Below are 57,671 nucleotides of genomic sequence, written 5' to 3'. Positions count from 1 at the left end.
TTATCATGCTTGTTTGTGTTCTGTACTTGCGCCAGTCGCTCCATTCATACGCGCCATGCATAAGGAACAAGCCATGCTGAAGGCCAGCCGCTTTCGGTAAAAGCAGAGAACTGGCTGTTTTATGCATTCCGCAGACGCAGGGATTAGTTATCAGTCGGGCTCATGTACGGCAACCGCGCAGGAGTTCCAGATGCTGCCTATATTCACATTCGACACGACAATTCCGTCGGATGTTGCCGTCACATGCAGCCTGCTGTATTCGAGTTGATACCCTCCTGTTCCGACTTTGAAAACATAATATTCACCGTCCTCAGCTTCTTCGCTTACGGCAGCTCCGTCATCAAACAGCGTCAGGTTTGCGCGTATCAGCGTAAAAGTAACGCCATTATCACAGATAGAACCATCTATAGACCAGAATCTTCCAGATGAGCCTGCGGGTATGAAGGTGTCGCCCACCCTGATGACGTCGCCGTTTTGCAATGTCGTATAGTTCGTAGCTCCCGTCCCCCCACTGCACCAGTTGCATCCTCTGTCGTCCAGCCAGACGGAATGCCGTTTATGCTTTCTGTTTGCCAGTCTGACATGCTGGCAGCCTTTACAAAGGTGCCGCTTGCAGCGACGCCGACCACCCATTCATTGGTGCATGCGCTTGCACTAATATCAGTTGCAAGACACTTGATGTAGGCAAGGCTTGTACAGTCCTTGAACATAATGCTATAGCAAGCAGTTGCAAGTGTGGTTGCCGGCAGATACAGAGCCTTAGAAGCATGATTCTTTATATGGGTGTTATTTTAGAACAGCCTGTAAAATGCATAGTCCGTCAGGGTTGTTGCGTTGGGATTCCATTGTCTTGCGCTGATGGAATTTTCTTCAAGCGTGACAAGGCTCATAATGTTGCCGTACACATTGCAGTCTGCCGTGCAGGCAATCTGCATAGATGCCGAAGATGTATTTTCTGAGCTTTCCGCATAGAAGCAGACTTTGTCGCCGGCAGCAACTTCAATTGCTTCAAGGGTAAGCGGAGTGGCAGTCTCATCCCCACTGCTGCTAGACTCCCACTGAGCATACAACGTAAGATTTCCGCTCTGATTTTCGGTGCTTGTGAGTGCTGTTCCGCTGCCGTCTGTATGTTCCATCCTGCAAATGTGAAGTTGCCGCTTGCGTCCGTAAGGGTCGGGAATGTGTAGGTTTCGTCGTAGTGCGAGTAGGTTCCGAGTTTCGTTGTGTATCCTGCGATTCTGCTGATTGGAGTAGTAGGATTCTTGAACATAGAGAATACGGCGATGTAGTTTCCCGGTGCAATGTCGGTTTCGGTGTAGGTTGCGCTAAGTTCTGAAAGGGTAAGTGCCGTTTCCGCTTTTGCAACACCGCTCTCAGTATTCGCCGAGCTGAGCGTGTAGCTTTCGCTTCCGAGCGTGACCTGAACGCTGGAGCAAGTCCCGCGTAGGTAGATTCAGCGGTAGTCAGCGTCGTGTAGTTTGTAACGAGTGCTTGCTGTGCTGTGGTCAGTGCGTCATATGCGTTGCGGGCTGTATCAATCTTTCCTTTGCTTTCTTCTGTGTACGCAACTTCACCGATTGCACCAATCTTTTCGATAACAGCACTTGCCGCTCAAAAAATTGCAGCAAATTCTTTGAGCCAACAAAAAAAGCCCGAATCAGTGAGGCAAAACTAAAATGCGCTCAGCTGATTTCGGGCGAAATTCCAACAAAAGAGAACTTTTAGAGATAACTTTATAGATAAGATTGTTTTAACACAGGATAAGAGAAAATCAAGAAAAATTTGAGGATGCTTCGCATTGTTTTCCTTGTGGATTTAAGGAGCAATGGAAGCTATTTGATTTTAAGAGAGGACGCTTTCTTCCGGCACAATTCCAAACCGTGCGGCATATTCGCGGGCATCACGCGCCTGTGAGATGACTGTAAGCGGGTCGTGCGCATCGGCATTACAGACAACACGAACGCCGGAATCTGCGGCAAGAGTCCAGAATTCATCGACGGGATAGGAATATCGCATTCCTTTTTCGCATGGCCACTTCTTCTTGTGCATTCCAAGTCCATTCACTTCAAGCGGGAGATTCAAATCTTTTGCGGCGGCGATTATTGCCTTCATACACGTTTCGACATCAGAATTCCATTCGCGTCCGTAAGCCATGCACAAATCAGGATGAGCCAGAAAAGCAAAGAGCCCGCTCCTCATTCCTTCGATTGTCTGGTCGGTATAGTTGAAAAGGTCAGATTTTTCGACTGTGGAAGGAATATAAACATGTGAATCGCCTTTTACAAACCAGTGAGAGCCTAAAATGAGATAATCAGCACCAAATTCACCTTTTAAGCCATCTTTATACCAGTTTACAAGACGATTATCCCATTCACATTCAAAACCAAGATAGACAGGAAAAGGAGAATCTTTTTTAAGTGCCCGCACTTCATCAGCATAACCATAGGCATCCTTAACGCTCATTCGGACATCAGGCCAGTAATCAGGTGTGCTTTCAGGGTAAGGACAATGATCTGTAAATCCAAGAGCCGTGCAGCCTTCCCTCACAGCCTGTTTGAAATAGTCAGCAGGATGCCCTATCGCGTGATTACATAAATAAGTATGAGTATGTAAATTTGGAATCGGATTCATGAAGAAAGATTATCACAAAACGGGGGGCTTTTACAAATGGATTACTCGCATGCTATAATCCCAGCCATGAGGATTCTTTTTTATTCTACAAGTTCCAATGTTTATGACGGAAATGCAATCAAAACGACCACACTCCCCTCATGGAAAGAACAATGGGAAAGTCTTGCCCAAATGCACGCCGAACATGAATTTATAATCGCGACACAACTTCCAGGAATGTTTCTCGTTGATGTTGAAGGGAACGAAATCGCCTCAAAATCATCAAAAATTGAATACCATATAATCAACTCGGACAAAGAAAAAGAAATCGCAGAAGAACTTGCCGCTTTGAAGCCGGAACTAGCAATTGCCCTTTCATTTTATGTGATGCCCTACGACTGGCTTACGGTCAAGGATGCACTTGTAGCTGATTTTCTTCGTGAAAAGGGAATCAGGACAATCTGCCACCCGGTTGAATCAGGCCTTATCTGCTTTGACAAATGGCGGACTCATGAATTCCTTGAAAAACACGGCATAAACTGCGCAAAGGCCGTTCACCTTAATCACGAACTTTACATCAACGCGGGGAACAGGCGCGAGCTAAAAAGCAATGTCTACACGGATGCGGTCTTTCACGAAATCAAAAAACTGAATTTTCCAGTAATCATAAAGGATACGACAGGATTGAGCTCATTTGGAGCAGATGTCGTGAACACTTATGATGAAGCCTTAGGAATTCTGCGCTCAAAAAAGACAACTTCAGACAGAATAATAGAAGAAATGATTGCAGGTGAGCAGTTCGGCTGCGAGATTTACGGCACTTACGATGAAAAAAACGCACACCAAACCTACACGATTTTTCCACCGTTCAAATTCAGCGTTAATCAGTACGGAATCACAAGTCCGAAGCAGAGCGTGAAATTCGGCCCGTTTGGAACAGACGCAACTGAATCCGAATATTACAAAATCCGTGACCTGAACGAAATGCTTTCAAAGCTTGCGGAAGAACTCAAACTCGACGGAATCGCACAAGTCGATTTAGTCTTTACAGGCGAAAAGTGGTTCGTAATTGAAATAAACCCGCGCCTTTCAGGAATGAGCACGACATACGCCGCGAGCACCGGAATGCCTTTGAGCGAGATGATTTTTGAGAAACTGAAAGTGGAAAGTGGAAAACGAAAAACGGAAAGCAGTGGGGAAAGCCTTCCCCTCGCTCCAATACCTCTCACTACGCAGGAGAATGCAGAACAAGTTCAGCCTTCTCCGCTCCGTTCGGCTATTTCCGCTACCCCTTCTCCTAGGGGAGACTCACTCAAAACCTGTCTCACAGGTTTTGCCCCTAAAGGGTCGTTCCCTACCCCTAAAACCCCACAGTTTCAGAATACGCTGAACATCAAATTCCCGATTCTCGCGCGTGGAAAGCTTCTGGAACTCAAATCGCTTCCATATATTGCCTTTGTGAATCAGATAGAAAACCGGGCAGCACGGCAGATTCGTGAACAGGGCTACTGCGAGGTGATTTTGTGCGGGGAAACGAAAGATGAGCTTCGGAATAATCTGAATGATTTAAGCCAGAAATTTTCAGATGTCATGGAAAAATCATTTTTTGACACTGCAATGGAGATGCTGAAATACTAAAGAGCCACCTCGCAAAAAAAATCTGAGATTTTTCCGTCCCTTATAATTGCATGATATGCAACAATTCTTTTCATATATTTCAATTTACGCAATGACAGTATCTTTGTATAATGTCCTTGATTATTTTCTATTAAATTGAAGTATTTTTTTAGGGGTACATTATGAAGAAATCTGATAACGCAATTAAAGGTACGGCACGCGCTCCGCACCGCTCTCTTTTCTATGCTTCAGGCTACACTGACGAAGAGCTTGAGCAGCCGATGGTTGGAATTATCTGCGCAAAAAACGAGTTGATTCCGGGGCACATTGAGCTTGACCGTATCGCTGAGGCTGTAAAGGCTGGTGTCCGTCTTGCAGGCGGCACTCCTGTTGAATTCCCGGCAATCGGTGTTTGTGACGGTATCGCAATGGGTCACGAAGGCATGAAATACTCTCTCGTTACCCGTGAATTGATTGCCGACAGCGTTGAATGCGTCGCCAAGGCTCATCAGTTTGATGCTCTTGTTATGATTCCGAACTGTGACAAAATCGTTCCGGGTATGCTCATGGCTGCTGCCCGCCTCGACTTGCCGACTGTTTTCGTTTCGGGCGGTCCGATGATGCCTGGTCACTTGCCTGGTCATGATGCTTCAAATCCATATTCTGGTAAAAATCTTTCTTTGACTGATATGTTCGAGGCTGTTGGCGGTTTGGCCGTTGGCAAAATCAATGAATGTCAGCTTAAAGAGCTTGAGAACTATGCCTGCCCTGGTTGCGGTGCCTGCTCTGGAATGTTCACCGCAAACTCAATGAATTGTCTGACTGAAGTTTTGGGATTGGGCTTGCCTGGAAACGGAACGATTCCTGCCGTAACTGGCCGCCGAATCCAGCTTGCAAAACACGCTGGCATGGCTGTAATGGAAATGTACAAAAAGGGTATCACTGCCCGACAGATGATGACCAAAAAGAACTTCGAGAACGGTCTTGCCGCTGATATGGCTTTGGGTTGCTCTTCAAACACAATGCTCCATCTTCCTGCAATTGCTCACGAAGCCGGAATTGAAATCGACTTGCACGAAGTCAACGAAATCTCTAACCGTACACCGAACCTCTGCCACCTTGCACCGGCTGGCCACACTTTCATGTGCGAGCTTGATGATGCTGGCGGCGTTCAGGCTGTTCTTGCAGAACTTGCAAAGAAAAACTTGATTGATACAAGCCTCATCACCGTTACAGGAAAGACAATCGCAGAGAACATCAAAGGCGTCAAAAACCGCAACCCGGAAATCTTGCGCCCGATTGAAAATCCGTACTCAGACAACGGCGGTATCGCAATTTTGTTCGGCAACCTTGCTCCAAACGGAACTGTCGTAAAACGCTCTGCTTGTGCAAAAGAGCTCATGCTTCACACAGGACCTGCCCGCGTATTCAACGATGAGAGCGAGGCAATGGAAGCCGTTCAGAAGGCTCAGATTCACCCTGGCGATGTAGTTGTAATCCGCTACGAAGGTCCGAAAGGCGGTCCGGGTATGCGTGAAATGCTCGCAGTAACAGCAGCACTCGCAGGTCAGGGATTGGACAAGCAGGTTGCTTTGATTACTGACGGTCGATTCTCTGGCGCTACCCGTGGTGCTTCACTCGGTCACTGTTCACCAGAAGCTGCAGTTGGTGGCCCAATCGCTCTCGTTCAGGAAGGCGACAAAATCACTCTCGATATCAACAACTACAAGATTCACCTTGATGTAAGCGATGAAGAGCTTGCAAAACGCCGTGCCGCATGGAAAGCCCCAGAACCAAAAGTGAAGACAGGCTACCTTGCACGATACGCGAAACTCGTTTCTTCTGCTGACAAAGGCGCAATCTTGCAATAGAATATAGGCATGACCGAAACATTTAACACCTGGACTGAATATGATGAATGGCTGATTCAAAATTATGAAGCCTATGCAATGACAAGCCTCAACGAAATTGACGGCAAAGTTGTTGTTGAATACATGGATAAGGCCGAGTGGGAAAAACAGGAACGGGAAGCCGGCCGTCTATAAACAGGCATTTTTTTGAGACGCATTTCATTATGATTGCCCGGAAACAAACACTGTCTCCGGGCAATTTTTTTTTACATACCCGCCATCTATAAGACTTTCTTCATATTAAATATAACAAAAAATTTGACAGTAAAAAGAAACGGATTTAGGATTTAATCATAATAAAAAGAGACGCTGCAAGAGAAAAACGCGAACATAATTCAAAAACACGTTTCCCCTTCCGTCTTAAAGGAGGTCTTATGGTTACATTCTTTGTTGCATTAGCTATCTTAATTGGTGGCTATATAGTTTATGGTTCGATTGTAGAAAAAGTATTCAAGCCTACTGACAATCCAACCCCAGCCGTTGCAAATCCTGACGGCGTAGATTATGTTCCTATTTCTACACCAAAAGCGTTTCTTATCCAGCTTTTGAACATCGCAGGATTGGGTCCGATTTTCGGTGCAATAAGCGGCGCCATGTGGGGTCCAAGCGTTTACATCTGGATTGTATTCGGAACACTTCTTGCAGGTGCAGTCCATGACTTCACGGCAGGTATGCTTTCAGAACGAAATGACGGAGCTTCAATTTCTGAAGTAACAGGAAAATATCTGGGACCGATAATGCACAATGTAATGCGCATTTTCTCCGTAGTCCTTTTGATTCTTGTAGGTGTTGTATTCATGGTCGGTCCTGCTGGTCTTCTTGCTCGCCTTACCCCAGCATGGCTCGATATCCGTGTATGGACTATAATCATCCTCTGTTATTATTTCCTTGCAACCCTTCTTCCAATCGATAAAATCATCGGTAAAGTTTACCCGCTCTTCGGAATCCTTCTTATTCTTATGGCATTCGGAATCGCAATCGGTACAATGATTCATTCCGGCGAACGCTCAATGATGGAATTCACTTTCAAAAATCTTTATCCAGGAAATGTTGACGGAACTGGAGTAAAACCAATCTGGCCACTCATGTTCATCACTGTAGCGTGTGGTGCGATTTCTGGTTTCCATGCAACACAGTCTCCTATTGTTTCACGCTGTATCAAGAGTGAAAAAGAAGGCCGCAAGATTTTCTACGGCGCTATGGTTGCAGAAGGCATTATCGCTCTCATTTGGGCAAGTGCTGCAGTTGCATTCTTCTGGAACAAAGACGGAAGCGGCACAGGTCTTTCAGCCCTCAAAGCAATCGGCGGCGGAAACTCAAATTCTGTATATGACATGTGCGTTGCCCTTCTCGGCCCAATCGGCGGTCCAATCGCCCTTCTCGGTGTAATCGTCTGTCCTATTACTTCAGGTGATACAGCATTCCGAAGTGCACGAATGACAATCTTTGACTGGATGAAACTTGATGAGAAAAAGATTCCTGTACGCTTGAGCGTTGCAATTCCTCTTCTCCTGATTGGTTACGGCATTTCATTCATCAACTACAATGTAGTCTGGCGATACTTCTCATGGTCAAACCAGACACTTGCAATGATTGTTCTTTGGGCTGGAGCGGTTTATCTTGCAACAAACTATGAGAACAAAAACCGTGCATGGCTTTGTGCAATTCCTGCCACCTTCATGTCTGCTGTCTCAATCACATATCTTATGTACGCACCAGAATGTTTCAACCTCGGTGCAAAAGGAGCATCAGGACTCACAATTTCTTATACAGTCGGTGTAATTGCGGCAGTTGCATTCCTTGCTGTATTCCTGCTTACTGCATACAGAAATCCACAGGCAAGTCTTGAACGACAGAAAGCTATAGTAATCGGACGAAAATAAAAGTCAAAAAATAGCTGGCTGAACATAAAAATCCCGCTTACATCGGTGAAATCCACCACTTGTAAGCGGGATTTTTTGTGTTTTTCAGTAATTGTCCCATTTAAAATCATCGAAATCTTTTATCTGAGATTCACGCTCATTACGAAAATATTTTTCAAGTTTTCGTATTGTGAGGGGCTTTTTATTCTTATAATTTGGATTCATATAAAAATAGGCTTTGTACAGTTTTTCTTCTTCGGTTTGAGACGGGCTTTCATCATCTATAAAAATGATTCCGGCAAGATTTTTTGCCACATCACATACTTTAATTTTACCGTTCGCGTAACTTGATGAATACAAAGCGGCTTTTGCCCGGATTTTGTCTAGCTCAATGAAGGTACGGCGGGCAAGTGAACGATAGAAGATATTGTTGAAATCACCAAAATCAACGGTCTCTTCATTGAACCATGGATTTCTGACCATTGTAATCACCGAATATTCATTATCAAGCAGCTTTGAACCATAATCCAGGAATTTATACTTGTAAGCCTCGGCCATTGCGAAAGGAGAATATTCTTTTACCGTGCTGATTGTATCCGAATACTCAATTCTGAATGTGAATACGATTCCCGTTTTTGATTCATAATGAAGCACGCGTCTGTTTTCTGAGACCGCATTCGTAAGTTCATAATAAATCTTCCGTTTTTCTAATCCGAGATGAGATTTTACTTCGGTGTAATCGATGCTCGAAAGGTTGTCCACGGCAATCATAACGCTTTTTCCCAAGGTCGCAAGCGAGTATTCTTCAACAATTTCAATCACTTCATCAAGAATGTTCTGATGAATGCAGTTAAACGACTTTACATCGGTAAAAACTATGTCATGACGGAGATGAAGACATAAATCGATGTCAATCACTTCTTTTTGTCCGTTAATTGCCGGGATTGATTTTTTATGCGTTTTTACTGAAAGTTGATTTATATAGGAAAGGGCGAAAAATTCTGAAAATTGTGAATAAAAATCAAGGGCGACAAGCTCTGAGTAAGGCCCTGCCCAGCCAGAGTTTCTTGCCTCCCCGATATTTTTTACCCGCTCTGCGATATCATTGATTACAGAACGGTCATCACCGAATTTCTGATTCAATCGCTTCAATCTGGAAACGAAATTTCTTGCAAAGAGATTCGGTGAATCAACATTAAGCGGCGAAATACACGCGTTAGTGTTTTGTCTGTTACGAATTGTTTTTGGAATTGAGAAGACGCTAAAAATTATTTTTTCAAGATTTTCAACATCAGTCATCAATTTTTAGTTTTTAAGGCCTCTGATAAGCTGAATAATCGCAGGAGTCTTAATCAGTCCCATCTCGCGTGCATCCAGTTTTTTCTGTTTTTCTGCTTTTTCATCTTGAGGAAGAATTCTCTTACCGTTTTCACCGGCAGCAGGCGTATTGTCAAGAATCTGAGCATCCTCGGCAGCTTTTACTTCCGGACGGAATTTTACAAGAACTTCATCACCGACATTTACGCGGTCATAGAATCCGTTCTGAGACAAAGTGCCCTGAGAAATTTCCTCACCAGCACGAGTGATTTTTATAGTTCCAAGGAAATTCTTTTCTTCGTAAGTAACTCCGAGCCCCTTGTCATTTGTAACAATCTTTCCAGCCTTGATTACATCGAGCACTACATCAGGTTTCATGCCTTCAACAGTTCCCAAATCAACAAGGATTTCATTTACGCTTCTCTGAAGGATTTTACCCCGCACAGGAAGAATATCCAGCAAGTCGCGGCGGAAAGCCCTTAATACAGAAGAGAATTTGTCATTACCAGTTCTGAATGATGAAAATTTTGCAGTTTCAGTTCCGGTTCTTCCTGAATAGACAGTAGCAGCCAAAGTGATTTCGCGTTCAGTCTCATCCAATGAAAGAAGAATGAAATAATCAAGTTTGTTTTTGCGGGCAAGACGATAAGCCTCACCATATCCGGAAACAGGCTGATTCTGAACATCTACTGAAGCAGATGCAATTCCTGAGAAAATTTCAGCACACATTCCGGCAGTTATTTCCTCTGCATCACAATGCAAAAGCTGAACAGGAGATTTTGTATAATAAATACCGACATGCCATCGAGTTTTATCAAGGTAGAATGGATCAACATTCCATTTTGCACCAAGCGAGTATTTCATCAAAGATTCATAGGCTTCGATTGTATCATTGACCTTTTTCTGAGCAGGCGTGACTTTTGATTTATCGCCATCCTTTTCAGATGCGGCCTTTTCCTGATTCTGTTTGATGAATTTCAGCTGATTGAGGTAATTTTCGTTAAGACCCGTCCTTCCCAAAAGTTCAGCAAATTCAGAGCGGGCAACATCGTCAAATGGATTAATTTTAAGTGCCCTCTGATATTCATAGCGTGCCTCTTCGCCAAGGAAAGATTTAGAAAATTCGCGTGCTTTCTGAACATGGAAATTCGCCCATTCTTCACGGCGCTCATCCTCGACAGAAAGCTTTTTCATGACGAGAAGCTCAAGTCCGCTTCGCATGACTTCATCAAATGGATTTATGTAAAGGGCTTCACCCCAAGTCTGCATTGCAGCCTTCCACTCACCTTTTCGATTCTGAGAAAGACCTTTGAGATACCAGGCCTCACTTGTGCTCCTGTTCTTTGAAATCAGATAATCACACAAATCAATGACTTCGCCGTATTTTTTCTGAGAATACAGGATTGATGAAAGAAGAATGTAAGCCTTTGTATAATCAGGATTTATCTGAACAGCCGCACGAACCCGCTTCTCTGCCTCCGAAAAATTTCCACGTTTTGCCTCAAGGTAAGCAGCAAGATAATGAACCTCGCTTTCCCCGGAATGATAGCGCAAAGCCTGATCAATGTATTTTCGTGCAGTTTCATGATTACCAAGTTCCGCACTGATTAAAGCAAGCGACAGAAGAGCCTTTCTATTGTTGCCCTGTCTTTTGAGTGCATCTTCATACTGATTTTTTGCCCCGATAAAACTTCCTGTAAACAAATCAAGTTCTGCAAGACCAAACCGAGAATCGATATCATTCGGATATTTTTTAAGGATTTCCGTAAAAATAAGCCGTGCTTCGTCCAGTCGGCCGAGTGCAATGAGAATCAGACCTTTGAGATTCTGTATGTCCGTTCTGTTTTTTGCATATTTATCAGCCTCTTCAAGATAAGTGAGGGCAAGCGTGTAATCGCCAAGAGAATAAGTTACTTCTGAAAGATGAAACCAGGCTTCACCGTAAGCATTGTTTACTTGCAGGGCCTGCTGAAAATCTTCGGATGCACCGTAGTAATCTTCGACATTCTGTTTCTGAATGCCACTCTCAAATAATTTGAGCGCACTCTGACTTTCAGAAAAGGCAGAGAACAAAAGAGAAAAAATAAGAACTGTCAGACATTTTCGAATCGATTTCATATCTTTTCAATTATCGGTAATTTTGAAAGCACAGATTACACAGATTGCACGGATTACTCTTCTGTTTCAGCAGCTTTCTTCATAACTTTAATCAAATTTACGCGATGGCCTTCCATATCCTGAACGATGAAATCAAAATTCTCGTATTCAATTTTTTCGTATTTGACAGGAATACGCCCGAAAAGATCAAGAACAAAACCGCCGAGCGTATCAAAATCTTCTGTAGGGAAACTTGATTCAAGCGTCTCGTTGAGGTCATCCAAATCCACTCGCGCATCGCAAAGCCATACATTCTCACCAAGAGAAACGATGTCTTCTTTTTCGTTGTCAAACTCGTCCTGAATGTCTCCGACAATTTCTTCGATAATGTCTTCCATACAGACGATTCCAGAAATTCCACCATACTCATCAATTGCGATTGCGATATGCTGATGGCGACGCTTAAATTCACGCAAAAGACCGTCGATTTTTTTTGATTCAGGAACGAAATATGCTTTTTTAGTGATTTTTTGCAAATCAACTTTTTCTTTTTTGGCTATTGCCTTGATAATATCCTTTACATAGAGAATGCCAGTTACATTATCGATTGATTCGCTGTAAACAGGGAAACGGGAATGACCGCTTTCTGTGATTTTCTCCAGAAGTTCTTCTTCAGGTGTATCAATTGAAATGAAATCAACATCAATTCGAGGAATCATGACTTCTTTTACGGTAGTCTCAGACAAATCCTCGATTCCCTTAATCATGTCGTTTTTTTCTTCAATGAGGATTTCTTCTTGTGCCCGATCCAGTTCAGATGATTTATCCGACCTGGCGGCGTTACTGGAGTGATAGTCCTCGTCTTTTTTTTTGCCAAATTTAAATAATCCCATAAAACTTCCTTTATTTTTAAATTCCTCACGAAACTCGCAGAGTACACAGATAGATACTATGCTCTGTGTTTCCGCGCCATCCGTGAAAGATTTCTTAGTTACTCATTAAGTTCACATCTGTGACTTCTTTTAAGATTTTTTCCTGCAGAGCAAGCATCTCATTCTTTGGTTCAACGCCAGGCTCAATATGCTCTTCGCCGTGGTCATAGCCGTTTAAATGCAGCGTTCCATGAATCAAAAGACGCTTAAGTTCCTCGTTTTCGCTGACACCAAAGTATTCAGCATTTTTCGGCAAAGTTTCCAGAGAAATTGCCATATCTCCAGCCTGCAACCACTCACCTTCATCATCGGAATATTTTGAACCATTCTCAAATGAAAGAATATCCGTTGGGGCATCGATTTCACGATAATCCCTGTTAAGCTGCTGAATTGCCTCGTCATTACAGAAAAGGATTGAGATTTCCTCACGGTCAATTTCCAGCTTTTTGAGGATTTCAATCACAAATTTGCCAATTTTATTATCATCAAGCCATGCTGGAATCTCGATACCGTCCTGAACTGAAACTAAAACTCTGTTTGCCATTATTCTTTCTCCTGTTTTTCAGATTTTGTTGAATCAGCTTTTACCTCAGAAGACTGGGATTTGTCCTTTTCAGAAGTGAAAGATTTGTCTTTTTCTGATTTTTCGGCTTCACTGTCACCGGTAGCATCAGGGTCTTTCTGATTTTGATATTTGATTCGTCCATGATAGTATGCTGCAAGAATGCGAACGAATGTATCACGGATTTTAGTAAGTTCACCGAAAGTAAGCGCTGAATTGTCAAGCTGGCCGCTTTCAATCTTTTTATTGATTAAATCCTGAATGAATTTTTCTAGCCGCTGGGCAGTCGGTTTTTCAAGAGATTTACAGGCCGCCTCACATACATCCGCGAGCATTACAACTGCACTTTCTTTTGTACTCGGAGGATTTCCGATATAAGAATAATCTTCTGGATTTACATTTTCATCTTTTTCTTTTGCCTTATTATAGAAGTAAGTAATCAGGGAATTGCCGTGATGCTCTGCGATAATATCGATTATCTGCTTTGGAAGACGAAGCTGATATGCCTTTTCAACACCGATTTTTACATGACTTTTGATTACCGAAACCGAAAGCGACGGATTTAAATCAGTATGCTTGTTAGCGGTATCGATATTGTTTTCTGTAAAATACTCAGGATGCTCCATTTTACCGATATCATGATAATATGAGCCGACCCTCGCAAGAAGAGCGTTTGCCCCGATTTCTTTACATGCGTTTTCGGCAAGCTGAGCAACCATCATGCAGTGCTGGTGAGTTCCGCTCGCAGTAAGAAGAAGCTTTCGCAAAACAGGTGCGTTCTGATCGCTCAAATCCATAAGCCGGAATACAGAAGCTGTGTTCATAATAGATTCAAGCGGCGTAAGGAATCCAAGCACAAGAATTCCCGAAAGGAAGCCGTTAAAAGCAATTCCCGGACAAATGAAAACCGCATCGTTAAAATCAGAATTGAACATGACTTTAAGGAAGACAATGAACACAACATTAAGTACGGCCTGCATAAGGGATGCAAAAACCATGTCGATTCGTCTTTCAATCTTCATTACGATTCGTGAAGCAGAAACACATACGGCGAGCGTAAAAAGAGTCGGAACAATCTGAAATGAAGAAGCACCGAGAACGCCGAGAGAGAGCAGAATTGAGAAAAACAAAGCGGATGTCTGCCCGAAAAGAATCGCAATCAAGAATGCCGAAAAGACCGAAGGAATCATGACTGGCAGCGTATATGGATTCTGGAAAATTGCACTCTTCATGCCAAACGATGTCGTAAAGAAAACAAGGATAAAAAGCACGCACTCAAGAATCACTTCTTTTATTTCGATCCGACGTTTTAAAAGAACTGGGTTGAAAAGCACAATCCAGAGAACAGCAACGAGCACAAGGTAAAGAATTTTATCCCAGAAAGCCCGATAATCGATGTAAAGCGGAGAATCCGCCATTTTCTGAAGCTTGAAAAATTCCTCTTCGGTGATAGGGAACCCTTTACGGATAACTTTTTCACCCTTTTCGATTGCAACAGGATACTGCACATCTTCAGGAAGAGATTTTTTTGCATAAATAGTCTTGTCGGCAACCTGACCGACTTCATATTCTTCAATTGCAAATGAAGCGAGCGTTTCGGTTGTATTGGCATCGTACCAGAGAATCGCTGTAGCAGCCATGAAAGTGAGGAAGAATGCCAGAATCAACTGCCAGTTTTTAGCAATAAACGCTCCCATGGAAGAGAAAGTTCTGACTATTCCGTTTTCTTCGTTTTTTTCTTTTTTACTCATTTTTTAACTCCAAAAGATTGCCGTGTGGACAAATCTAAGCCTCACCAGTGCAATCTGAATCCTGCTCGTATGCCTGTACGATTTTTCTGACAAGGCCAGAACGAACGACATCACGCCCATCAAGACGGACTATGCTGATTTCATCGATTCCTTCCAGAATATGCATGGCATGAATCAATCCCGACTTCTGCCGCTTGGGAAGATCAATCTGAGATATATCTCCTGTGACAAAAACCTTTGAATTTTCGCCCATTCGTGTCAGAAACATCTTCATCTGCTCAACTGTGGTGTTCTGTGCCTCATCAAGGATTACAGCACAATTGTTGAGAGTGCGGCCACGCATATAAGCAAGAGGCGCAGTTTCTATAATATCATTTTCCGTAAGTTTATGCACTATTTCACGGGGCAGACAGGCATTCATTGAATCATAAAGAGGCCGTAAATAAGGATTGATTTTGCTTTCAAGGTCACCGGGAAGATAACCAAGACTTTCACCAGCCTCAACAATCGGTCGCGTAAGAACGATTGAATTCACTTTTTTAGAAAGCACAAGATTCAAGGCTTCGGCCACCGCAAGAAATGTCTTTCCGCTTCCAGCAGGACCTTCTGCAAATACAAGATTTTTGTTTCTGAAAGATTTGACTAGTTCTGCCTGATTTTTAGTTTTGGGGTAAATTTTACGCGTGCTGCCCGGAATTGAAATGGCGTAGCGTGCCGCATTAAAATCTGAATCCGCGATACCGTCAACAAAGCCCGTATTTAATATTGAATGAATTAAATCAGAAGAAGAATCACCTGAATCAGAAATTTCGTCGATAATACGGTCGATTATGAATTTAAATTCCTGCTGAACACGAGGATCTTCCTCGCTTATGGAAATTTCATTTCCACGGGTAAAGACCGGAACGCCAATATGCTTTTCGATGAGTTTTAAATTGCTGTCATTTGTGCCACAGACCCGCGAAAGCAAATCGCCGTCAGAAAACACAATCGTATATTCAGAATTCACTTATTTTATTTTAACCTTAAAAAGACTTTCATGCAACTGTAAAAACCACTCCCCTTTCTGCAAGCATCAATCAGTTCTTTCAAATTTAAAACTTTCCGGCCTTTAAGATTTTTTCGCTCCAGGCACACAGTTCATCAGAAAGCGCCTTTTCTTCTTTTGTAACATTACCTTTCAAGAGGATTCTTGAATAAGCCATGTAGTCAGAGGCTATTCCCCGTGTATTTTCAGCATCCCGGTCATATTTTAAGGCAGTAAGAATTGCATCCACCGCCGCCTTTTTGTTTCCGCCCTGAGAATACGCACGGGCAACGCAATACCAGTCCAGGCCGATTTCCATCAGATAGCGTTCTTTTGTGTGAATTTTTGCAGCCTCGGAGTAATATATCTGTGCATCGCTGTATTTTCCGCCAGCCATGCACACATCACCGAAAGTTCTGTACAGGTAAGCAAGATAAAACGGTTCTTTTGAAAGTGCGGGCTTTGCTTTTTCTAAGGAAGAAAGATAAGCCTTCATGTTTTCAGAAGAAATTCTTCCATCTGAAAGATTTTTTTCGTTTTCGAGCTGAATTCTGACATCATAAACAGAGCAAAGATTTGAAAGATTTTTCTGCTCAGAAGAACGACCCGCAAGTTTTTTAGCAAGGACAAGCAGCTCCTCTTTTGACACTGAAAGAAAGCTCTCATTTTGCTCAACTGCCCCCTCTGATTCATCTTGAGCCTTATCAAGTTCTGGATTTGAAATTTTAAGGACGATTCCTGAAAGAGTGATTTTGCAAAGAAGAGCCGGATTATCAACCGAAAGTGCAAGATTGAAGGCAGATGACAGCTGATTGTATGCCCGGTCATATTTTCCGGAAACGATGCTTGCATCAGCCTCTTCTAATCTGGAATAAGCTAGATTTGTATTATCAGTGACGAGCATAACCCGTTTGGGTGCAGAAGAACATGAAACAAACAGTAAACTCAAGACAAAAAAGGAAAATAGTCGCATCAGAAATCCTCGCTCCTCAGCTGACTTGTCGAAGCCTTTCCGCTCGTTCTGTCAGGCACTCCGCCACGGATAAAGGCATTGTTTTTGACACCGGTAAGCACATCCTGAACTTCAATCAGAATAGAATTGAGCTGAAGCAGCGCACTGTCAATTTCAGGAACGGCATTTGAAACAAGCACATCCGCGCTTCCAGAAATTGATGTAAGCTCATCAGAAACAAGCGAAATGTTTTTGAGCACATCAGAAATATCTGTTGTAAGCTGATTTCCAAGCAGAGCAGGAACGGCACCACTGTCATTGTTCAAAGTGCCTGTAAGGGCAGAAATATTCTTTGTGATTTCATTTAAATTTGCTATTATCTGTTTGATTGGAGTTGCAGTGTCTTCACGACCGGATAGAGCCGAATTCAAATTAACCAGAAGCAAATTTACATTATCCATAATGGAAGAAACTTTTTTCATCATTACACCGATTGAATCTTCCTGTACTTCAAGAGCAATTTTTTTTGCCGTTATAAATTGCCGGCCTGTAGTTGAATCTATACGAAAAATTTCAGAACCAGACGGAATAATTTCAGTACCCCTTCCCGGATGGAATACAAATGAAGAACCAAGCCCGATAGGACTTGTTATAAGCTCAACCAGTGAAAATTCCTTTGCATATTCGGCATAATCTTCAAGAACATAAAATTCGATACGGGCAGCAGAACCTTCAAGGTCTACATCACTGATTTTTCCGATTGGAAAGCCCTTGTAGGTAACATCCATGCCGACCGAAAAACCTGCCCCAGACGGAAAATATGTATAATAGATGTTTTTTTTGACGAACCAGTTTTGACTTGCACCCAAAGCAAATACGAAAGCAATAAGAAGCGCCATAGCAAGCAAAGAGAAAAATCCGACAATCTGATCTGCGAAACGAATTTTAAATTTCATACACTGACTTTTTTAATTTATTTAGTCCATTTTAATCACTTAAAAGACCTTCATCAATAACATACTTATCGCCGCCAATCGCTGAGATAAAAGAAGTGCTGTGGCTCACATAAACGACGGTATTTCCAGCAGCGATAAAATCATGCAGCAAATCAAGGATTACAGCCCCGCCCTTTTTATCAAGAGATTCGGTGCACTCATCAAGAAAAAGCACTTCAGGTCTGTTGATTAACGCACGGGCAAACGCAATTCTTTTCTGCTCGCCCATGGAAAGGTCAACAGGCCGCAAATTCAGGGGGCGTTCATATTTCACAAGCTCGCAAACCTCATGAATTCGCTGTTTTCGCTCAGATTCGGACATCGACGGATTCTGGGTCTGCAAAGGAAGGTTCAAATTCTGAGCAATATCCTGATTGGCCCATAAAGCGGAATCCTGAAAAACGAAGGAACATTCACGGCGAAACCGCATATTTCTCTTATCATTCATGAGCTGAATGTCTATATTCTTATAAAGCACCCGGCCGCCGCTCGGAACAAGAATTCCTGCAATCAGCTTCAGCAAAGTTGATTTTCCGCTTCCAGACCTGCCCATCAAACCTGTGACAGTACCCGCTTCAATATCTAGACTAATGCCCCTGATTACTTCCTTGCTCCTGGAATTGAATTTCACATCCTCAATTCGAAATAAAGCCATTTCATCCCCCGTCTTATAAAGAAGAAAGTACGATTATGAGCACATCCGCGATGATTATACCGACGAATGATTTTGAAACAGCCTGTATGCCCGCAATAGGGATTTCCGTTGATGCCCTCTCAACATTAAAGCCGTAATATGTTGCCGTAATTGAAATGACCATGCCGAAAACCAGGCTTTTAATCATGGATGTGATGATTGTGAAAATAGACACGCTTTTCAGAAGATTCTCAAAATATCCGTATGAAGCAAGCGGACTTACAAATTGAGAGATTATTGCAGGTCCAAGAATTCCGCAGAAAGAAAAATACAAATTAAGGAAGAAAACTGAAAGACTCACGCCAAGAAATCGCGGAACAACAAGATAAGCGATCGGGTCTATGCCGCAAGAAACAAAGCTTTCAATCTGATGTGAAGTTACCATGCCGCCAAGTTCCGTTGCAATTGCCGTAGCAGAACGCGCCGTAACGACAAAGGCCACAAGAAGAGGCCCTAGCTCCCGAATAACGATTAGTGCAAGAAGATTATAGATAAGTGATGCCTGCCCTATCGACAGAAGAAACGAATAGCCGATTATGTAAATAGCTGAACCAAGGGAAACTGAAAGCACGGCAATGATTGGAAGAGCCTCGATAAATGTAAATAGAAGCTGCATTATGATGACTTTGCGGGCCGCCTTGACCCGACGGATAAAAGCCGTTGAAGACACGAAAGTACGGCCAATATAGCCCAAAAGATAGGGAACAGCTGAAAAATAAGAAATTACTCCCGAACCGATTTTCTTTAACACAAACAACTCCAGATACGCCCCAAGATTTCCGAACTGGTCTAATGATATTACCATAATTCACACACATTAACTACAAATTTGTAATATTGTGCTGAAATGTACAAAAAAATGATTTGCGTTATGCAATTTTTGGGTTTATTATGGTTTTATATATTATAACTTTTTTCACTTTCAGGAGCTAAAATTATGACAAATGTAGAAAAACCTCGTGTTTTGGCGATTATCTTGGGTGGTGGTAAAGGAACAAGACTTTATCCACTGACAAAAGACCGCTCCAAGCCGGCTGTTCCGTTCGGAGGCAAATACCGAATCGTAGACATTCCTATCTCAAACTGTATCAACTCTGGTTTCCGCAAAATTTACCTTCTCACGCAGTTCAATTCTGCTTCACTTCATCATCATATCACAAATTCATATAACTTCGACCGCTTCTCAAAAGGATTTGTAGAAATTCTCGCAGCTGAACAGACTCTTGAACACTCAGGCTGGTTTGAAGGAACAGCCGATGCTGTAAGAAAAAATTTCATTCACTTCAAGTCTCAGAAACCGACACATTACATCATCCTTTCTGGTGACCAGCTTTACCGAATGGATCTCAAAGAATTCATGAACAGCCACCTTGAAAGCGGTGCAGACATCACAATCGCAACCACAGCGGTAAACGAACGCGATGCAACTGGCTTCGGAATCATGAAGATTGACTCAAAGAACAAAATCACTGAGTTCATCGAAAAACCGTCTGTAGAAGTTCTCAAAAGCGGCAACTGGAAAATCCCTGAAAAAGCACGCGGCGACCTTCCAAAAGAAAAAGAATACCTCGCTTCAATGGGTATCTACATCTTCAATGCAAAAGTAATGGAAGAAGCCCTCGATAACGACTACACTGACTTCGGAAAAGAAGTAATTCCTCTTGCAATCAAAGACCGAAAAGTCAATTCATATATTTTTGACGGTTACTGGGAAGATATCGGTACAATCCGCAGCTTCTACAATGCCACACTTGATCTCACAAAAGACATTCCACCGTTCAATTTCTACGATGCAGATTCTCCAATCTACACTCACATGCGAAACCTTCCGCCGCCAAAAGTTAACGGCGCTCCGCACATCGAAAGCAGTCTCCTTTCAGAAGGCTGTATTCTTATCAACAGCAAAACAATCAAAAAATCAATTATCGGTGTTCGAACAATCATCCGCGAAGGAACAGAACTTGACGGCGTAATTACAATGGGTGCAGACTTCTACGAAAACGAAGAAGCAAAGGCAAAGAACCGAAAGGCTCAGCGCCCGGATGTAGGAATCGGCAAAAACTGTAAGATTGCAAAGACCATCATCGACAAGGATGCCGCAATTGGCGACGACTGCCGAATCAATGTTGACGGCAACAAATATCCGGACGGCGAGAACAAACTTGCAAACGGCGTCTATTTCTACAGTTCAGACGGAATCATCGTAATCCGAAAAGGTGCAGTAATTCCTTCTGGAACAGTAATCTAATTTTAACAAAAAACTAAAGTGCTGATTAATTACAACGAGTGTTAATCAGCACTTTCACTATTTCTCACTCTGTGGGGACAGCATGCAGACAATGTACGACAGGCTTGGAGATTTGATTAGTGAAGTTCTTGAAACAGGTGAGCTTCCCCCAAATCAAAAAGATGAGCCTGAGCCACAAAAAACAGAACAATTCACTCCCCCACCAGAACAGAGCGAAAGCACGGTAAAAAAGCCGAAAATTCAACCAAAACAGCAATATCAAATCATCAAAAATTACATCCCAAATGAAGTAAAAAACGCCCTGAAATTCATTGGAATAAGCGAAAGCGCAAGTTTTGAAGAGGCAAAAAAAATCTATAGGGAAAAATTGATGTACTATCACCCGGACAGAAGAAACGATAATCCCGTCCTTCAGAAAGTCGCCAAAGAAAAAACCGAGCGACTTCTTTCTGAATGGGCAAAAATCGAAAAATGGCACGAAAACCCGTTTTAACGGTATGATTGAGATGAACCTAAAAACCTAAATCCATATCAAGGCAAAGCTGAACTTCAGTTATTGAACTGTCAAGTTCACTTGCAATTTCTTCTACAGAATGACCAGCACTGTTCAAATCACGGACAAGCTGAGCAAAACTTTTATGCGGCTGAACAGGCTCGTCTGCATAAGTTACCTTTCCACCAATTACTGGAACTGACGCATAAGAAGAACCGTCCGACTCAACGGTGAAAGTTGTGCCTGCATCAGAGACAATCTGCTTTGAAGAATCAGCATCTGCCATATCAAACAAATCTCCCTGATGATGAGGTGAGTTTTTTGCCTGAATATTTCCCTTTTCTGTAAGCTCATAAGCATTTCCAGACTGAAGGGCAGCAGAAATATTTAAATTCTGATTACGCATATACTGCTGAACGGAGCGGTTCACAGGATTATACGCGCTCTTTGAATTATCAACGCGTTTTTTCGACTGAACAACTTCGTCAATTTTCTGTTTATATGCTAAATTTGCTTTCTGAGACTCAATTTCACGCTTGGCCAGTTCAATATGCCTGTCTGCTTCTGCGACAACGGCCTTGAGCTGACGAATTCGGTCTTCAATAATATCGATATTTCTACCGGCATTATGATTTATGTCGCTAATCATGTTATTCATCTGCTCACGGGTATTAGCGATTATGTCATCAGTTGAAAAAAGCTTCTTGAACTTTATTAGAAAGGCGACCCATGAGCATATATTTATCACACAAAAAAAAGCCGCAATAAAAACAACAATCATTAATCTCTACCTTTCTATATTAATATGCCTTCCAAGATATGTTTCCCGAAGTTCATTTTCGGTCTTCACTTCATCATCGTTTTTTTGAGGATTCCGCTTTTTTCCATGCGAACCATAACCAGAATCACTGTGATGACCTTCATCATTTATATGCGAAGATTTTGCTTCGTTGTCTGCAGCTTTGTGAACAGTTGCCGCCTTTTCGGCATTCTGCTGGATTATTTTGGACTCCTGAAGCTGCTGAGCGAGAACTGCCCCCTGCTGCTGATGCGCAACTGTACGCGCAATATTATTCATATTCGCATACATTGTCTGCAAATCTATTGGAGAAACACCCATTAGCTGTACCCCTCAGGACCTTTTATGTCATCCATATTCGGCTGCTCATACTTTCCTCGGCGGACAAAGCCATTTTCATAGAAGAAAATAACACTCTTTGTATCAGCACGAACCTCATCCTTTTCATCGCGGACATAAATTTTTACGCCAGAATATACATTGCCTGCCGCATAAACCTTTCCGATGTTTTTAAGCTCACGCAAGCGGGCCTGTATCTTTTCGATTTCAGCATTGTACTGAAAGTTTTCTTCGATGATTTCGCTCTTCTGCTCGTTAAGATGGAACAAGCTCTCCTCTTTTTCTTTTGGAAGATTTTTACGAACTTTCTTCATGTTTTCAAGAGTAGCGATGTTCAGTTCAAGTTCATCAAGAATTTTTATATTGCTGTTCTGCATTTCAAGCAGTTCTTCAAGCCGCTTTTTTGCACGAGGATCGTAACCTACAGAGATTGAAGTTTCTGTACCCCCGCCTTCAGAGCCGATATTCTTCGCAATAACAGCCTCTGTCGCGAAAATCTTTCCACCAGTGATTTGAGCACGCTTTCCGTTAAGAATAATTTTCTTTTGGGCAGAAACATCACTGTTCATAATTGAATCAATTACGATGATGTTTTCTTCGACTTGAACTGTAGTATTCTGAATGAATTTTGCCCACAGAGAGCCGCCACAGACAATTCTTCCTTCATCACGCCCGATAATACCGCTGGAAACAATAATATCACCGTCTGATTCAAGAGTACACTTTCCAACCGTGCCGGATACTTCGATATTGCCAGAAGCCTTGACATTGAAACCATCTTCCACGGAACCTTTGACAATGACTGTTCCAAGGAAAGTAATGTTTCCTGTTTTAATGTTGACACCATCAACTTCCATGATTGGCTCAACACAAACTTTATCGTTAATAAGAAGAACCTGACCATTTGTAGCCGCAAGAATCGTGCGCCCGTCCATATCGACACGGACATTTTTTCCAAGAGGAAGCGGAATATCACGACCGTTTTTAGCTTCAAGATATCGTCCATAAAGAGTTTTGCCGGCTTTTCCCTGCTCAGCAAGCATTTTTTGTGCAAGAGGCTGACCTTCAACAACATTTTGAATAAGGTTAAGTTCCTTAAAGTCAACCTGCCCGTTTGCAGCCTGTTTTGCCTTTAATTTAGAACGGTCAGTTTCAAAATTGTATGTAATATAAGCATCTTTTCCATCGACAGGAAGCACTGCCTCTGCGACAACGACCGGCTCATTATAATTTGGCTTATCAACCAATGCAGAAATTTTTTCGTCCGAAATACCGGCAACGACTCCCTGTTTATTAAGGGCAATTTTGATTTGCTCGGCAGTAATGTCGGCGCCTCCAAGAGAAGGCGGATTGATTGTCGCGGTCGCTTTTAACTCATCATTCGTAATATCAATTACAAAAATAGCATCAGCTGACGGTTCATGATTGTATTCACCGATAATAACATATTCACCGTTACTTCCATTTTTAACAATAAAACGAACCTTTTCAGCATCAAAATTCTTTGTATCAGGGCGGTTTAAATCTTCAAGAACAACTTCACTGTCAACAGGATGCCCTTCTCCAATTGGAAGGGTAACCTTGAGCACGATATCGTTGCCGAAGTGATGAATAAAGTATTCGCCATCGCGGGAAACATGCTTTTCGACACTCTCTTCGTCTTCTGAATCAGCAACCTCACCGTTCTTACCAACAACGACCTTTTTAACCATTTCTGGATTCTGGTAAACTTTTAGAAGCCAGGGTTTCTTTGCGATTCCCAAAAAACCGTCAAATCCGCGCTCAACAACCTCATATTCAAGATTGGCTACACGAGTATCAAATTGAACGGCAGCATCGGCAAGTGCCTCATCAAGAGTGTCTGCACGGACTTCAACGAAATGAATTTCTTTATCCTTTTCGAGAAAACCTGCCATATCTTTACGAATCGCTTCAAGAGTTACCATTTTTTAGAAAATTCCTTTCCTGAAATTAGTGAGTTTCGCACGCAAATGCAAGTTGGCATTAGAGTGAAGCTGGGAGATTCTTGATTCGGAAACATCAAGAACCTGACCGATTTCCTTGAAAGTCAAATCTTCATGATAGTAAAGAACGATGACCATTTTTTCTTTTTCGGGAAGTTCATTAATTGCCTGAATAATAACTTTGCGGATTTCTTCGCGTTCAACCTGAACATCAGGATTAAGGCTCTGCGGCGACTCAATTGAATCTCCGATTGAAAGATGATCTGAATCATCACCAGAATACCACACATCGTTTAATGAAAGAACAGATGTACCGCTGACTTTCATAACTGTATGCTGATATTCATCAACGCTGAGGTTCATTTCTTTTGCAATTTCTTCATCAGTGGCAGGGCGGGAAAGCTTAGATTCCAAGCCTGCAATTACATCTTCAATTTCACGCGATTTCTGACGGACAGAACGAGGCACCCAGTCAAGCTGCCTCATTTCATCGAAGATTGCACCACGGATTCGAGTGACAGCATAAGTTTTGAACTTAACTTTCTTATCCAAATCATATTTACTTATGGCGTCAAGAAGCCCGAATTGGCCGAATCCAACTAAATCATCAAATTCCATGCTAGCAGGAAGCCCAACGGAAACCTTACCGGCAACATATTTTACCAAAGGCATATATTTACGGATAATTTTATCCCGCAAGGCGTCGGACTTTGATTTTTTGAATTCTCCCCAGAGTGCGTCTTCCTCTTCATCATTGATAAATTGCGTTTTTGTATTATCCATCATATTACCCTTTTTTTATTAGTTCTCTCGCGCAAGCAAGGTCTGAATGGCCTTTGCCATGACATTCGTATCTCCACTAATCGGCTGTTCCTTTAATTTTGAACCGCCAGTGGCAAATTCAGTATCCTGTATAACTTCCGCAGAAGAATTACTTCCATAATTGGAAGGTGAACTGACCGTTCCAATCTCTGAACCCATGCCACCCAAATCAGGAAGTTCATCCAAAGAATCAGGACTTCCCGAAACAGCTTCTTCAGGAGAAACAGGTTTTGCTTCAGCAGAAGCTGAAGGAGCTGGAGTTGATGCCGGTGTAACCGGAGCTGCCTCAGCTGAAGAAACAGCAGGTGCAGCAGATGCCAGGCTAACAGGTTTAAACGAAGAATCCTCTGCATTGTCAGGAACAGACTCAGAGGCAGAAACTGCATTAAATGCAGGACTTTCCGGCTGCTCACTGGCAGGCTGTTCTGGAGCAGCAGGCTTCGCCAAATCAGAATGATGATTGTTCATAACATTGAATTTAGGCGAATTGCCGTCATCTTCGAGATTTGAATCATCAACTACAATATTAACAACACCACCTGTTACAGTTTTCTGAGAAGAAAGGTCTGCATCAGAAGAAAAAGAAGCGTTGTCATTGGAGAGGAATTTTTGATAAATAAAACTGATTCCGACACATAAAACCGCAAGTCCGAGGCCAGAAAGCAGCGCACGAATTACGACATTAAAAAAATGAACATCAGAAAACAGTCCTATAAAAAAAGACATAAAAAACCCGACTACGGCAGCAATGCATATATTCTTCGGGTTTATCATTTTTTTCCTCCCATATATAAGTTTAAATCAGAAAATTCATTCGGTCAAGATTTTTCTATTAAAATAGGCTTTCAAAACAATAGAACTTTCCGGAAAACTACATCTTCCGAAAAGTTCTAAAATCAGCTTTTACGCAAAAATTTTTTGAGGAAGTTAGCAACGCCCTCAGATGTTCCGTTGTCACTCTTTTCGATTCGGCCGACAATATGCTTAATGCACTGTGCCGGTTTTGAAGTCGGATTGACAACAATAAACGGTTTCTGTCTGATTACGGAAGCCTGAACAACAGGATCGTCATAAACGAAACCAATGTAATCAACTTTGTAATTCAAGAACTGAGCAGCAATATTGATGATTCGCTCAGAAATTCGCTTTCCTTCATCTGCAGAATGAACACGGTTTACAAGGAGTTTTATATTCATCTCACGATCAACAAGTTCCGTAGTGATGATTTTGATGATTCCATACGCGTCAGTAATTGCTGTAGGCTCCGGAGTCGTAACGACATAGACTTCATCTGCGGCCGCTACGAATTGAAGGACATTGTTTGCGATACCAGCACCAGTATCAATAAGAATTATGTCGGCATTTCCGAGCATTGCAAACTGTTTTGCAAAGTAATCAAGCTCATCAACTGTAAGGTTAGCGATTTTTGAAAATCCGTTCGCACCAGCGATGAATTTAATGCCGAATTCTGTGTCAGTGATGATTTCCTGCATAGTCTTCTGCTTATTGATAACCTGCATGAGATTGTATTGCGGTACAATATTCATAAGAACATTGACATTCGCCATTCCAAGATCACCGTCAATCAAGATAACTTTTTTTCCCTGCTGGGCATAGGCAATCGCCATGTTTACGGACAGGTTAGATTTTCCAACGCCGCCTTTACCACTCGTAATCGCGATAATCCTTGTTTTACGGTTATTAGACATCATCTCTTTGAGTTCCTGTGCCTGATCTTCCATTTTACTTTTCCTCCGGGAATTTTGCGTCTATATGATTACGATCAATATTGAAATCATGTAAATTTGTCAAAAATCTGACTACAGAAGCACGCTCGATGTTTTTCGTGACAGTCTGACCGTCAGTTATATATGAAATAGACTTGCCCTTTTCGGAAAGTACGCTGATGACATTTCCGATTGCGCTTGTCTCATCCCATTTCGTAATGATTACTGAAGAAAAATTGAACACTTCGTAATTCTGAATGATTGAGATTAAATCCATAGCCTTTGATGAAGCATTTGCGGCAAGGAACACTTCAGGATGAATTCCCTGGACTTCAAGCATCTTCCTCATTTTACCTAGATTCTCAAAATCCTTAGGGCTGTAACCTGGAGTATCAATGAAAAGAACATCCAGATTTTCTTTATAAGTGTCATATATTTTTTTTACATCGGCGGCAGTTTCGGCCTTATCAACCTCAATCTCCATGACATCGCCATATCGTTTAATCTGCTCAACTGCACCAACACGAGTATGGTCAGTTGTAAGCATCCTGACACGAGGACGCGGCTGGTCTTTTTCGTGAGCTTCTTTTATGAGATTGACGGCAAATTTTGCAATGGTAGTAGTTTTTCCAACTCCGGTCGGTCCGACAACGATTATGACATGGGGATAAGTGTGCATCACTTTCGGAGCGATTTTTATTGATTCACCAATCCAGTCGACAACTTTTTCCTGTACAAGTTCAAAATTTTCAAGTTCTTCAACCGTTAACTCAGAGCGAAGTCTTGTAGAAATCTTGTTTATGTACGCAAAAGTAAATTCATTGTTCTGAAGAAGCTCTTCGATTTTCTGAATCGAAACAGGCTTGTCGCCGGCATTTGTCGCTTCTGCAATATTTTTCATTGACTCCTCAAAGACCTTCTTCATTTCTTCGAGTTTTTTATCGATATTGGCGATTTGAATCGTATTCGTTACGGAAGAACCCGATTTCTGCAGAATTTCATCACGACTTTCCTGAAAAGACTTCTGCACAGGAACGGACTTTTTAAGCCCGACTGTATAACGAACTTCATAAAGTTCTTTCTGGCCAAAACCAAAAAAGCCCGGCTTCAAAATCGGACGCTTGCCAAGAATTTCAAAATTATGACCATAGGCTTTGAGCAATTTGTCCATGCAATCATCATAATTTCTGCCAACAATGGTCTGCATTTCATCATCTGGGCGCGTATAGCCTGGAGTTGAACCATAAAGAGGCAGTTTGGGATTTTTCTCAGCGGTCAAAGCATAAGAATCTTTATACATTTATTTCTCCAATAATCTCCAAGTTAATATTAGAGCCCGCCGCAACGACCTCATTTAATGAAAGCACAGCAATTCCCGGTATCTCCCGACTGATTGAATTGTGTACAAGCTGACGAACTTCCGCATTAGGAGCCAGAAGAATCGGCAGATAGTTCCGTTCCTTTGCGGAAACAACGGCCGCACTCACAGAAGATATCCACTTGCGGCCATCAACCGGATCGAAGGCAACAAACGGCTGCCCTCCATCGTTAGGCACAACGCAGTGCTGCATGATTTTTTCTGACGCAGACTGGGAAACCTGCAATACAGACAGTTTTTTGTTCGGGTCATGCGGGTCAACATACTGCAGACAAATTTGAAGTCCAAGAGCTTCACGAACTTTTTCGATAAGAAGCCAGTTGTTATGCGGCATATTTCCGTAATTTGCAAGGGTTTCCAGAATAGCCACGATATTGCGGATTGAAACCTGTTCTTTAAGCAATCCCTGCAAAACATGTTCAATTTCACCGTAAGTGTATTTGTATGTATTGAGGACTTCATCAACAACAACAGGATTCGAATTGGTATTTGCAGTATCCTTGAGCTTATCAATGATTGCCTTAGTTTCAAGACGACCAAGAATTTCTGCCGCATGTGCACGGATAATTTCTGTAATATGCGTTGCAATGATGGTCGGTGGATCAACGACCGCATAACCGGCACGCTCTGCCTCAGAACGCATATCCTCACTAACCCATACAGCCGGAACACCAAATGCAGGGTCCACGGTCTTCTCACCCTTTATTTCTTCAGTGGCAGCACCTGTGTTCATGCACATATAGTAACCAAGCTTGATTTTTGCACGGCCAGCTTCAATTCCCTTGATTTTAAAACTGTATTCGTCCGGCGCAAGCGTCATATTGTCAATAATTCGGATTTTCGGAACGACAAGCCCCAAATCAAGGCCTGCTTCACGACGGATTCGCGTAATTCGCTCAAGAAGTTCCGCACCTTTTTCTTTATCAACAAGCGGGATAAGAGCGTATCCAAGTTCAAGAGAAAGGGCATCAAGAGGAACGATTGGACTAATTTCTTCACCAGAAGCATTTGCCTTTTTGTTTTTTGCATTCTGCTCTTCTTCGAGTTTTTTCGCAAAAGAAGCCTTTTCGCTCTTAATAAGACGATAACCGTAAAAAACGAAAAGAGCGCCAACAGGAAGGAGAAGATACCACGGAAAATTCGGGATAAGGCTCATGAGAGCAAGTGTTACACCAGTGATAATGTAGACATAACCGCTTGCAGTAAACTGTTTTTTAAGCTGAGAACCGAGAACCTCTTCCGAAGAATTACCGGTAACGATGAGACCTGTAGCAAAAGAAAGAAGAAGCGAAGGAAGCTGCCCCAAAAGACCGTCACCGATTGTAAGGCGTGAATAAGTGCTTGCCGCATCACCAAATTGCATTCCGCCAATTGCAACACCGGCGATAATGCCTGCAATCAAGTCAATCGCAGTGATGAAAATACCAGCCTTAACATTACCACTTACAAACTTTGAAGCACCGTCCATGCTTGAATAAAAGTCGATGTCACGCTGAATGGCCGCTTTTTTGTCGCGTGCCTGCTCGTCAGTGATGTAGCCGGAATTGAGTTCTGAATCAACAGCGAAGAATTTCTGGTTCATTGCGTCCAAACTGAATCGTGCAGCAACCTCAGAAACACGCGTAGCACCTTTTGTGATTACGATGACCTGAATAATAATCAAAATGATGAAAATGACCATACCGATAACAAGACCGGTGGTTGAAGGATTCATCGGATTATCACCTGTTACAATAGAAGAAAATGCCTTGAGCATGTTTCCTGGGAAGAATTTATAGCCTGTTTCAGAAGCCTTGGTAAGGATAAGGCGCGTTGAACAGACATTGAGTGCAAGACCGTAAAGGGTGGCAAAAAGCAGAACGCGGGGAAATGAAGTAAAATCTGAAGACTTCGGTGTGTAAAGGACAACAAGAAGAACGACAACAGAGATTGAAATATTTACAATCATGAGGAAGTCCAAAAGAACTCCCGGAACAGGTATCAAAAGCATGAGAACAACCGCAATTGCGGCTGCAGCTACAGCATGATTCTCAATGTTCCCCAAAACATTTTTTAAATTAAAACGACTAGCCATTCAAATCCCCACCCGAAACAGCTACTTTTTATTAAATTTGTCTAATTGACTATAAATCGTTGCAATAACAGAAAAATAGTCACTAGGTATTATATCACCAATTTCAGTCTGTGCATAGAGTCCACGAGCCAAAGGTTTGTTTTCTACGATAGGAACATCGTGCTCTTTTGCAATCTCCTTGATTCTGAAGGCAACATTATCACTGCCCTTCGCCATGACCTGAGGTGCTTCGGCGACAGCCTGATCATACATCAAAGCGACCGCGAAATGAGTCGGGTTCGTGATTACGACATCCGATTTTGCGACCTGCTGAGGCATATTCCGCTGCAAAAGTTCCCGCTGGGCTGCCTGCAAATGAGCTTTGACCTCAGGATCACCTTCCATTTCCTTGTATTCCTGCTTGACTTCCTGTTTGGTCATTTTCATACTCTCGATAAACTGCTTTTTCTGCACGAGATAATCAGGAATCGCAATCGCAAGAAAAACAACCGCACAAGTCGCAAGAATTTGAGCCGCAGTCCAGGCGATTTTTGCAATCGCATTGTGAACATTTGAAGCATTTATAAATTCAAGGATTACAGGCAGGTTTATTCTGATTATGACAAAAGAAACAAAGGCAACCACACCAACCTTTATAAAAGATTTTGCGACATTAAATCCGCCTTCAAAAGAAAACAGCGTCTTTTTGAGATACTGACCGATTCGTGGCGAAATCTTCGAAAACTGAGGCTCTATTGGTTTTAGCGAAAAAATAAATCCCCGGTTCTGAATCAAATTTCCAAGCACGCCCGCAACCGTTCCGCACAAAGCCAGGGGCAAAACCATCTTTGCGAGGGAAATCAAAAAATGATAGAAAAAGCGCTTCTGAAGCATTTCTGTTTCCGTCGAGTGATTAAAATAAAACACAAGAACTTCCTCGCACCAGTTCCAGAAATAGGGTGCCGCTATAATCAGCACGATAACCGTAACGAGCATTACGATTGCGCTGTTGAGTTCCTGACTTTTTGCAACCCGTCCTTCTTCACGGGCCTTACGGATTTTATACTCAGAAGGGTCTTCGGTTCTGCCTTCATCTTCCGCAGCGAACCACTGCAAGTCAATCATGTCAAACAAATCAATTTCGTTCACTTCCATTCTCAGCCCCCAACTATCACAAAAAGCCGTTCAAGAGCCGAAAATCCCGACTGGAACGAATGAACAAAGAAATCACAAATCTGCGGAAAAAGCACGCTTATAATGAAGAAAGAAGTAAGAATCATGATTGGGAAACCTTCGCTCATAAGGTTCATCTGAGGAGCCGCTTTCGAAAGAATTCCCATGGTCACTGAAATCAAAAGCAAAGTTCCCATAATTGGAAGAGAAATGATGAAAGCATCGGCAAAAAGCTTCGTAAGACCGCCGAGCAAAAACTGAATCATCTTATCCCGTTGCATCACAAGGGTAAGGGCGTTAAGAGAATCAAAACTTGAAAGAAGTGCACGGGTGAAGAGCATGATTGCCCAATCACTCTGCAAAAAAATCAGCATTGCAACAAGGTTAAAAAACTGACCCATAAGAGGGTTTTCAACCTGCGAAAGTGCATCGTATACTTCCGAAGCAGAAAAGCCCATCTGAAAAGCAAAAAACTGACCCGCAGAACTGAATGCGGCAAAAATCAGCGTCACATAAAACCCAGTAAGGATTCCGATAAGGCCTTCGCCGACAAGAAGCATTATATATTGAAGAGAAATTGCACCGTCCCTTGCAATATACGGAGCATACATCGAAAAATCAACATGAGGAAATATGATGTATGCAATGTATGCCGTAAAAGCCACTTTTGAAAGGCGGGATACATTTCTAATTGAAAAAAGAGGAAGAGTCATAATCAATGCGAAACATCTGACCGCAATCAAGAGAAAAACAGGTGCATTAATCAGGATTCTATCAAGCATTTTTCAACCGCAGCTTATCCGTCTAGTTTACAGATTTTATTTTGCAAGATTCGGAATCTGGGAAAGCAGATTTACCGTATAATTTCCCATCATACTGAACATCCAGCCGCCGATTAGGGCAAGAATAGCCAGAATCACAAGCATTTTTGGAAGGAAAGTAAGGGTCTGCTCCTGAATCGATGTTGTAGCCTGAAAAATAGCCACAATAAGACCGACAATCAAGGCTGCCCCAAGAACAGGCGCGCACAAAATGAAAACCTGAAAAACCGCTCCACGCATAAGATTTACAATCATTCCAACAGACATAAAAAACTCCTTCGCTAATTACAATTTTGTAACTGCTTATTTTATAACGCTTTGGAAAAGCTGCTGCGTTAAAAGCCCCCAGCCGTCAACCATAACAAAAAGCATCAGCTTAAACGGCATTGAAATCTGAACAGGCGGCAGCATCATCATACCCATACTCATCAAAATGCTGGCAACAACCATGTCAATTACGATGAACGGTATGTAAAGGAATACACCTATTTTAAAAGCGACAGTCAGTTCATGCAGAATATATGCCGGAATTATCACATAGGTCGGTATGTCTTCCGGACCGTTTGGAGAAGGAAGATTCGCCATGGCCAGGAAAGAAGAAATGTATTTTGACTGCAAACTTCCGTCACTTCCGCGGGAAATTGTCTGATTGAGCATAAATGTGCGCAAAGGAGTTTCGGCCTCACGGTATGCCTGCTCAATTGTAATCTCCCCGTTCGAAAGAGGCCGCAAAGAATTATTGTAAATGTTCTGCAGAGTCGGAAACATGATAAAAATCGTCATGAAAAGTGCGATTCCGTTCAAAACAGAAGTCGGCGGAACCTGTTGCAGGGAAAGAGCACGCTTAATAAAGTCAAGCACGATAGAAAAACGAAGGAAACAGGTTGTAAGAATCAAAAGGCTTGGCGCAAGCGTCAGCGCAGTGAGAAGAAGCAGCAACTGAACCGAAAAAGCAACCTGCTCCCCTGTCTGCGGACGGCTTATATTCACATCAATGTTCGGAAAATCGATTCCACGAACATCACCACGCATTTCAGTTCTGCCCGAAGCAGAGCCCTGCGGGAAATTACGATTCTGCCTTGACTGAGAAGTTACTGGAAAAAGGCAGAAAATTGAAATGAATGAAGCAAGCACGATTTTAGGCAGCCATTTATGGAAAGAATATGAAAGCATTTTACGGAATTCCATATTAATTCTCCTCGTTCAATCGGTTTCGATGTCTTTTTAGCAAATCAGCCGCATCTTGAGCACTGGAACCGTAAATGTTTCTTGTATTTTCTTCAGAAGAAGAGCCAGGCATAAAAATCGAAAGAATATCATCAAATGAACGCGGGCGTTTTGAATTATCCTTTTTATCAGCATAAAGATTCATGGAATTCACAAGCTCTTTGTCTTCAATCTGAGAAATTAAATTCACAGCATTATCAGAAACCCCAAGCACGAAAGCATGATCAAGAATGGTAACGACATCAACGGAGCGGTTCTGGCTTAAAGGCAGATGAGAAACATGGCGAAGAAAAGGATCGTCCGAATTTGAAAGTTTATTGCCACGCTTGAGAAGGCGCAACGCAAGATACGCAATGGCAAGAACAAGAGCAAGCGCAAAAACCATTTTCAAGAAGAGAGCAAATGTAGAAGGCTGAGCCTGCTGAGTCTGTTCAAAAGAATTGCTCCATGTCCATTCAGCATTTTGTGTTGAAGACTGGCCTTGTGCGATATTATTCTGAGATTCAGATTGAGCGTTTTGTGAAAGCTGTGCAGATTCAGGCTGATTCTGATTTAGATTCTGTGCAAAGACAGTCAAATTTGAAAACAATACTAAACTTCCAAAGCAAAGAGCCTTGAAAGCACGAGAAAACTTTGTCATAATCCCACCCACTTTTTGACAAAATAACGATATTTTAAATATTATAGCAAAAAAAAAAGCATCTGTCGAATAGTTTTTCGGACAGATGCCATTATTTTTTCTTTTTTTTCTATCGAAGGTCGCTTACGCGCTCCATTGGTGAAAGGATTTCGGTAACACGAACACCGAAGTTTTCATCGATAACTACAACCTCACCCTTTGCAATAGGCTTGTGGTTTACAAGAATATCTACAGGTTCACCGGCGAGTTTATCAAGCTCAATGATTGTACCTTCACCCATTCCCAAGATGTCTTTAATCTGCTTTTTAGTGCGTCCAAGCTCTACGGTCATTTCCATGTTTACATCCATGATAAGACCGATATTGCCCTGCTCCTGAGATGTAGGACCACCTGTAAGATTTGGATACTGAACAGACTGAACATTCGGCATTGCCATACCCATAGGCATTCCCATCTGAGGCATCTGCATACCCATCTGTGGCATTCCCATACCGCCCATCATTGGCTGCTGCTGGAATCCGCCCATCTGCATACCACCCATCTGTGGCTGGCCCATTCCCATGCCGCCCATCTGAGGAGCACCGCCTGCAAGATTTGCCATCGAAGCCATATCTGCAGCACTCAAAGTTCCGCCAGTAGCGGCTGCCGGCTCAGGAGAACCACCGCCGAGAGCTTTTGCAATTCCTTCAGCAACATCGCTTGAAACTGCTTCCCAAAGGGTGTAAGACTGATCTTCCAAAGTGAGAGGATATGTAATCAAGGCGAAAGTGCCCTGAGGAATTCGAACCATAGCCTTAGGTACATGCAAGGCTTCCGGTGGATTCGATGCGAGACCTGCGATTGAACTCAAATCAGTGATTTCAGAACCTGTATGGGTTGAGACAAATTCACCGATTACAGAAAGAGCCATATCATCAAGGTCAGCATTTTCCTCTTTATTTACGAGACTTGTGATTTTCTGTGCGAATTCCGGAGAAAGCAGAACCAGATGGTCACCTTTAAGACCTGCGTTAAAATCTGCCATAACAGCAACAACCATTTCTGGCAGTTTTGCGAGAAGCTGGTCTCTGTCCATAGATTCGACAGACGGCGCACCGATTTCAAATGTTGAACCGGTCATACCGTTAAGATTTGCTACAACCTTATCTTTTAATCCGTCAGCGAATTTTGAAAGTGTTGCTGTATCAATATTAACATTGGAAGACGGACCAGATGAAAGACCTCCAACATCAACGCCTGACAACAATGCGTCAATTTCGCTCTGTGATATTGTTCCATCACTCATAAGATTCATCTCCTTCAACTGATAATTCTTCAAAATCGTCAGATTCGCTCTGATCTATTTTGCCGATAACCTGAACAGCCATCTTCTTGCCGACGACACCTGGCTGACAGTAAAATTTTTTTTCATTTCCGACGCTGAGTGTAAGCGGATCACCGACACGCACCGTAGACAGACGCACAACATCACCTGCACGCAAGGCAAGAACCTCACGGATTGGAAGATTGATTGTGCCAATCTCTGCAACGACATCCATATTGACATCAGAAAGTTTTTCTTTAAGGGTGCCAAGATACTGTGTTGTAGAGCTTCTTCTTACAGAACTGAACCAGAACTGTGAAGAAAGTTTTGATACAATCGGCTCAATTGTGAGGTAAGGGATACAGAAGTTCATCATACCCTCTTCCTCGCCGATTTTTGTTTCCAATGTTACAAGGACAACCATTTCTGAAGGCGGAACGATTGAAGCAAACTGCGGGTTAGTTTCAATCTGACCAAGACGGGGCCGCAAGTCGATTACCTGAGTCCATGCCTCACGCATATTCGCAAGGATTCGAACGATAATGCCTTCCATTACGGACTGCTCAATATCAGTTAAATCACGGCTGACTTTTGCACCCTGACCAGTACCACCGAACAGACGGTCAATAACGCTGAATGTAATAGCCGGGTCAATCTCAAGAACAGCGTTGCCTTTGAGAGGATCCATGTTGATTACAGCAAGTGTAGTCGGAGTTGGAATCGAGCGCACAAACTCTTCGTAAGTGAGCTGGTCTACAGACGCTACATGGACATGAACCAGAGAACGCAGCTGTGCAGAGAGACTTGTTGTTGTAAGACGCGCGAAAGTCTCGTGCATAATCTGCACTGTACGGATTTGTTCTTTTGAGAACTTGTCCGGACGCTTAAAGTCGTAAATCTTGATTTTTCGCGTGTCACTGACCGGCTTAAAATCATCTGCCCCGGAATCTCCGGAAGAGATGGCTTGAAGCAATTGGTCAATTTCATCCTGTGACAGAACCTCGTTCATGTCTTCCCACCTTCTAACGCTTTTCAGCTAATCAATTCATTTTTTAGTTCGACTGGATTACATCCATCTGCATGAAGCGAACATCCTTAATCTTTGAAGAACTCAGAATGCTGTCGTTAATTGCATTTCTAATCTCAATTTTAAGATTTTCCTCATTCTGAGGTCTGAGCTCATCAGCAGTCTTCTGTGTAAAATATCGGCGCAAAAAGTCTTTAAGTTCAACAGTTCTTTGAGTGATTTCTGTTGAAGTTGCCTTATCTTCCTTTTTATAGCCGAGAACAACATCAACGCGAACAGAAGCAGGATTAGCTTCCATTGTTCGAGTCTGAATCAATCCGAGAGAGGTATACCAGTCAAGGATTTCTTTTGATGCCGTATATTCTTCTGTCATTGGGATTGCAGTTCCAGTTCCAGTATTGTTTCCGCCAACAACTTTCATTGTGATAACGACGACAGTAACAATAAGAATGATTGCAGCAAGTCCGATTGCGATCCATTTCAAAAGGCTCGGAATAAGAAGACCCTTTCCGCCTTTCGCAGGAGCAGCTCCTGCATCTGTGCTGTCATCTAATCCAATACCATCATCTTCATCTGCCATAGTAAACTCCTTATCCTAAAGCACATTCAATACATCGAAAAACGATTTATCGAAAAATGTTAGCATTAAAAATGACCCTCATCAAGAACGATGATGTCAACGCGGCGGTTATACGCCTGACCTTCTTTTGTTTCGTTAGAAAACATAGGTCTTGTGTCAGCATATCCGGCAATTGAGAAACTCTGTTCATCAACACCAAAATCTGACAGATAGTGAAGAACATTCGCTGCACGCGCCGTTGAAAGCTCCCAGTTTGACGGATAACCAATATTGCGGCCAGTATCATCAATGACAGCCGGAACTGGCGTTGAGTCCGTATGTCCCTCTATTCTAAATCTTCGGTTTTTTATCTCAGAATCTTGAAAAAATTTCGACAATTTAAGAAGAATATCACGAGTTTCATCAATATTTAGGACTGCACTCCCCTGTTCAAAGAAAACATCAGAAGCAAGAGAGATAATCAGACCGCGCTCATCACTGGAAATAGTGACTTTTGCAGAATTTACTTCTGGAACAAAAAGACTGACAGCCTTCTTTTTTGCGATTGCGAGCGAGCGTCCGTTTTCAAGTGAAGGAAGAGCCGAAATTGAGTTTCCTAAATCGGCAAGTTTTCCGTTAGCGAGAGACTGACCTCCGGATGTAACAGGAGCATCGATTGATTCGGTTGTGACAGCAATTGACTGCTGAACCTGATTCAAGGCCATGAGATCGACCTCTGACGGGTCGTACAACATGACGAAAAAGCAGAGCATAAGCGTAATCATGTCACCGTAAGTACCTTGCCACGCGGTTGACGGTTTGGCAGGTTCTTTTTTCTCTTTTTTTGCCATTATTTTCAGCCTTTTTCAGAATTATTTTTCATTAGTCTTTGAGGACATCCGCTTCGATTGCCTTGCGTGTTTTTGGGTCAAGGTAAGTCAAAAGCTTCATCGCAAGAATTCGCGGGTTGTCACCAGCCTGAATAGAAAGAACGCCTTCAATTACCATTTCCATTGTAGACATTTCCTGAGCGTTCTGAGCAGAAAGTTTGTTTGCGAAAGGAGCGACAAGCCAGTTTGCAAGCATAGAACCGTACAGTGTTGTAATCAAAGCGACAGCCATGTTAGGACCGAGCGAGCTTTTATCTTCGAGGTTGTTCAACATACCAATAAGACCGATAACCGTACCCAACATACCGAAACCAGGACCGTAACCTGCCCACGCGTTGATGACACCTACCCAGCTCATATGACGGGCTTCAGTCTGACTCATTTCATTTTCCATGATTGTGCGGATTACATTGCCGTCAGTGCCGTCTACAACCATTCGAAGACCTTCTTTCATGAAAGCATTGTCTAAATCGTCAAGGCCTTCTTCCAAAGCAAGGATACCCTCACGGCGAGCCTTTTCGGAAAGCGCGACCATATTCTGAATCAGCGTTTTTTCGCCGTAATCAAAGGTCTTTAAGGCCCTTCCCATAATCTTGAAAAGACCGATTGCCTGTTTGAGCGGTGCAACGATGAACAATGCGGCATAAGAACCACCAACAGTAACGAATACGGAAGGAATATCGATAATACCGCCGATTGAACCACCAGAAGTGATGACACCAAGACCGATGGCAACCGTACCGCCGACAAGACCAATTATTGTAGCTATATCCATGAAATTCTCCTACTATTTCTTCTATATTTAAATGTTTTTATTCTCTTTCTCACATTTCAATTGCATTAATGCCAATCTGACGACGATAGGAAACGATTCGGTCAATCACTTCCTCTGGCTTATCCTTTACAACAATTTTTTTGCCGGAGAAAAACGCAATCGTCAAATCAGGATTCTGCTCCATACTCTCAATTAAATGTGGATTTATCCAGTAAGTAGAGCCGTCCAATTTCGTTACAGGAATCATTTTACCCCCCCACCTGAACAAGACAAAACACTTTAAAAATCTGCCATCTATGATATAGCAAATGGAAGAATATTGAAAGTATTTTTTACAGTTTTATCAGCACTTCCCTAAGGGTCGCCTTCTTCATTATCGGAGAATTATAATTTTTTATTAGATTCTTATTTTTTGATTGAGTTTTTTTCATTGTTTATGTAAGGTTTTAATATGAGTACTAAAATTCTTGTAATAGAAGATGTTCCGGAAATGTCCGATTTGATTTCGATGTATCTCTCAAAAGAAGGAATGGATGTTTCCCAGGCTTTAAGTGCAGAAGATGCAATTGATTTACTCAAAACTTTTACACCCGAACTTGTTATTCTGGATTTAAATCTCCCCGGAATGAGCGGCTTTGAATTCCTCAAATTCTTCCGCGAAAAATTCAACAATACGATTCCAGTGATTATCGCTTCAGCACGAGACGGAGATGAAGACATAATCGAAGGGCTTGGGCTTGGTGCCGATGAATTCGTCACAAAACCCTTTTCACCAAGAGTTCTCGTGGCAAAAGTAAAGGCAAACCTCCGCCGTGGCTCAGAGATTTCTGCCGCAGCCGAACAGTTCTATGCTTTCGGTGATTACAAAATGCTTTTAAATTCATGTGTACTCAAAAAAGGAAGCGAAAAAATTTCTCTTTCTAACAAAGAATACAAAGTACTTGAATTTCTCACAAAACACCCCGGCGAAAAGCTCTCCCCAGAAAAAATCTACCGGGAAGTCTGGGGCACTGACTTTGGAGATGTTACGGCTGTTGCAGTCTACATACAGCGTCTTCGCAAAAAAATCGAGTCAAATCCTGCAGAACCGCGTTTTATAAAGACTGTTTTCGGAATGGGGTATATTTTTGAAAATTAAGACACAGCTGCGCATTTTTCTGATTGGAGTAATTCTTGTTCCGATTCTTGCGTTAATCACACTGCCAATTTACCACTACCTCACTCGGCCTGACCGTATGCTTCTTGAAGGATACAAGCAGGTAAGAGAACTGGGCGAAATGTCCCTTTCAAATCGGGATGTCAGTGTTTTCAAGCAGCTTCTCCATACACTGCCGCCAAATGTAGAATTCATAATTCTAGAAACCCCAAGAGACAAAACTTACGACACCGTTCTTGCGAATACGATTCCCGAATTCATAGGCAGGTCATGGCTCGACAAAAAAGAGCTCTTCCGCTTCATGAATGAAACCAGCGACAGCTATTTTTACCAGCTCACTTCCCCACCAATCGAAAAAAGGAAACCGAACATCGTTTTCATAAGCAGGACAAGCCGCGACATTCAGCACAGAAAAAACGGACTTTTTGAAAAGAGCCTGCGTTTTTTACTGATTTTCATAGCAATTTTCGAAGCCTTCTGCATTTCACTGGTCGTAAGCATTTCAAACACGATTACCCGCTCAATCACCGTGCTGAACAAAAACACACAGAGAATCGCTAACGGTGAGTTTGATGTAACGCTTGACTATGAAAAAAACATCAAGACAGACAATGAAATCACAGGACTCACAGAAAGTCTCGATAAAATGCGTCTGGTCCTAAAAGACACTGCAGAACGAAAATGCAAATTCATCATGGGAATCAGTCACGATTTGCGGACTCCCGTTGCCATAATCAAAGGCTACACGGAGGCAATGAGCGAAGGTTTCTGCGACACTCCCGAAGAGACAAAAAAATCTCTCAAAATCATCAGTTCAAAGACAGAACAGCTTGAAACGATGATAAATACTCTCATAAATTTCGTTAAACTCAATCAGACGGACTGGCTTCAGCAGCTTAAAAAGCAAAATATCGTGCCCGTCTTAAAGGAACTGGCAGAAGGAGCCGTTACGACCGGCGGTATCTTCAGGCGCAATGTAACAGCCCAGGTCGAACTTGAAGACTGCATCGAGCTTCCATTTGATAAAGAGCTTGTCCAGCGGGCATTCGAAAACATTTTCTCAAATGCACTCCGCTACACAAAAGAATATGATTCAATTGCAATAAGCGCAAAACAGGAAAAAGACGAAAACGGCAGCGAAAGAATCACCATCAAAATCAAGGACAATGGAATAGGCATCAAAAAAGAAGAGCTTGAAAAGATTTTCGACATGTTCTACCGTGCAAGTTCTTCACGCCGGGAAGAAGGAATGGGTATCGGACTTGCCACTGTAATGACAATTATAAAAGCTCACGGCTGGAAAATCAATGTCGAGTCCGAATTCGAAAAAGGCTCAGAATTCATCATCGAAATTCCCTATGAGCGCGAAAACTGACATTCGACCGAATCACATCAGTTCTTCCAGAAACCTGTTCAAAAGCAGGATTCCGCGTCTGTTAAGGGCATAAACCGTGCCGTTTGGGGTGGATGTTTTTGTCGCAAGGCGCATTTTCTGCCACTTAGAGAAAACGCCGCCTTCAATTCCATCCCCAATCCTTTGTGCAAGGCTTTTTCCAAATCTTCTCTCAAAATCCCTGTCGTTCACACCTGAAAGACAACGGAAGCCAAGCATCAGAAATTCGAATTCAAGGGTCTGCTCATCAAGCTGCTCGGTTTTTCGGTTCAACGCAGACTCAATATATGAAGGAATTGAAAGAGTGTTTGTCCATCTGAGGGCTGATTTTTTATCAAAATCATACCAGGTTCCGCTCGCACCCGCACCAACCCCGATATAGTTTTCCTGATGCCAGTAAGTCTGATTGTGCCGGCTCTCAAATCCTTTCTTGGAAAAATTCGAAACCTCGTACTGCATGAAGCCCATTTTCTCAAGGATATTTCTTCCTTTAATCCACATGCGGTCAGCTCTTTCAAAGGAAAAATTTATTTTCCCGTCTTCGATTTTTTTCCACAGAGGCGTGTTTTCTTCAACAGTCAGGGTATAAAGGGAAACATGATCGATTTTGGGATATTGCTTTAAGATTTCGAACTGATTTTCAAAAGACTTCCATTTATGATTTGGAAGGCCCGCGATAAAATCAACGGAAAGTCGTCCATTCCAGTGACTTTTTAATGCTTCTAGGGCACGCATGATTATTTCAACAGAACTGCCCCGATTTACTGCATTCAAGGCCGCATCATCAAGTGCCTGAATTCCCATGGAAAGACGATTTACGCCCGCTTTCTGACAGGCATCAAGGAATGATTCAGTCACATCGTCGGGATTCATTTCAAAAGTGACTTCACAATCTTTTGAAAACGGAGCGATTTTTTTAATTCCAGAAAACAAATCGATACTCTGCTGAGGAGAAAGAAGGCTTGGAGTTCCACCGCCAGTGTATACGCTCTTCCATTCACTGATTCCGTATAAATCCGCATAAATTCTTGTTTCATTTATAATGGAAGAGATATAGGAATCACTCAAATCATTTTTCTTTCCGCGTCTGTCCGCCTCACCGATACTGAAAAAATCACAGTAATCGCACTTTTTTTTGCAAAACGGAATATGAATGTAAAGAGAAGCTTTCACAAAATCCTACGCACTAAAGCAGCTTGAATTTGCCGAATGGAAAATAGAGCATGAGCACCCGACCGATTATGTTTTTCTGCTTGACCGGCCCCCATATTCTTGAATCGCTTGCAGTAAGACGGTCATCGCCTAGAACAAAATACTCGTCTGAGGCAAGAGTAATCGGCTCAACAGAAGCCTTCGCTCCCAAATCAGCATCCCATAATGCTGGCGGAACAAGGATTCGTGCATTGTATTTTGACTCAGTGACTTCAAATTCTGTAAGGAAATGATTTTGGCCGGCAGGTTTTATGAAGACGACATAATGGTCAATATAAATGGTATCACCAGGCATACCGACGACCCGACGGATAACAGGTCTTGTGCCCGAAACAGGCTTTGCTTCAAAAGGCTGCCACCTTCTCATGCTGACAAAAAGTGCCATAAGACGCAAAACCCGCTTAACAGGATTGAGATTTGGCTTTTCGTAATTTGAGAGAAGAATTACATCGCCACGCTCAGGATTTGTCGAAAGAGGACTGACAAATTCATAGCTTCCGGTCGGAATATCCGGCGACATGGAATCAGATTTATTTGCCACAGGAAAAAGCACGAAATTCAAAAAAAGGGAAACAATCAGAAAAAACAAAAGGACAATGCCGAGAACAGAAAGGATTTTGCGTTCAAGTTCCCGCCTTAATTTATATGAAATCGCGTATATATTTTTTTCCATGCGGATAGAATAGCAAAGAAGACATGAAAAGTCTACAATTTTTGAAACGGTTGAAAGTTCAGATTGTTATGCTTATAATTAGAAGATATGTCCGAAGAAGTTAAGATTATTGCACAGAACAAAAAAGCCAGGTTCAATTATTTCGTAGAAGAAAGCTACGAATGTGGAATTGAACTTGAAGGAACAGAAGTTAAGTCTGTAAAGGCAGGAAATGTGTCCTTTGCGGATTCTTTTGCCGAAATTATAAATGGAGAGGTCTGGATGCGGAATTTCCACATTTCAGAATACAAATATTCTTCTGTGTTCAATCATGACCCGGACAGAAAAAAACGGCTTCTGCTTCATAAAGAAGAAATCAAACGGCTTTCGAGAAAAGTCGATGAAAAGGGCTTCACCCTCATTCCGCTTGATTTCTATCTCAAAAAAGGCAGGGTCAAGCTCACACTCGGCGTATGCAAAGGTAAAAAGCTCTACGACAAGCGTGAGACAATAAAACAGCGTGATTTAGACAGGGATATGGCAAGGGATTTCAGAAAAGACTTGTCATAAGCTGTCTATCGGAGAAAGGTGAATTGAAGAGTCCTGTCATAAAAGAAAGGCTTCTTTGCCTCATATTTATGATTCTCAGTCCAATAGCGGCGCCTCAGGCAGAAGATTTTCTGGTTGATTATTACGGCGTTGTTTCCTCGTCTTCCGATTCAAACATGCTCAAAATGGCACAGGATGTTTTTTTCAATCAGTTAAAATCAATTGACGGAATCACCGTTGATGACAAGCGTCCTGATTTAAGCAAAGCCTCCGAATCACTTCCACATTTTATAGATACAAATGCAAAAGTCCGCTTCTATGCAGAAGTAAACGACCAGAAAAACGATTCCGGGCAGACAGTCTGGCAATGCCGATTCAGTGTCGTTACCTCTTCAGACGGAATTACGCACACGGTTTCAGCAGTTTACGAGTCTTATTATAAGATTCTTGTCGGAGCAAAAACTGCAATCGAAAAAGTCCTCTCAGACTTAAAATCACCTGCCCCCGAATTCGCAAATGCAGACAAGGCAAATCTCGAAGCTGATTTTAAGACAGGCGTCGATATCGAATCACTTGCGGGAACCTGGAGCGGAGAACCTTTCGCCGACAAAATAATAATTCTCCGCGGAGGGCGAGGTTTCGTCATATTCAAGAACGGCGCCACAATGAACATCAAAATCTCTGTCAAAAACGCCACCATCGACGGCATGAACACCAACCTTGAAATCTCTCAGGTCGGAAAGTCAAATGCATCTTTCTTCCCGGAACTTCCAAGAGAACAGGCCCTCGCATGTGCAGCAACTGCATCCCCAATCAAATGGAATTTCTCACTTACCTCAGCCGACACGCTCGAAGGCATAAAAAATACCATCATCCAGACGAATGATGGTACCGAACCAGGAACAGTAAATTCCAGCTGGAGCAGAAGATAGTTGCATCCATCCAGCAGTTTTTCAAAAATTGCTCATTGCTAATTCCTAATTGCTAATTTCTAAAGCTCCCTGTCGTATTACTTTTACATTCCCGCTTTCATCTATTGCAACAATCGTCGAAGGAATTCCGTTTCTTTTGTCACCGTCATCGACAATCAGGTCAACTTCTTTTCCAAATTCATTTTTTATCTGCTGAATATTATCAAGAGTCGCACTGCCACTTCGATTCACGCTTGTTGAATAAATCGGAGCGCCGCATCGTGCAATCACACCGCGAAGCCATTCATCACCCGGGCAACGGAAAGCAGTCGTCTCAAAATTTCCGTCTTTTGCGAAGGTATGCACTATGATTGAAAGAGGACCAGGCCATTTTTCGAGAAGGTTTTCAGGAATCACATCCCGTGTATATTTCTTTATATCTTCAGGTTTTGCGAGAAGCTGAATCAGATGTTTTTTTTCATCCCTGCCCTTTATCTGGCAGATTTTTTCATTGGTATGGAAAGAGTAATGTCTTCCGTCAACAATGCCTGAAAATCCGTAGACAGTATCGGTTGGAAGAACGACAATTTTTCCCCTTCTGAGGTAATCAACTGCAATCTGGCTTGACTCATCATCACACTTGCGGCAAATCATAGACTGGAATCCCCTTTATTTTCACCTTATTCTTTTTAACAGCGGCATCCTTAGGCCTGAAATCCTTCACAATCAAATAAAGATAGGTCACAAAGAACATCAGAAGCCCTGAGACTTTGCAAAACCATTCTGGAAGCGAGTAAGGGTCAACAGACTTGATTGGCGTTCCCGTTTCAAAATGGTATTCGTCGATAGAAATAAGCCCGTTGATTTTAACAACTTTCTCTCCATCACGAACATACCCCATTTTTCTGGCAAATCCCGCGATTACATCAGGATCTTTTTCCAGAGCCGTATATTCAAGAGAGAGACTGTCATGAATTTTCTGAATTTCATCAGCACGGGCGCTGAGGATTCTTTTCTGTTCGCGGAGCTGTCCGTCTGCCCAAATTCCGTCCGTGCCGCATGTAAACGAGACAAGGACATAAATTGCAGTACCGGCAAGGGCTGCAGTGAGAATCCTGAACATTTTTATCATAGCTTTTTGAATATCGGCGGGACTAACAAAATTCTAAAACTTTTATTAAAAAAATTGGACTTTTCTTTGATATGTATGATACAATAAATGGATAAGGTGTAATTTTTAGAAGAAAAATACCGATAATATATCTAAGATTTTCTTATAGAAAGCATACACTGGCTTTCCAATTTCACTTTAAGGGGAACAATATGAGTGATTCAGATAAAACAAATGAACTTGACAATTACGGCGTTTGGGTTAAAAAACCGCCGCGCACAGTTTCATCTGAAATTGAAGGAAATATGGACTTTTTGTCTGATTCAGGCGACATTAGCGATAATACAGATTCCAGCAGCATAGACAGCGATTTACCGGATTTTTCCGCAATTGATGTGGTAGATGAAGGCAATGACGGTGATTTTGGAGCAGACGAAACTGCACTTTCAGCAGACGAGCTTGCAAATATCGCCGAAATGGGTGCAATGCCTTCAGAACAAGAAACAAGTTCCCCCGCTCCTTCAGGAGAAAGCGAGGAAATCTCACTTGATGAATTTATCGAGGGAGGAGTTTTCGAGGGTGACGAACAGAATTCTTCACCGGCACCAAGCGCACCTGAAAGCACTCCAGCCGAAGAAACAGTTGATGTTTCAGAAGATTTCGGTGTTTCAAGTGATGTTTCAATTTCCGATTCTCCAAGCATTTCTGAAGCACCTTCCCTTTCCGATGATGGTCCGATTGACATTGACCTTTCATTCGACGATTCAGCATCTTCTTCAGCCTCATCATCATCTTCTTCATCAGCACCGGTCGCAGATGTTCCGGGTTCCGAAGAAGTTGATTTAAGTGATTTCGGAATTGATTTTGGCGATGATTCTTCATCATCGGGTGAAAGCAGTTCTGTTTCTGATGACGGTTCAGAAAGTGTTGATTTAAGCGAATTCGGAGTTGATTTCAGTGACGATTCATCAGGCTCATCAGAAGCTTCCCCAGCTCAGGAACCAGAAGCAAGCGCACCAAAAATCAACGATGACGGCACCGAAGAAATTTCACTCGATTCCTTTGGTTTTGACATAAACGCAGATAACGAACCACAGCCAGCAGAAAGCAACTCAACCGAATCAAAACAGGAAGACGAAGGATTCTCTGTTTCAGCAGATGAACCAGAGGTTTCTGCTCCAGCAGCAGAAGAGACTGTCCAGGAAACAGAAGTTTCCGGCGGTGATGCCGATGAGGTTCCAAGTCTTTCAATGCAAAGCGAAACTTCAGAGTCTTCAAGCGAAGAAGAACAGTCTTCATCAGTATTCACAACTCAGGACGACGATGATTTTGACCTTGATTCAATCATGGATTCAATTCAGGATGAAAATGGCGAAATCACTTCACTTAACGATGCGGTTCCATCAGATTCAGCAGAACCTGCAGTAGAAACAGAGGCAGTTCCAGAAGAAACAGTTGATTTTTCTGAACCGGCAGAAAGCATTGAAAGCGATTCATTCGTAAGCGAAGAAGTGCCTGTTGGAGCATCAGAACCAGCTGCATCAGAAGAAGTCAATTCATTTGAAACCGCAGATTTCTCAGAGCCGGCCATTTCAGACGAACTCGATGAACCTTCTGTAACAAAAGAACCTGTAGTTCAGGAAACAATCGATGTTGTTGATATGGAAGAACCTGTATTTGAAGAAACCTCAGTTGATATTTCAGAATCAGCACTTCCAGAAACAGAAAGCTTTGAATCTTCAGAAACAGCCGAAATTCCGGCAGAAAATCCATTTGAACTTCCGCCGGATGATGCCTTCACAAGCGCAGTTTCAGAAGAAGCAACAATTGTTGAAGAACCTGTTGCAGAAGAAAGCATTTCATTTACAGAGCCTGAAATCGAAGAAGAACCTATTCCAGAAACCTTACCTGATGAAATCTTTGAAGATTCATCTGCCGAACCAGAAGCAGAACCTGCTTTTGAAGAACCTGTCGCCGAAGAATCTTTAAATACAATTGAAGAAGCCGTAACAGAAAATGAACCTGTAGAAGAAAAACCCGCTCCTGAACCTGAAGCTTCTCCAGAAGCTCCAAAACAGGATGCAGAAATCAGTGCGGCAGCAAACAGCATTCTCAGCCAGATTGCATCAGAGCTTTCTTCCCTCAGAAGTGAGATTTCAAACCTCAAAACCGAATTCGAAGAGCTCAAAAATAAAGAAGCCGTTTCTCCTGCCGCTCCAGCGGTCGAAGCAGTTGAAGAATCAGAAAGCAGCTTTGATATTCCGGTTGAAGAACCAGCAGAACAGGAATCAAGCGGTGGATTCTTCTCAGATGATGACGAAGATGACACAATTGCCCTTTCTCTCGATGAAATGGACAACATCCTTAATAATGTTGAACTCGTTGAAGAAAATGCACAGGCAATTGAAGCTCAGTCAAGCGATGTCTCTGAAGCCGTTCTTGAAGAACCAGAAGAATCAGTTTCTGGCGAAGAAGTTACAGAATCAGTTGAAGAAGAACCAGAAGAATCACTTGATTTTTCAAATGACAGCATTGAGGAACCGATTCTTGATAATATCGATACAAATGTCGCAGATGAAGACCTTCCAGAAGAAATCCTCGTTCCAAAAACAGACGACATTCTTGTTGAATCAAGCAGTGAAAATCTCATAGCCGAAGAAAATTCAGCAGATTCACTTCTTGAAGGCGAAGAAGAAGCGCTTGTATTTGATTCTTCAGACAGTGCTGATTTGTCAGAAGAAGATGCAGAATCGCCAGCCTTTGAAGTTGAAACGGAGACTGCTCCTGCAGAAGCTGAAAGCACAAATCTTGTTGACGAGCCATTCGTATTTGAAGAAGAAGACAGTCAGAAAGCAGCAAGTGCAGAAGCTACTGTAGAAGAAGAGGTTGCAGAATCAGAAACCCAAATTTCTGATGAAGGTGAAACAGCATCAGAGGGCAATTTCACAGAATCTGAAGCCGAGTATACAGAAGACGAAGCTGATTCAGGCGAAGAAGAAGAATCAAGCGGAATTTCAATCAGCGAACATGAACTTGATAACCTCCTCTCTTCAGAAGCAGCACTCGCAGAAGAAAACAATAGAAACCGCGAAGAAGAAGAAAACGCTAATCCAGTTCAATCTTCAATTCCGGTCAACTTACAGAAAGAAATCAAATCGGTTCTTTCATATATGGATCAGCTTTTGGAAAATCTTCCCGAAGAAAAAATCGCTGAGTTCGCACAGTCAGAGCAGTTTGAAACTTACAAGAAACTGTTCAAAGAGCTGGGGCTTGACTAATGGATACAACAGAATACTTGGCCGCAAACAGCGGTCTCTTAAAAAGAGCGCAAAGAGTTCTCGCTGATGTAACACCGACTTTTTCAAAATGGGCAAAACGCTCTGGTTTTGTTCGGGCGGCAATTCTCTCACCATGCAGCACTTCAGACGGAAAGTTCTATTATGTAACTGAATCTGTCGGCTTTACTGCAAGAGAAATGGCTCTTCTTACAGAGACACAGGAATACTGGATGACAACGCTTTCCCGTGCCTTTGAGTGGCAGTGCTTCTCCAGAGATTTTAACGAACTTGACAAATTTGACGGTCTTTTTGATGACGATATTTTCGTAAACATCAATAAGATTTTCTTCCTTCCATTCAGGAATAAAGACAATCCGCATATTTTTGTTCTTATTGAACTTGATGAAGATGATGACATCAATCTGGCACCTGCTTCAGAAGCCGCAGTAATGCTCAAAAATATCATTGAATTCAAGCGTCAAGAAAAGAAAATTATCGCCAAATTTGAAAAGAACATTGACACTGGGCTCGAAATTTCCGAAAGCAGACTTTATATTCTTTCACTCAAGGTCTGTATTGATGAAGAACTTGCAGGCATCGAACTCCCCGGTGACGAGCTGCGTAAACTCGTCGTGCAGTCAATCACGGACGCTGCACAGACAATCGTTGCGCCTCTTTTCAGAGCGCCAAATTGTTCCAACATCGGCAGTTCAAGCGGAGAAATCAAGGTTGTTATGTTCGCAAAAGATGAAGAAGATGAACAGCTTCTCGCCTATCACATCGGCCGAACTCTCATTGCACTTCTCGGACTAAAGGCCACTAAACAGATTCTTCTGCTTTCAGCAGGTCTGTGTCCAAACAAAAAAGGCACGCTTGATTTTCTTTGCAAGGGTTAAGCAATGTCTCCCAATCTGATTTTTGAAAACAGCAAGTCAGGCGAACTTACATGCTGTTTTCAAGGGAAATATCTACATTCAAAATACAATCCCAAAAATGAGGGAGAAAAATTTGCCGCGAATCTACAGGCGGATTTTTCCCCTCTTTGCATTTTTATACTCGAACCAGCGCTTTCTTACTGTGCTCAGTTTCTAAAAAATCGTTTCCCAAACGCAAAAATATGTGCAATCCGTTATTGTAAAGATTTTTCACAAACTGACTATCTTTGGGACAAAGTTTTTTATCTGGAAAAGCAGAATATCATTTCTTTAGAAGAAGTTCTCTTCAATGCACTCGGTGAGGAACTGCTCATTTCAAGTCTCGCCTTTGACTGGCAGCCTTCAAAGTCAGTTTTTCCCGAAGAATCATTTGAGGTATGGTCCTCATTAAAAAAAGCAATTCTTAAAGCCCGTGATGTCATCGGAACCAGAGCATATTTTTCAAAACGCTGGCTTAAAAATTCACTCATTTTCGCAAAAAACATTAATTACGGATTCACTCTTGAAAAAGGCGATTCACCGGTCATAATAGCGGCCTCTGGTCCCAGCTTAAAATCTTCACTGCCCTACCTCAAAAAATACCGTGACTCATTTTTTTTAATCGCACTTTCATCTGCTTTTATGCCGTTGTCAAAAAATGGAATACAGCCCGACATTTTGATTTCCAGTGACGGCGGTTTTTGGGCAAAAAAGCACCTCGCCTTTCCAGGAAATGCTTCTAAGCCGTTTTTTGCACTTGAGGCAGAAAGTGCGGCACCAATAAAATTGCTTAATGAAAATAAAATAATTCCGCTGTGCTATGATGATGGTCTTGAAAGAGATTTTCTCGATACAATTTCCGTTCCATACATGCTGTCTGAACGAAACGGCACTGTTGCGGGAACCGCCCTCTGTTTTGCACATTCTCTTACAAACGGTAAAATTTATCTCTGCGGTTTGGATCAGTGCCCTTCACCTTCTTTTCAGCACACTCAGCCAAATGCACTTGAAATTGACAACGCTAAAAAAGATTTTAGGCTTTCCACGGCAGAGACACGAATCACAAAATCCCGATTCAATTCAGCGGCTGTACTTGAAATTTACCGCCAATGGTTCGTCTCGAATTCATCCCGCTTTTCAAAGAGAGTTTTCCGACTTTCTGACAATTTAAAATATGACTTTTCTCTAGGCGAAATATCAGAAGTTAACTGGGAAGACTTTAAGAAAAATGAAACTGTTCATCGAGAATCTAAAAAACCAGAATTCATACAAAGAAACGAAGGCATTCATGGAGAAGAAAGAGAAAATCTTCTATTAAATAAACTTCGCGAAATCTCAAAAACACAGAAGTTTCAGAACGAAGTTTTTCCGATGGATACGATTCTAATCAAACGGGAACTTTCCGAAGAAAAACGATTGACACTTAAATCGAATCTTGAAGAAAAGACAGAAAAATTACTGAAAGACTGCGCAAAGTTGATTTTCAGTTCAAAAAATCAGGCTGAGAGAAATTTGAAATGAACGCATATTCATATTATAAGATAGAAACTGCAAAAGACGGTAACGAAATTCCGTTTTGCAGGAATACCGAAACAGGAGCCGAGATTTCACTTCACTCAAAATATAATCCGATTAGGGAAGCTCAAGGCTTTGCTTCAACGGCTTCGGATTCGTGCTCTTTTTTTATTGTTCTTGGACTTGCAGGCGGATACCACATTTCAGCCCTTCTTGAAAGATTTCCAGAATCAAAAATCCTTGTGCTCGAAAAAGACGAACAATCCCTAACTTTTTTAGAGCAAATTCCGCAGGTTAAAGAACTTTCAAAAAACAGTCAGGTGCAATTTTCAACTTTAACAGATATTTCTCAAAAAATTCTAGAATCATACAAACCCGCGCTTCATGGCAATCTTTCAATTCTTTCTCTCCGCCAATGGGAAAATATTTTTACAGAAGAGGCAAAAGCGGCACGCGAAAAAATCACTCAGGCAATCAAGCTCCTCGCGCAGGATTTTTCGGTGCAAAGTCATTTTGGTAAAATCTGGCAAAAAAATATCTTGTCAAACCTCTCGCTGGCAGAAAAAGCATGTTCTTTCAACCAAATTCAAAAGATTGCAGAAAAAAAGAAAAAAGCCGCTGTAATTGCCGCCGGTCCAAGTCTTGATGAGCAAATTTACCGGCTTAAAGAAAATCAAAATGATTATTTCATAATTGCGACCGATACCGCATTTTCTGCACTGGAAAAACAGAAAATTAAATGCGATGCGGTTGTCTCAATTGACGGACAGCAAGTTTCACATGAGCATTATATGGAAAATCTTTCTGCTGATACGCTCTATGCCTTTGATTTGTGTGCCGCAACTTCCGCAGTAAGAAAAGTCCTCAAAAAATCAGCAAATTTTATCTTTTTTGAAAGCGGACATCCGCTCGCACAGTATGCCTCTTTCTTCGATGGAAAGCATAATTTCGAACATTTGAATGCAGGAAGCGGCACCGTTACTATTGCAGCTGCCAGTCTTGCACGAAAACTCGGTTTTTCAGACGATAAAATCGAATTTTTTGGCGCAGATTTTGCTTATATCGGCGGAAAACCATATTGCCGGGGAACCTATCTCGAAAATCAGTTTTACTCAAAATCAAACCGATTTGACGGAGCCGAAAAATTATACACAAAAATCATGTTCCGGACTGAGACAAAAAAACTTTCTGAGAATGCAATAACCACGGAAATTCTTGAAGCATACAAAGATTCCCTCAAAGATTTCATGGAAAACTCAAAAAATCCTGATGAAAAGCAAAATTCCAGCGAAGAAGGTAAATTCAGCCTCAAATCATTTAAATCTAAGTATTGCAATGAATTAAAGCAAGCATTCAAAAACGAAAGAGAGATTGACGAAAAATCTTACGCTCTCATGACTCTCCTTCCTCTGATCGCAAAAATGGGAAAAGACAAGGCTTTTATTGCATACCTTAAAACATTAAGTTATACTGAAAGAGTATGAAAAAGCCAATCACTATTATTTCAAGTATAAGTATCATCCTTTTTTTAACAGCAATCGTCTGGTTCGGAGCAGGCATTTACATAGACAAAAAAACTGGAACACAGAACGCCGACTCGCGCTTCGAAAAATTACTCAACGACACAAAAGAAAACTTCTCACGCAACGCTTACGGCAGCCCTGAATTCTCAAACAGTTTTATCCACGCAATCGGTAACATTGATGACTTTTCATCACTCAAACTTGAAGTCAACGGGAATCTTGTCTATTCATATCCGCCAGAAATTTTCACAATTCCCTCTCCAGAACTCATAAAATCATATACCGAGAGCATCAGTCTTGAAAATACATGTTTTACTCTAAAAGCATCGATTTATCTGATGAAGCCGCTTTCAATTTACAATCATTCAAAGGTAGCTTTCCTGCTGATTCTGGCCGGCACAATCGCTGTTGGAATTTTCCTTGTACTTTCCGATTCACTTTCAAAAGATTCAACGATTTCTTACACACCTTCAAAGCGAAAAACTCAAACTTACCGCCCAATAATGGAAAACAAAGCTTCAGAAAGAGCAGTTGCTGCCCCTGAACCAGTAAGCAATAAAACAGAAGAAAAATCAATTCCAGAACAAAAAGAAATTGTAGCTGATTCAAAACCAGCCGAAAAAGCTCCTGTCGAAGAAAAATCGAATTCAGAAGAAGTTATTACAATTTCTTTTGATGACAACCAGCCTTTAAAATCAGAAAACCCAATTTTTGATCCAGAAAAAATCATCCGCGATGAAGAAAATATCGAAACAGTCGCAGAACAGCCCGAAGATGAAAAAGGGCTTGATATAATCGACCAGTTTGAACAGGCAAATCAAGAGTTTTCAGACGGGAATTTTCTTTCAGATTCACTCTTTAGCGAAAAACCAGACGAAATCGAAAAATCAGTATCGTTTGATGAACCAGAAACACAAATCTTCCAAAACGAGCCTGAAAGCAACACTCAGCCCGTTTCTGAAGAACAGGATTTTGATTTTGAAGAACCAAAGATTGAAATACAACTCGACGAAAAAACTGAAAATACAGAAAATGCTGACTTGTCACCAATTACCAATCTGTATTTCCAGGCAAGCCTGAATCAGAAACTAAATGAAGTCATCAAAAACGAAGGCCAGGCTGTTCTCGTACTCATTAAAATCAACGGTCTGGACCGAGGCAATTTTATCTCGCAGGAAATTATCTCTATTCTCAAGACCGTTCAAAGCAAAGTTCTTCTCTTTGAGTATAAAGCTGATGCATACGCTACAATTTTGCGCGGAGTCGATTTACAAGCGGCTGTCGATATTTTTGAAGAAGTTTACAACAAAGTCGCAGATTTCCTTAAAGACAATAATGCCGTAAACGAGGTTTCAATCGGTATATCGTCTGTAAGCGGAAGAAATGTTGATGCAGAACGAGTCTCGCTTGAAGCTAATCAGGCCTTGGAATATGCTTCACAAGACCCTGATTCGCCAATTGTTGCATTCAGGGTAAATCCTGAAAAATACAGAGAAGTTAGCGGGGAATAGCACGGTCAGCATTGAAATTGTCTACGATTTCAGAAAGCTGCTGTGCAAAAGTTGTAATCTGCTTATTGTCTGGGAATTTCTCTTTTAAGGTAAAAAAAGACTCTTCGGCATCTTCGCCACGCCCCGCATTTATCAGAAGCGCAACAAAAGATTCAAGAAGATTTTCATTATATGGATTTAGGGAAAGTAAATCCCGATACTGATTAATTCCATCGTCTATATTACCACTCATAACCGTGATATAAGCAAGGGATGTTTTTAATTGCGTATTCTCTTTATCAAGATTTAAGAGAAAAGTATAAGCTTCCCGTGCATTTTCCCAGTCCTTGGCGAGCGCATAACATCTGGCAAGTTTATAATATGCCGTTAGATACAAATCTTCATTTCGCATTGCAAGTTTGTAATATTCAGCGGCTTTACTGTAATTTTTTATTTCAAGATAACCGTCTGCAAGCTGGTTATATTCGTTTGCAAGATTTTTTAGAATGATTTTAGATTCACCTGGCACACGAAGAGAAGACGATGCACAGGAAAAAAGAGAAACTGCAGAACTAAGAAAAAATAATTTTATAAGGAACTTTTTCATTAAAACTACCGGATTAAAAAGAAGATTTGTTCTTGTGTAACTGGTAAATCAATAATCGTTATCTGAGACGGCCCTGTCTGGGTAATTTTTGCGGGAATACCACTGCCAAAGAAAGCAATTTTCATCATGGCAATAGTTGCCTTAACAGTACGAGCTTCAGCAAGATTCAAAATCAGTTTTACATTAAACTGTTCTTTTACACCCTGATATTGAGAAAGCTCGGCAAAAACAGAATTTACAGGAACGCCTATTTCGGAACCGAGAAAGACCTTTGTAAAAACCTGCGGTTTTGGAGAATACAACTTTATGTCAGCGGCCAATTCTTCATGCAAAAAACGATAAGTTTTTTCAGTAAGACGCGATGAAAGCAGATTCAGATTATATGCTTCAACCTTTGACGGTTTATTTTCCTGGAAAGTTGCAAAAGCAATATCATTGTACTTTTTGACCATAGGTTCGATTTTTCTGGACAAAAAGGCATTAGAGGAAGAAGGCAGACAAAGCTGATACTGAGTCTGCTGATGAGTGTAAACAGTCTGCTGCTCAACAATTCCACCCTTCCACCCGTTCTTTTCTCGTAAAGCAAGTCCAACGAAAGCTGTAGGAATATTTCCGCTTGCAGAAAGTTGAATTTCACCATCCGAGTCCACTGCGATATAAGCCGTTTCAAGCCGTTCCGTGATTTTTCTAGCATCATTTTCAGAAATTTTTGCAAGATTCTGAACTGCCAGCGTAACAAAATCAATATTTGGCTGAACTGGCACAGAAAGATACATTGCTAACCCCGGTTCAAGAACATCAAACGCGTCAACAGGATTGAGTTCGGGTGCAGACTTACATGAAAAGAAACTTGCGGTAATCACAGCGACTGCCGCAAGTTTTGCAAGCTTAAGCCTTCTCAATAGAAATGCTCCATGTTTTGTCATCGGCCTCTACAGAAGCAGGTTTTGAAAGTGTATCCTTCCATTCCTGAACTGTGGCAAGAGTTTCACCTGCAACGAAGTCCTTGAATTTTGAGAAAGCATCTTTCAAATCAGAATCTCCTGAAACAAAGAGCTTGATTCTATCAGTGACTTCAAATCCGCTCTCTTTGCGAAGGTTCTGGATTCCGCGGATAAGATCACGGATGTAGCCTTCTTTTTTAAGTTCGTCAGTGACTTTTGTATCAAGACCGACTGTGAGCGTACCATCATTGATGACTTTGAGGTCTTCTTTTTCGATACGCTCAACAATAATTTTATCTGTATTCAAGTCAACGCTCTGTCCATCGACATCGAGAGAGACTTTCTTTCCGCCAAGGATTTCAGCAATTGCTTCGTTTTTAAGTTCTTTGATTTTAGCTGCGGCTGCCTTCATTTTTGCGCCGAGCTCTTTTCCAAGAACCTTAAAGTTTGCCTTTGCTTTGTATTCGACAAGCTCATCCTCGCGCTCATGGAAGATTACTTCCTTAACATTGAGTTCTTCACGGATTGTATCAATCATGCTTTCGAGAACGCTTCTCTCATCTGCATTTCGAGTAACAAGCTGTGTAGAAGCCAATGGCTGACGGTTTTTGAGGTTGAACTGGTTTCTGAGGCTTCGTCCCATTGAAACAGCCTTTTGAACAGTATCCATGCGGAACTCAAGTTTTTCATCACGAAGTGCTGCATTGTAAACCGGGAAATCAGCAAGATGGACAGATTCAGGATCGTTTTCAGTGCGAAGATTCTGCCACATGCTTTCTGTTACGAACGGAATGAACGGAGCCGCAACAAGTGAGAATGATTTGAGCGCATAGTAAAGTGATTCATATGCCTCAGACTTGTCGCTATCGTTTTCACTCTTCCAGAATCGGCGGCGGCTTCGGCGGATGTACCAGTTGTTAAGCTGGTCGATAAAGTTAATCAGAGGATCAATAGCAGAACTCAAATCGTAGTCATCTAATGCTTCGGTAACATCTTTGACCATTTTCTGAGTGATTGAAACAATCCATGCATCGAGAGGATTTGAAGGCTTTAAGCCCTCGAAAACGCTGCCTTTTGCAGTGTAATTATCGATATTTGCGTAAGTTACAAAGAATGAATATCCGCTCCAAAGAGGAATGAGAATGTTCTTGAGAACTTCGCGGACGCCATTATCTGAATAGCGCAAATCATCAGCCTTTACGACAGCAGAATGTGTAAGGAAGAGACGGAGAGCGTCGGCACCGAACATGTTGATTGCCTCAACAGGGTCAGTGTAGTTCTTCAAAGACTTAGACATTTTGCGTCCATCTTCAGCAAGAACAAGACCGTTTACGATACAGTTTTTGAAAGCCGGAGTATCGAAAAGTTCTGCCGCAAGGATTGTGAGCGTATAGAACCATCCGCGAGTCTGATCAAGTCCCTCTGAAATGAAATCAGCAGGGAAATGCTTTTCGAAATACTCTTTATTTTCAAACGGATAATGCTGCTGAGCATAAGGCATTGAACCAGACTCGAACCAGCAGTCGAAAACCTCTGGGATTCGGTGCATTGTTCCGCCGCACTTACATTTGATTGTTACTTTATCAACAAACTGCTTGTGGAGGTCGTCCAAATCAACACCGCTCTTTTCTTTGAGCTCGGCACGGCTTCCGATACAGATTTTTTCGCCGCAATCGTCACATCTCCAGATAGGAATCGGGTTACCCCAGTAGCGGTTTCGGCTGATTGCCCAGTCGCGGCTTCCTGCGAGCCATTTTCCGAAGCGGCCATCCTTAATGTGGGCAGGCTGCCATTTAATCTGGCTGTTTGCCTTGAGCAAGCGGTCATGCTGGTCAGCAACTTTTACGAACCA

The 57,671-nt window shown here is 42.1% G+C and carries 55 protein-coding genes; 15 read left to right on the top strand and 40 right to left on the bottom strand.

Features of this window, described 5'->3' with window-relative positions; genetic code table 11:
* Positions 1-150: 150 nt before the first annotated feature.
* The 4 genes from Q0Q74_RS06760 to Q0Q74_RS06745 all read right to left on the bottom strand — a co-directional run bounded on the left by Q0Q74_RS06760 (position 151) and on the right by Q0Q74_RS06745 (position 2,631).
* A complete protein-coding gene (locus Q0Q74_RS06760; protein ID WP_294429557.1) occupies positions 151-480 on the bottom strand; it encodes a hypothetical protein in 330 nt (109 codons plus the stop codon).
* Positions 405-710 (bottom strand): hypothetical protein, encoded by a 306-nt coding sequence (locus Q0Q74_RS06755; RefSeq protein ID WP_294429556.1) that lies wholly within the window; start codon positions 708-710, stop codon positions 405-407. The genes Q0Q74_RS06760 and Q0Q74_RS06755 overlap by 76 nt, the downstream gene beginning before the upstream one ends.
* 81 nt (positions 711-791) lie before the next feature.
* On the bottom strand, positions 792-1,136 hold the full coding sequence (locus Q0Q74_RS06750; RefSeq protein WP_294429554.1) for a hypothetical protein: 345 nt from the start codon (positions 1,134-1,136) through the stop codon (positions 792-794).
* 706 nt (positions 1,137-1,842) lie between these two features.
* Entirely contained in the window at positions 1,843-2,631 is a 789-nt protein-coding gene (locus tag Q0Q74_RS06745) for a histidinol-phosphatase (RefSeq protein WP_294429553.1), read from the bottom strand.
* A 66-nt stretch (positions 2,632-2,697) separates the two neighbouring features.
* On the opposite strand from Q0Q74_RS06745, the gene Q0Q74_RS06740 reads away from it, so the two are divergent.
* From Q0Q74_RS06740 to Q0Q74_RS06725, 4 genes are all read left to right on the top strand, one after another.
* Positions 2,698-4,248 (top strand): ATP-grasp domain-containing protein, encoded by a 1,551-nt coding sequence (locus tag Q0Q74_RS06740; RefSeq protein WP_294429551.1) that lies wholly within the window; start codon positions 2,698-2,700, stop codon positions 4,246-4,248.
* Between the two features lie 161 nt (positions 4,249-4,409).
* On the top strand, positions 4,410-6,098 hold the full coding sequence (gene ilvD, locus Q0Q74_RS06735; protein ID WP_294429549.1) for a dihydroxy-acid dehydratase: 1,689 nt from the start codon (positions 4,410-4,412) through the stop codon (positions 6,096-6,098).
* Positions 6,099-6,107: 9 nt separating this feature from the next.
* Positions 6,108-6,272: a hypothetical protein gene (locus tag Q0Q74_RS06730; RefSeq protein WP_294429547.1), complete on the top strand. Its 165-nt coding sequence runs from the start codon at positions 6,108-6,110 to the stop codon at positions 6,270-6,272.
* A 239-nt stretch (positions 6,273-6,511) separates the two neighbouring features.
* Complete coding sequence (locus Q0Q74_RS06725) at positions 6,512-8,020, top strand: carbon starvation protein A (protein ID WP_294429546.1); 1,509 nt, start codon at positions 6,512-6,514, stop codon at positions 8,018-8,020.
* Between the two features lie 84 nt (positions 8,021-8,104).
* Here Q0Q74_RS06725 and Q0Q74_RS06720 read toward each other — a convergent pair whose 3' ends face one another.
* The 10 genes from Q0Q74_RS06720 to Q0Q74_RS06675 form a co-directional block, all read right to left on the bottom strand.
* Positions 8,105-9,298 carry a hypothetical protein gene (locus Q0Q74_RS06720; protein ID WP_294429545.1) on the bottom strand — a complete coding sequence of 398 codons (1,194 nt, stop codon included), beginning with the start codon at positions 9,296-9,298 and terminating at the stop codon, positions 8,105-8,107.
* Between the two features lie 6 nt (positions 9,299-9,304).
* A complete protein-coding gene (locus Q0Q74_RS06715; protein WP_294429542.1) occupies positions 9,305-11,434 on the bottom strand; it encodes a tetratricopeptide repeat protein in 2,130 nt (709 codons plus the stop codon).
* A 53-nt stretch (positions 11,435-11,487) separates the two neighbouring features.
* Positions 11,488-12,306 carry a hemolysin family protein gene (locus Q0Q74_RS06710; protein ID WP_294429541.1) on the bottom strand — a complete coding sequence of 273 codons (819 nt, stop codon included), beginning with the start codon at positions 12,304-12,306 and terminating at the stop codon, positions 11,488-11,490.
* Positions 12,307-12,400: 94 nt separating this feature from the next.
* Positions 12,401-12,889, bottom strand: a complete 489-nt coding sequence (gene ybeY / locus Q0Q74_RS06705; protein ID WP_294429540.1) for an rRNA maturation RNase YbeY — start codon at positions 12,887-12,889, stop codon at positions 12,401-12,403.
* A complete protein-coding gene (locus tag Q0Q74_RS06700; protein ID WP_294429539.1) occupies positions 12,889-14,658 on the bottom strand; it encodes an HDIG domain-containing metalloprotein in 1,770 nt (589 codons plus the stop codon). Before Q0Q74_RS06700 ends, ybeY begins: the two co-directional genes overlap by 1 nt.
* 34 nt (positions 14,659-14,692) lie before the next feature.
* Positions 14,693-15,667 carry a PhoH family protein gene (locus Q0Q74_RS06695; RefSeq protein WP_294429538.1) on the bottom strand — a complete coding sequence of 325 codons (975 nt, stop codon included), beginning with the start codon at positions 15,665-15,667 and terminating at the stop codon, positions 14,693-14,695.
* A gap of 85 nt (positions 15,668-15,752) precedes the next feature.
* Entirely contained in the window at positions 15,753-16,634 is an 882-nt protein-coding gene (locus Q0Q74_RS06690; RefSeq protein WP_294429537.1) for a hypothetical protein, read from the bottom strand.
* A 23-nt stretch (positions 16,635-16,657) separates the two neighbouring features.
* On the bottom strand, positions 16,658-17,593 hold the full coding sequence (locus tag Q0Q74_RS06685) for an MlaD family protein (protein WP_294429536.1): 936 nt from the start codon (positions 17,591-17,593) through the stop codon (positions 16,658-16,660).
* Between the two features lie 31 nt (positions 17,594-17,624).
* Entirely contained in the window at positions 17,625-18,287 is a 663-nt protein-coding gene (locus Q0Q74_RS06680; RefSeq protein WP_294429535.1) for an ATP-binding cassette domain-containing protein, read from the bottom strand.
* A 13-nt stretch (positions 18,288-18,300) separates the two neighbouring features.
* Positions 18,301-19,131, bottom strand: coding sequence for an ABC transporter permease (locus tag Q0Q74_RS06675; RefSeq protein ID WP_294429534.1), 831 nt, complete (start codon positions 19,129-19,131; stop codon positions 18,301-18,303).
* A 132-nt stretch (positions 19,132-19,263) separates the two neighbouring features.
* Here Q0Q74_RS06675 and Q0Q74_RS06670 point away from each other — a divergent pair, with 132 nt between their 5' ends.
* Positions 19,264-20,574 (top strand): glucose-1-phosphate adenylyltransferase, encoded by a 1,311-nt coding sequence (locus tag Q0Q74_RS06670; RefSeq protein WP_294429533.1) that lies wholly within the window; start codon positions 19,264-19,266, stop codon positions 20,572-20,574.
* Between the two features lie 82 nt (positions 20,575-20,656).
* Entirely contained in the window at positions 20,657-21,067 is a 411-nt protein-coding gene (locus Q0Q74_RS06665; protein ID WP_294429531.1) for a DnaJ domain-containing protein, read from the top strand.
* 19 nt (positions 21,068-21,086) lie between these two features.
* On the opposite strand, the gene Q0Q74_RS06660 is transcribed toward Q0Q74_RS06665, so the two are convergent.
* The 19 genes from Q0Q74_RS06660 to Q0Q74_RS06570 form a co-directional block, all read right to left on the bottom strand.
* Positions 21,087-21,725 carry a hypothetical protein gene (locus tag Q0Q74_RS06660; RefSeq protein WP_294429530.1) on the bottom strand — a complete coding sequence of 213 codons (639 nt, stop codon included), beginning with the start codon at positions 21,723-21,725 and terminating at the stop codon, positions 21,087-21,089.
* A gap of 129 nt (positions 21,726-21,854) precedes the next feature.
* The gene (locus Q0Q74_RS06655; protein WP_294429529.1) at positions 21,855-22,187 is read right to left on the bottom strand and encodes a hypothetical protein; all 333 of its coding nucleotides are present in this window, start codon (positions 22,185-22,187) and stop codon (positions 21,855-21,857) included.
* Positions 22,187-24,151, bottom strand: coding sequence for a FapA family protein (locus Q0Q74_RS06650; protein ID WP_294429528.1), 1,965 nt, complete (start codon positions 24,149-24,151; stop codon positions 22,187-22,189). The genes Q0Q74_RS06655 and Q0Q74_RS06650 overlap by 1 nt, the downstream gene beginning before the upstream one ends.
* 3 nt (positions 24,152-24,154) lie before the next feature.
* A complete protein-coding gene (gene whiG / locus Q0Q74_RS06645) occupies positions 24,155-24,952 on the bottom strand; it encodes an RNA polymerase sigma factor WhiG (RefSeq protein ID WP_294429588.1) in 798 nt (265 codons plus the stop codon).
* An 18-nt stretch (positions 24,953-24,970) separates the two neighbouring features.
* Complete coding sequence (locus Q0Q74_RS06640) at positions 24,971-25,717, bottom strand: hypothetical protein (RefSeq protein WP_294429527.1); 747 nt, start codon at positions 25,715-25,717, stop codon at positions 24,971-24,973.
* A gap of 170 nt (positions 25,718-25,887) precedes the next feature.
* Positions 25,888-26,733, bottom strand: a complete 846-nt coding sequence (locus Q0Q74_RS06635; protein ID WP_294429526.1) for a MinD/ParA family protein — start codon at positions 26,731-26,733, stop codon at positions 25,888-25,890.
* A 1-nt stretch (position 26,734) separates the two neighbouring features.
* Positions 26,735-28,018: a hypothetical protein gene (locus Q0Q74_RS06630; protein ID WP_294429525.1), complete on the bottom strand. Its 1,284-nt coding sequence runs from the start codon at positions 28,016-28,018 to the stop codon at positions 26,735-26,737.
* Positions 28,011-30,170, bottom strand: a complete 2,160-nt coding sequence (locus tag Q0Q74_RS06625) for a flagellar biosynthesis protein FlhA (protein ID WP_294429524.1) — start codon at positions 30,168-30,170, stop codon at positions 28,011-28,013. The genes Q0Q74_RS06630 and Q0Q74_RS06625 overlap by 8 nt, the downstream gene beginning before the upstream one ends.
* A gap of 21 nt (positions 30,171-30,191) precedes the next feature.
* The gene (gene flhB / locus Q0Q74_RS06620) at positions 30,192-31,304 is read right to left on the bottom strand and encodes a flagellar biosynthesis protein FlhB (RefSeq protein WP_294429523.1); all 1,113 of its coding nucleotides are present in this window, start codon (positions 31,302-31,304) and stop codon (positions 30,192-30,194) included.
* A gap of 2 nt (positions 31,305-31,306) precedes the next feature.
* Complete coding sequence (gene fliR / locus Q0Q74_RS06615; protein ID WP_294429521.1) at positions 31,307-32,104, bottom strand: flagellar biosynthetic protein FliR; 798 nt, start codon at positions 32,102-32,104, stop codon at positions 31,307-31,309.
* 36 nt (positions 32,105-32,140) lie between these two features.
* Positions 32,141-32,410 carry a flagellar biosynthesis protein FliQ gene (gene fliQ / locus Q0Q74_RS06610; RefSeq protein WP_294429520.1) on the bottom strand — a complete coding sequence of 90 codons (270 nt, stop codon included), beginning with the start codon at positions 32,408-32,410 and terminating at the stop codon, positions 32,141-32,143.
* A 36-nt stretch (positions 32,411-32,446) separates the two neighbouring features.
* The gene (fliP, locus tag Q0Q74_RS06605; RefSeq protein WP_294429519.1) at positions 32,447-33,331 is read right to left on the bottom strand and encodes a flagellar type III secretion system pore protein FliP; all 885 of its coding nucleotides are present in this window, start codon (positions 33,329-33,331) and stop codon (positions 32,447-32,449) included.
* 1 nt (position 33,332) lies between these two features.
* Positions 33,333-34,010 (bottom strand): flagellar biosynthetic protein FliO, encoded by a 678-nt coding sequence (locus Q0Q74_RS06600; protein WP_294429518.1) that lies wholly within the window; start codon positions 34,008-34,010, stop codon positions 33,333-33,335.
* Positions 34,011-34,119: 109 nt separating this feature from the next.
* The gene (gene fliN / locus Q0Q74_RS06595; RefSeq protein WP_294429517.1) at positions 34,120-35,295 is read right to left on the bottom strand and encodes a flagellar motor switch protein FliN; all 1,176 of its coding nucleotides are present in this window, start codon (positions 35,293-35,295) and stop codon (positions 34,120-34,122) included.
* Positions 35,288-36,322 (bottom strand): flagellar motor switch protein FliM, encoded by a 1,035-nt coding sequence (gene fliM, locus Q0Q74_RS06590; RefSeq protein WP_294429516.1) that lies wholly within the window; start codon positions 36,320-36,322, stop codon positions 35,288-35,290. The genes fliN and fliM overlap by 8 nt, the downstream gene beginning before the upstream one ends.
* 43 nt (positions 36,323-36,365) lie before the next feature.
* Positions 36,366-36,920 carry a flagellar basal body-associated FliL family protein gene (locus Q0Q74_RS06585; RefSeq protein ID WP_294429515.1) on the bottom strand — a complete coding sequence of 185 codons (555 nt, stop codon included), beginning with the start codon at positions 36,918-36,920 and terminating at the stop codon, positions 36,366-36,368.
* Positions 36,921-36,985: 65 nt separating this feature from the next.
* Complete coding sequence (locus tag Q0Q74_RS06580; RefSeq protein ID WP_294429514.1) at positions 36,986-37,750, bottom strand: OmpA family protein; 765 nt, start codon at positions 37,748-37,750, stop codon at positions 36,986-36,988.
* A 31-nt stretch (positions 37,751-37,781) separates the two neighbouring features.
* Positions 37,782-38,564: a motility protein A gene (locus Q0Q74_RS06575; protein ID WP_294429513.1), complete on the bottom strand. Its 783-nt coding sequence runs from the start codon at positions 38,562-38,564 to the stop codon at positions 37,782-37,784.
* Between the two features lie 49 nt (positions 38,565-38,613).
* On the bottom strand, positions 38,614-38,811 hold the full coding sequence (locus Q0Q74_RS06570; protein ID WP_294429511.1) for a flagellar FlbD family protein: 198 nt from the start codon (positions 38,809-38,811) through the stop codon (positions 38,614-38,616).
* 204 nt (positions 38,812-39,015) lie between these two features.
* On the opposite strand from Q0Q74_RS06570, the gene Q0Q74_RS06565 reads away from it, so the two are divergent.
* Both Q0Q74_RS06565 and Q0Q74_RS06560 read left to right on the top strand, forming a co-directional pair.
* Positions 39,016-39,702, top strand: a complete 687-nt coding sequence (locus tag Q0Q74_RS06565) for a response regulator transcription factor (RefSeq protein WP_294429510.1) — start codon at positions 39,016-39,018, stop codon at positions 39,700-39,702.
* Positions 39,692-41,095: a HAMP domain-containing sensor histidine kinase gene (locus tag Q0Q74_RS06560; protein ID WP_294429509.1), complete on the top strand. Its 1,404-nt coding sequence runs from the start codon at positions 39,692-39,694 to the stop codon at positions 41,093-41,095. Before Q0Q74_RS06565 ends, Q0Q74_RS06560 begins: the two co-directional genes overlap by 11 nt.
* Positions 41,096-41,107: 12 nt before the next feature.
* On the opposite strand, the gene hemW is transcribed toward Q0Q74_RS06560, so the two are convergent.
* Both hemW and lepB read right to left on the bottom strand, forming a co-directional pair.
* The gene (gene hemW / locus Q0Q74_RS06555; RefSeq protein ID WP_294429507.1) at positions 41,108-42,286 is read right to left on the bottom strand and encodes a radical SAM family heme chaperone HemW; all 1,179 of its coding nucleotides are present in this window, start codon (positions 42,284-42,286) and stop codon (positions 41,108-41,110) included.
* A gap of 13 nt (positions 42,287-42,299) precedes the next feature.
* Positions 42,300-42,998 carry a signal peptidase I gene (gene lepB / locus Q0Q74_RS06550; RefSeq protein WP_294429506.1) on the bottom strand — a complete coding sequence of 233 codons (699 nt, stop codon included), beginning with the start codon at positions 42,996-42,998 and terminating at the stop codon, positions 42,300-42,302.
* An 87-nt stretch (positions 42,999-43,085) separates the two neighbouring features.
* On the opposite strand from lepB, the gene smpB reads away from it, so the two are divergent.
* Positions 43,086-43,547: an SsrA-binding protein SmpB gene (gene smpB / locus Q0Q74_RS06545; RefSeq protein ID WP_294429505.1), complete on the top strand. Its 462-nt coding sequence runs from the start codon at positions 43,086-43,088 to the stop codon at positions 43,545-43,547.
* A gap of 68 nt (positions 43,548-43,615) precedes the next feature.
* On the top strand, positions 43,616-44,458 hold the full coding sequence (locus tag Q0Q74_RS06540; RefSeq protein ID WP_294429504.1) for a hypothetical protein: 843 nt from the start codon (positions 43,616-43,618) through the stop codon (positions 44,456-44,458).
* Between the two features lie 45 nt (positions 44,459-44,503).
* Here the strand turns inward: Q0Q74_RS06540 and Q0Q74_RS06535 are convergent, their stop codons facing one another.
* Both Q0Q74_RS06535 and Q0Q74_RS06530 read right to left on the bottom strand, forming a co-directional pair.
* Complete coding sequence (locus Q0Q74_RS06535; RefSeq protein ID WP_294429503.1) at positions 44,504-45,091, bottom strand: L-threonylcarbamoyladenylate synthase; 588 nt, start codon at positions 45,089-45,091, stop codon at positions 44,504-44,506.
* The gene (locus Q0Q74_RS06530; RefSeq protein WP_294429501.1) at positions 45,072-45,569 is read right to left on the bottom strand and encodes a septum formation initiator family protein; all 498 of its coding nucleotides are present in this window, start codon (positions 45,567-45,569) and stop codon (positions 45,072-45,074) included. The genes Q0Q74_RS06535 and Q0Q74_RS06530 overlap by 20 nt, the downstream gene beginning before the upstream one ends.
* Positions 45,570-45,760: 191 nt before the next feature.
* Here Q0Q74_RS06530 and Q0Q74_RS06525 point away from each other — a divergent pair, with 191 nt between their 5' ends.
* Genes Q0Q74_RS06525 through Q0Q74_RS06505 form a run of 5 tightly spaced genes read left to right on the top strand, consistent with a single transcriptional unit; the run spans position 45,761 to position 54,289 of the window.
* Complete coding sequence (locus Q0Q74_RS06525; RefSeq protein ID WP_294429499.1) at positions 45,761-48,826, top strand: hypothetical protein; 3,066 nt, start codon at positions 45,761-45,763, stop codon at positions 48,824-48,826.
* Positions 48,826-49,722: a hypothetical protein gene (locus tag Q0Q74_RS06520; RefSeq protein WP_294429498.1), complete on the top strand. Its 897-nt coding sequence runs from the start codon at positions 48,826-48,828 to the stop codon at positions 49,720-49,722. Before Q0Q74_RS06525 ends, Q0Q74_RS06520 begins: the two co-directional genes overlap by 1 nt.
* Before the next feature lie 3 nt (positions 49,723-49,725).
* A complete protein-coding gene (locus tag Q0Q74_RS06515; protein ID WP_294429497.1) occupies positions 49,726-51,261 on the top strand; it encodes a 6-hydroxymethylpterin diphosphokinase MptE-like protein in 1,536 nt (511 codons plus the stop codon).
* The gene (locus tag Q0Q74_RS06510; RefSeq protein ID WP_294429496.1) at positions 51,258-52,739 is read left to right on the top strand and encodes a 6-hydroxymethylpterin diphosphokinase MptE-like protein; all 1,482 of its coding nucleotides are present in this window, start codon (positions 51,258-51,260) and stop codon (positions 52,737-52,739) included. The genes Q0Q74_RS06515 and Q0Q74_RS06510 overlap by 4 nt, the downstream gene beginning before the upstream one ends.
* Entirely contained in the window at positions 52,736-54,289 is a 1,554-nt protein-coding gene (locus Q0Q74_RS06505; protein WP_294429495.1) for a hypothetical protein, read from the top strand. Before Q0Q74_RS06510 ends, Q0Q74_RS06505 begins: the two co-directional genes overlap by 4 nt.
* On the opposite strand, the gene Q0Q74_RS06500 is transcribed toward Q0Q74_RS06505, so the two are convergent.
* From Q0Q74_RS06500 to Q0Q74_RS06490, 3 genes are all read right to left on the bottom strand, one after another.
* Positions 54,276-54,875: a tetratricopeptide repeat protein gene (locus Q0Q74_RS06500; RefSeq protein WP_294429494.1), complete on the bottom strand. Its 600-nt coding sequence runs from the start codon at positions 54,873-54,875 to the stop codon at positions 54,276-54,278. The genes Q0Q74_RS06505 and Q0Q74_RS06500 overlap by 14 nt on opposite strands.
* 5 nt (positions 54,876-54,880) lie before the next feature.
* On the bottom strand, positions 54,881-55,777 hold the full coding sequence (locus Q0Q74_RS06495) for a hypothetical protein (RefSeq protein ID WP_294429493.1): 897 nt from the start codon (positions 55,775-55,777) through the stop codon (positions 54,881-54,883).
* The coding region (locus tag Q0Q74_RS06490) for a DUF5915 domain-containing protein (RefSeq protein WP_294429492.1) at positions 55,764-57,671 on the bottom strand (1,908 nt) is incomplete at its 5' end. The genes Q0Q74_RS06490 and Q0Q74_RS06495, both read right to left, overlap by 14 nt.

This window comes from uncultured Treponema sp., assembly GCF_946187725.1.
Lineage (GTDB): Bacteria > Spirochaetota > Spirochaetia > Treponematales > Treponemataceae > Treponema_D.
This window is presented reverse-complemented; position numbering and strand designations above follow the sequence as displayed.

Coding starts and splice junctions, on each gene's coding strand:
- Q0Q74_RS06730 (WP_294429547.1), top strand. CDS start 6,108: ATGACCGAAACATTTAACACCTGGACTGAATATGATGAATGGCTGATT.
- fliP (WP_294429519.1), bottom strand. CDS start 33,331: ATGGAATTCCGTAAAATGCTTTCATATTCTTTCCATAAATGGCTGCCT.
- whiG (WP_294429588.1), bottom strand. CDS start 24,952: ATGGATAATACAAAAACGCAATTTATCAATGATGAAGAGGAAGACGCA.
- Q0Q74_RS06750 (WP_294429554.1), bottom strand. CDS start 1,136: ATGGAACATACAGACGGCAGCGGAACAGCACTCACAAGCACCGAAAAT.
- Q0Q74_RS06540 (WP_294429504.1), top strand. CDS start 43,616: ATGATTCTCAGTCCAATAGCGGCGCCTCAGGCAGAAGATTTTCTGGTT.
- Q0Q74_RS06510 (WP_294429496.1), top strand. CDS start 51,258: ATGAACGCATATTCATATTATAAGATAGAAACTGCAAAAGACGGTAAC.
- Q0Q74_RS06670 (WP_294429533.1), top strand. CDS start 19,264: ATGACAAATGTAGAAAAACCTCGTGTTTTGGCGATTATCTTGGGTGGT.
- Q0Q74_RS06535 (WP_294429503.1), bottom strand. CDS start 45,091: ATGATTTGCCGCAAGTGTGATGATGAGTCAAGCCAGATTGCAGTTGAT.
- Q0Q74_RS06640 (WP_294429527.1), bottom strand. CDS start 25,717: ATGTCTTTTTTTATAGGACTGTTTTCTGATGTTCATTTTTTTAATGTC.
- Q0Q74_RS06565 (WP_294429510.1), top strand. CDS start 39,016: ATGAGTACTAAAATTCTTGTAATAGAAGATGTTCCGGAAATGTCCGAT.
- Q0Q74_RS06710 (WP_294429541.1), bottom strand. CDS start 12,306: ATGGGATTATTTAAATTTGGCAAAAAAAAAGACGAGGACTATCACTCC.
- Q0Q74_RS06525 (WP_294429499.1), top strand. CDS start 45,761: ATGAGTGATTCAGATAAAACAAATGAACTTGACAATTACGGCGTTTGG.
- Q0Q74_RS06585 (WP_294429515.1), bottom strand. CDS start 36,920: ATGGCAGATGAAGATGATGGTATTGGATTAGATGACAGCACAGATGCA.
- Q0Q74_RS06715 (WP_294429542.1), bottom strand. CDS start 11,434: ATGAAATCGATTCGAAAATGTCTGACAGTTCTTATTTTTTCTCTTTTG.
- Q0Q74_RS06680 (WP_294429535.1), bottom strand. CDS start 18,287: ATGGCTTTATTTCGAATTGAGGATGTGAAATTCAATTCCAGGAGCAAG.
- Q0Q74_RS06520 (WP_294429498.1), top strand. CDS start 48,826: ATGGATACAACAGAATACTTGGCCGCAAACAGCGGTCTCTTAAAAAGA.
- Q0Q74_RS06635 (WP_294429526.1), bottom strand. CDS start 26,733: ATGGAAGATCAGGCACAGGAACTCAAAGAGATGATGTCTAATAACCGT.
- Q0Q74_RS06725 (WP_294429546.1), top strand. CDS start 6,512: ATGGTTACATTCTTTGTTGCATTAGCTATCTTAATTGGTGGCTATATA.
- Q0Q74_RS06685 (WP_294429536.1), bottom strand. CDS start 17,593: ATGAAATTTAAAATTCGTTTCGCAGATCAGATTGTCGGATTTTTCTCT.
- lepB (WP_294429506.1), bottom strand. CDS start 42,998: ATGGAAAAAAATATATACGCGATTTCATATAAATTAAGGCGGGAACTT.
- fliM (WP_294429516.1), bottom strand. CDS start 36,322: ATGAACGAGGTTCTGTCACAGGATGAAATTGACCAATTGCTTCAAGCC.
- Q0Q74_RS06580 (WP_294429514.1), bottom strand. CDS start 37,750: ATGGCAAAAAAAGAGAAAAAAGAACCTGCCAAACCGTCAACCGCGTGG.
- fliN (WP_294429517.1), bottom strand. CDS start 35,295: ATGAGTGATGGAACAATATCACAGAGCGAAATTGACGCATTGTTGTCA.
- Q0Q74_RS06500 (WP_294429494.1), bottom strand. CDS start 54,875: ATGAAAAAGTTCCTTATAAAATTATTTTTTCTTAGTTCTGCAGTTTCT.
- Q0Q74_RS06675 (WP_294429534.1), bottom strand. CDS start 19,131: ATGGTAATATCATTAGACCAGTTCGGAAATCTTGGGGCGTATCTGGAG.
- Q0Q74_RS06720 (WP_294429545.1), bottom strand. CDS start 9,298: ATGACTGATGTTGAAAATCTTGAAAAAATAATTTTTAGCGTCTTCTCA.
- Q0Q74_RS06575 (WP_294429513.1), bottom strand. CDS start 38,564: ATGGATATAGCTACAATAATTGGTCTTGTCGGCGGTACGGTTGCCATC.
- ybeY (WP_294429540.1), bottom strand. CDS start 12,889: ATGGCAAACAGAGTTTTAGTTTCAGTTCAGGACGGTATCGAGATTCCA.
- Q0Q74_RS06665 (WP_294429531.1), top strand. CDS start 20,657: ATGCAGACAATGTACGACAGGCTTGGAGATTTGATTAGTGAAGTTCTT.
- Q0Q74_RS06505 (WP_294429495.1), top strand. CDS start 52,736: ATGAAAAAGCCAATCACTATTATTTCAAGTATAAGTATCATCCTTTTT.
- Q0Q74_RS06745 (WP_294429553.1), bottom strand. CDS start 2,631: ATGAATCCGATTCCAAATTTACATACTCATACTTATTTATGTAATCAC.
- Q0Q74_RS06630 (WP_294429525.1), bottom strand. CDS start 28,018: ATGTATAAAGATTCTTATGCTTTGACCGCTGAGAAAAATCCCAAACTG.
- smpB (WP_294429505.1), top strand. CDS start 43,086: ATGTCCGAAGAAGTTAAGATTATTGCACAGAACAAAAAAGCCAGGTTC.
- fliQ (WP_294429520.1), bottom strand. CDS start 32,410: ATGTCTGTTGGAATGATTGTAAATCTTATGCGTGGAGCGGTTTTTCAG.
- Q0Q74_RS06530 (WP_294429501.1), bottom strand. CDS start 45,569: ATGATAAAAATGTTCAGGATTCTCACTGCAGCCCTTGCCGGTACTGCA.
- Q0Q74_RS06755 (WP_294429556.1), bottom strand. CDS start 710: ATGTTCAAGGACTGTACAAGCCTTGCCTACATCAAGTGTCTTGCAACT.
- Q0Q74_RS06600 (WP_294429518.1), bottom strand. CDS start 34,010: ATGACAAAGTTTTCTCGTGCTTTCAAGGCTCTTTGCTTTGGAAGTTTA.
- Q0Q74_RS06660 (WP_294429530.1), bottom strand. CDS start 21,725: ATGAATAACATGATTAGCGACATAAATCATAATGCCGGTAGAAATATC.
- fliR (WP_294429521.1), bottom strand. CDS start 32,104: ATGCTTGATAGAATCCTGATTAATGCACCTGTTTTTCTCTTGATTGCG.
- Q0Q74_RS06655 (WP_294429529.1), bottom strand. CDS start 22,187: ATGGGTGTTTCTCCAATAGATTTGCAGACAATGTATGCGAATATGAAT.
- Q0Q74_RS06515 (WP_294429497.1), top strand. CDS start 49,726: ATGTCTCCCAATCTGATTTTTGAAAACAGCAAGTCAGGCGAACTTACA.
- Q0Q74_RS06570 (WP_294429511.1), bottom strand. CDS start 38,811: ATGATTCCTGTAACGAAATTGGACGGCTCTACTTACTGGATAAATCCA.
- Q0Q74_RS06700 (WP_294429539.1), bottom strand. CDS start 14,658: ATGAGTAAAAAAGAAAAAAACGAAGAAAACGGAATAGTCAGAACTTTC.
- Q0Q74_RS06625 (WP_294429524.1), bottom strand. CDS start 30,170: ATGGCTAGTCGTTTTAATTTAAAAAATGTTTTGGGGAACATTGAGAAT.
- Q0Q74_RS06740 (WP_294429551.1), top strand. CDS start 2,698: ATGAGGATTCTTTTTTATTCTACAAGTTCCAATGTTTATGACGGAAAT.
- Q0Q74_RS06650 (WP_294429528.1), bottom strand. CDS start 24,151: ATGGTAACTCTTGAAGCGATTCGTAAAGATATGGCAGGTTTTCTCGAA.
- ilvD (WP_294429549.1), top strand. CDS start 4,410: ATGAAGAAATCTGATAACGCAATTAAAGGTACGGCACGCGCTCCGCAC.
- flhB (WP_294429523.1), bottom strand. CDS start 31,304: ATGGAAGTGAACGAAATTGATTTGTTTGACATGATTGACTTGCAGTGG.